The sequence below is a fragment of the Cupriavidus sp. GW823-FHT07B10 genome, assembly GCF_058794355.1.
The window spans coordinates 1-54,979 of sequence record NZ_JBXAGS010000012.1; the positions used below are offsets into that span (position 1 = coordinate 1).

Sequence of the window (54,979 nt, forward strand, 5' to 3'; positions counted from 1 at the left end):
CGCCAACTTCGCTGCGCCAACCCTTCCGGTCGACCCCGCAACCCTTGCTGCGTCTGCTTTGCAGCGCTGCGTTGTGTGTTGCGAGGGGGCGAATATTAGGCCGGATTCGCGCACCTTGCAACAACTTTGTCACAACGATCCGCTAGGGGTTCCGGGGATTATGTCGTAAGCCATTGAGTGGCAAAGGAAATCCCCGAAATGACGAGTGCGGGAGAAACATAATACCCCCGCACTGCCCTCGGGTATTCCCTGATCCGGGCCTTAGCGATGCTGGAAATTCGGGCTGCGCTTCTCGACGAAAGCCGCCATGCCTTCCTTCTGGTCTTCGCTGGCGAAGGTGGCATGGAACAGCCGGCGCTCGAAGTGCACGCCTTCGGCCAGCGTGGTCTCGTAGGCGGCGTTGACCGACTCCTTGATCATCATGACCACCGGCAGCGAGAACCCGGCGATGGTCTCGGCGGCTGCCAGCACTTCGTCCAGCAGCTTGTCGGCCGGCACCACGCGCGACACCAGGCCCGAGCGCTCGGCTTCGGCGGCATCCATCATGCGCGAGGTCAGGCACAGGTCCATGGCCTTGGCCTTGGACACCGCGCGCGGCAGGCGCTGGGTGCCGCCGGCGCCGGGCATGGTGCCCAGCTTCACCTCGGGCTGGCCGAACTTGGCCGAATCCGCCGCGATGATGATGTCGCACATCATCGCCAGCTCGCAGCCGCCGCCCAGCGCATAGCCGGCCACGCCGGCAATCACCGGCTTGCGGATCTTGCGGATGGTTTCCCAGTTGCGCGTGATGTAATCGCCCTTGTACACATCCATGAAGGAATACTTGGCCATCATGCCGATATCGGCGCCGGCGGCAAAGGCGCGCTCGCTGCCGGTAATGGCGATGGCGCCGATGCCCTCATCCTGGTCGAAGGCGGTCAGCGCGGCGCCAAGCTCGTCCATCAGCGCGTCATTGAGCGCGTTCAGGGCCTTCGGGCGGTTCAGCGTGACCAGGCCAACACGGCCACGGGTTTCGACCAGGATGTTTTCGTACGGCATGTCTTCTCCTATGTATTTGCAGGCGGATGGCACTGTCGCCACCGGCTGCGGGCTATTCTGCCACCTGTTGTGGCGTGGCGGCGCAGGCGCCCCCTAGAGCATGTGCGCCAGGAATTCGCGGGTGCGCGCGTGAGCTGGGGTCCCGAACACTTCCTCAGGCGACCCTTCCTCAAGAATCCTGCCCTCATCCATGAACACGACGTGGTTTGCCACTTCCCGCGCAAACCCCATCTCATGCGTGACGACCAGCATGGTCATATGTTCTTCGGCCAGTTGCCGCATGGTGCGCAGCACCTCCCCGGTCAGTTCCGGGTCCAGCGCCGAGGTCGGCTCGTCGAACAGCATGATGTCGGGCTCCATGGCCAGCGCCCGCGCAATCGCCACCCGCTGCTTCTGGCCGCCGGACAGGCGCGCCGGGTAGCTGTCCCGCTTGGCCAGCAGGCCGACCTTGCGCAGCAGCTCTTCGGCCTTGGGCACCACCGCGTCGCGCGCCAGTCCCTTGACGGTCATGGGGGCTTCGATGATGTTCTGCAGCACCGTCATATGCGGAAACAGGTTGAACGACTGGAACACCATGCCCATCTTCCGGCAGATGCGCCGCACTTCAGCGTCCGGCACATATCTGGCTGTGCCGTCAGGGCCGGCGGCCGTCAGCGCCTCGCCTTCGATTTCAAGGGTGCCGCGGTCAATCACCTCAAGATGATTCAGGCAGCGCAGCAAGGTACTCTTGCCCGAGCCCGAGGGCCCGATCACCGCGGTGACATCCCCCTTGCGCAAGGTCAGGGAGACACCGCGCAAGACCTCCAGTGGCCCGAACGATTTGAACAGATCCCGCGCCGCGATCATGATGCCGGGCTCATTGTGGGAATTGGCGCCGGTCGGGCTAGTCATCATGTTTGGCATAGCGTTTTTCGAGATTCTGGAAGAACCAGGTCAGAATCAGCGTCATCACCAGATAGAAGAGCGCAGCGACCAGAAAAGGCGTGGTGGTGAAATCACGCTGCACGATGCCGCGCGCGGTGCGAAGAATATCGTTGAGGGCCAGCACGTAGATCAGGGACGTGTCCTTGATCAGCGTAATGGTTTCATTGCTGACCGGCGGCAACACCCGGCTGACCATCTGCGGCAGCACGACCCGCCGCATGGTCTGGAAATAGGTCATGCCCAGCGCCTTGCTGGCCTCATACTGGCCGCGATCGACCGACTTGATCCCGGCGCGGAAGATTTCCGCGAAATAGGCCGCGTAGTTCAGGGCGAAAGCCACCACCGCCGCGGGAAAGTCAGGCAGGCGCACGCCGATGACGGGCACGAACGGCAGTGCGAAATAAATAAACAGCATCTGCAGCATCAGCGGCGTGCCGCGCATCAGCCAGATATAGCCATTGACCAGGCCGCTCAGCCACGGCCATGACGAGATGCGTGCCAGCGCCAGCGCCAGCCCCAGCGGCACTGACAGGGCGAGCGTGATGGCGAATAGTGTGAGCGTGACTTGCGCACCCTGCGCCAATGGCGCCAGAAGAGATAAGACGTAGTCCATGCTCGCGCGAAACAAGAAGGAGGTGGGATCCCGGGCGCCGGGACGGCGCCCGGGGTCCGGACATGGCGCGGCGCCCTGCCTGAACGGCGCAGGGCGTCACGCAGCGTCTGGATTACTTGGTGATGTCAGTGCCGAACCACTGGGTGGCGATGCGGGCTGCCGTGCCATCCTGCTTCATCGAGGCCAGGGTCTTGTCGAGCTTGCCGAGCAGCTCGGCGTCATCCTTGCGCACGCCGACGCCATATTCTTCCGTGCCGAAGTTTTCCTCCAGCACCTTGTATTCGCCGGCACGCTTGCTGATCAGGTAGCGGCCCACCACTTCATCCACCACAATTGCGTCAAGGCGGCCGGTCGACAGGTCCATCAGCGCCGTCACGTTATCGCCGAAGGTCTTGAGTTCCTTCAGACTGGCGGCGACCTGGCTTTCCTTCTTGATCGCATCCACCGCGCTGCTGCCGTCCTGCGCGCCGACGATGCGGCCGGCCAGGTCGGCCTTGGCTTTCACCGGCGAGCTGGCACCGACGATGACGATCTGGTGGTTGGTCATATAGGGCGCGGTGAAGCTGATGTTCTTCTTGCGCTCTTCGGTGATGGTCAGCCCGTTCCACAGCACATCCACGCGCTTGCCGTTAAGTTCCGCCTCCTTGGCGCTCCAGTCGATCGGCTTGAACTCGACCGTCATGCCGAGACGGCGGCTGGCCTCCTTGGCCATGTCGATATCGAAGCCGACCAGCTCGTTGTTGTTATCGCGAAAACCCATGGGCGGGAAGTTGTCGTCCAGGCCGACAATGATCTTGGTGGCCGTGTCGGCGCCGGCAGCGGAGGCCGCTTCTTTCTTGCCGCACGCCGCAAACAGCGCCACGGACGAAATCAGGAGTAATGCAGCGATCTTCTTCATAGGAATTCCAATGCGAATAGACGAGCATGCCGGGATCCGCACACAGATGTCGGCCGGCAGGTTTCAGATTGTTGTTGGCAGCGCGATTATAGAGCGACGCCCGCGCCCGGCATTGCGGACCCTGCCGGCCTTGGAAGCCACGTGCCAACCGGCAGCCCAAGAATAGTGCTAACATTTGCCGACCGACTGGTCGGTTTATTTAAGAGGCGCCGTCGACAACAGCCGCCCGCGCCAACCGCGACAAAATATCCGGCAGGAGACAACCCAATGCCCCCGATGTCCACCTCCGCTGGCCAGCCGGTCAGCATCGATGCCGGCCCGGTCTTGCTGCAATGGCAGGGCCCGGTGGCCGTGATCACCCTGAACCGCCCCGACAAGCTCAACAGCTTCACCCGCGCGATGCACCAGGCGCTGCAGCAGGCGCTCGACCATGTCGAGGCCGGCGGCGCGCGCGCCCTGCTGCTGACCGGTGCGGGCCGTGGCTTCTGCGCCGGCCAGGACCTGGCCGACCTGGATTTCACTCCGGGGCACATGACCGACCTGGGCGAGCTGATCGATACCTGGTTCAACCCGCTGATCCGCCGGCTGCAGGCCCTGCCGCTGCCGGTGGTGGCCGCGGTCAACGGCACCGCGGCCGGCGCCGGGGCCAACCTGGCGCTGGCCTGCGACATGGTGCTGGCGGCGCGCTCGGCCAGCTTTATCCAGGCCTTCGTCAAGATCGGGCTGGTGCCGGATTCGGGCGGCACCTGGCTGCTGCCGAAGCGCATCGGCATGGCGCGCGCGCTGGGCCTGGCCATGACCGGCGAGCGGCTGAGCGCCGAAGAGGCCGAGAAATGGGGGCTGGTCTGGGAGACCATGGACGACCCGCTGCTGCCGGAACAGGCGCTGGCGCTGGCCACGCACCTGGCCGGGCAGCCGACCCGCGCGCTGGCCGCGATCAAGCGCGCCATGCATGCCAGCGCCACCGCCACGCTGGACGCCCAGCTGGACCTGGAGCGCGACCTGCAGCGCGAGCTCGGCCAGTCCGCCGACTATGCTGAGGGCGTCAACGCCTTCCTCGAAAAGCGCGCCCCGCACTTCACCGGCAAGTAAGCCGCGCGGGCCTGCCCGCCACTCTATATAGGAGACCAGCTTGAAACAGGACCCCCAGGCCCTCGCCGAAGCGGCCGCCGCCGCCATGTATGAAGCCGACACCTGCAGCCGCTGGCTGGGCATCACGGTCGAGGCCGTGCGGCCCGGCTACGCCCGGCTGACCATGCCGGTGCGCAAGGAATTCCTCAACGGGCACGGCATCTGCCACGGCGGCCTGATGTTCACGCTGGCCGATTCGACCTTCGCTTTTGCCTGCAACAGCCATAACATCAACACCGTGGCGGCAGGTTGCAGCATCGAGTTCCTCAAGCCCGTGCACGGCGGCGACGTGCTGACCGCCGAGGCCACCGAGCAGGTCCTGTCCGGCCGGCACGGCATCTACGATATCCGCGTGACCAACGCCGCGGGCCAGGTGGTGGCGATGTTCCGCGGCAAGTCGGCGCAGATCAGGGGACATGTGGTGCCGCCGCCGGAAGGGACGGAAGGCACCTGAGCAAATCCGGCAAGATACTTAAGATAAACGCCCCCGTGCAGGAGACGACATGAGCACGCGCCTGACCGATCTGCCCCTGGATGCGATCGAGACCGCCAGCCGCGCCGAGCTGCAGGCCTTGCAGCTGGAGCGGCTGAGATGGTCGCTCAACCACGCCTACGCCAATTCGCCGGTGTACCGCCGCAAGTTCGACGAAGCCGGGGTCCACCCCGACCAGCTGCATTCGCTGGCCGACCTGGCGCGCTTCCCGTTCACCAGCAAGCAGGACCTGCGCGACAACTACCCGTTCGGCATGTTCGCGGTGCCGCAGGACCGCGTGGCGCGCATCCACGCCTCGTCCGGCACCACCGGCAAGCCCACCGTGGTCGGCTACACGCTCCAGGACATCGACAACTGGGCCACGGTGATGGCGCGCTCGATCCGCGCCTCGGGCGCGCGGCGCGGCGACAAGGTGCACATCAGCTACGGCTACGGGCTCTTTACCGGCGGCCTGGGCGCCCACTACGGCGTGGAAAAGGCCGGCCTGACCGCGATCCCCTTCGGCGGCGGCCAGACCGAGCGCCAGGTGCAGCTGATCCAGGACTTCAAGCCCGAGGTCATCATGGTGACGCCCAGCTATATGCTGGCGATCGCCGACGAGTTCGAGCGCCAGGGCATCGACCCGGCCAGCAGCTCGCTGCGCGTGGGCATCTTCGGCGCGGAGCCGTGGACGCCGGAAATGCGGCTGGCGATCGAGAAGCGCATGGGCATCTCGGCAGTCGATATCTATGGCCTGTCAGAGGTGATGGGCCCGGGCGTGGCCAATGAGTGCGCCGAGACCAAGGACGGGCCGACCATCTGGGAAGACCATTTCTACCCCGAGATCATCGATCCCGACACCGGCGCAGTGCTGCCCGACGGGGAGTTCGGCGAGCTGGTGTTCACCTCGCTGACCAAGGAGGCGATGCCTGTGGTGCGCTACCGCACCCGCGACCTGACCCGGCTGCTGCCGGGCACGGCGCGCCCGGCATTCCGCCGCATGGAGAAGATCACCGGCCGCACCGACGACATGATGATCGTGCGGGGGGTCAACGTGTTCCCGTCGCAGATCGAGGAACTGATCCTCAAGCACGCCGAGCTGGCGCCGCACTACCAGTGCGTGCTGGCCAAGGACGGCCACATGGACACGCTGACGGTGCGCGTGGAATGCGCCCACGGCAGCGAGCCCGCGCTGGCGCAAGGCGCGCGCGAGCGGCTGGCGCAGGAGATCAAGGCCTATATCGGCGTCACCGCCGGCATCGAGGTGCTGCCGGAGGGCGGCGTCGAGCGCTCGGTGGGCAAGGCGCGGCGGATCGTCGACCAGCGCCCGCGCTGAGGGCTGTCCACCATGAAGAAAGGGCGCCGCGATGGCGCCCTTTTTGCGTTGCCGAGGTCAGCTGCGCGGCATCAGCACCCACATGCGGCCGCCCTGCTTCATGCGGCCCGCGGTCTCGCCGGCGGCATCGCCCGCACCCCAGAAGAAATCCGCGCGCACCCCGCCCTTGATGGCGCTGCCGGTGTCCTGCGCGAACATCAGCCGCTGGATCGGCTCGGTCGACAGCGGGCGCGTGGTCGACAGGAATACCGGCACCCCCAGCGGGATGGTGGCCGGGTCGACCGCGATCGAGCGCTCCGCGGTCAGCGGCACGCCCAGCGCGCCCACCGGGCCGTCGTTGTTGGCCGGCAGCTCGCGGAAGAAGACAAAGCGCGGGTTGATGTTGAGCATCTCGTCGACGCGGCCCGGGTTGGCGCGCGCCCACGCCTTGATGCCCTGCATGGTGGCCTGTGCCGGCGTGATCTCGCCGCGGTCCAGCAGCCATTTGCCGAAGGAGCGGAACGGCTGTTCGTTGGTGCCGCCGAAGCCCACCCGCATGATGCTGCCATCGGCCATGCGGATGCGGCCCGAGCCCTGGATCTGCAGGAAGGCGGCCTCGACCGCGTCATCCACCCAGACCAGCTCGCTGCCGCGCATGGCCGGGTTCTGCAGCAGCTCGGCGCGGGCCGGCAGCGGGCGGTTGCCGAACTGCGCCGGCTTGCGGTACAGCGGCACCTGGAACTTGCCCTGGCGCGTGCGCGAGCCGTGCAGGATCGGTTCGTAGTAGCCGGTGATCAGGCCGTAGTCAGTGCCATCGCCGTTGACCACGCGGTACGGCTGGAAGTTGCTTTCGAAATAGGCGCGCATGGCGTTGAGGTTGCCGGCATCGACCATCATGCCGGCGGCACAGGCGCGGCTCCACTCGGCGCGCTTCTTCAGCGCCTGGCAGCTGGCCTGCAGCGCGGGCCAGGCGGCGCGCACGTCGTCCTGGGCCCAGCCGCCGATCTCGGCCCAGCTGGCGGCCTGCAGACTGCCTTTCTGCGACGAGGCCGTCGGCGGCGTGGTGCCGGCCGGGCCGGTCTCGATGCGCGGCGGCGGGCCGCTCATGCAGCCGGCCAGCAGCACGGCCGCGCCGGACAGCGCCAGCCAGCCGCGAATGCGCAGCGAGCGCCAGGGAGAAACCGGGGAAATCGGGAAAGAGTCTGCGTATGCCATCTTGCTATTGTTCAAAATCCGGGCCGGCGCAGCTTGCGGGGCCGATTGCCCCTACAATCCCACCGTCATCCTTCAACCACCGCCTGCGCCCCCGCGGGCCTGCGCTGCATCCGCCATGAGCAAGTTCTTCGAAGCCCATCCCATGCTGCTGTTCGCCCTGGAAGCCGGCGTGGCGCTGTTCCTGCTGATCTTTATCGTGGTCTGGACCATGGGCACGGCGAAAAAGAACCCGCGTCCCACGCGCGCCCCGTCCGAGCATCCGTCGCGCCAGCCGGCGCAGGGCGCCGCTGAAGCGCCGCCGCAGGATCAGGACAGCGCATCGCGCCAATAGGTTCCCGGCAGGGTCAGTGCAGCATGCGCGGCAGCACCAGCGCGAATTCAGGGATCGGCACCTCGAAGCGGTGGCCGTCCTCGGCCACGCAGAAGTATTCGCCCTTCATCGATCCCACCGGGGTCGAGATGGTGGCCCAGCTGGTGTATTCGAAATGCTCGCCCGGCTTGAGCAGCGGCTGGTGGCCGACCACGCCCAGGCCCGCCACTTCCTGCGTGCCGTTGTCGCTGTCGGTGATGACCCAGTGGCGCGAGATCAGCTGCGCCGCCACCTCGCCGGTATTGTGGATGGTAATGGTGTAGGCGAAGGCATGGCGCCCGCGCTCAGGTTCTGACTGGTCCGGCAGGTACTGGGTGCGTACCGAGACGGAGAAAGCGTACTCGCTCATCGTGGGCAGGGCCGGCGTGAGGCGCCAGGCAGGGAAGTGGGTAGCCGCATTGTGCGGGATGGCCGCGGCACGGGCAAGAGCACGGGCAAGAGCACGGGCAAGAGCACGGGCAAGATCACCGAGCGCCGGGGCAGCGGTAGAATATAGCCCTTTCAGGTCCGGGCCGCGCCGGACGCCCCGCCTGATCCCCTCTGGCGCCCGCCCCTGGGCGCGCCAGAGACGCAAAAAACAGCATTCCCCAGCACCCCACCTCCTAGCCGCCGACATGAGCACGCCCACCTACCGCATCGCCCCGTCCATCCTGTCCGCCGACTTTGCCCGCCTGGGCGAGGAAGTGCGCCGCGTGACCGAGGCCGGCGCCGACTGGATCCACTTCGACGTGATGGACAACCATTACGTGCCCAACCTGACCGTGGGCCCGCTGGTGTGCGAGGCGATCCGCCCGCACGTGACCGCGCCGATCGACGTGCACCTGATGGTGCGCCCGGTGGACCGGATCATCCCGGACTTTGCCAAGGCGGGCGCCAATATCATCACCTTCCACCCGGAAGCCAGCGAGCACGTGGACCGCTCGCTCGCGCTGATCCGCGACCACGGCTGCCAGGCCGGCCTGGTGTTCAACCCGGCCACGCCGCTGCACCACCTGGACCACGTGATGGACCGCCTGGACGTGATCCTGCTGATGTCGGTCAACCCGGGCTTCGGCGGCCAGTCGTTCATTCCCGAGACGCTCAACAAGCTGCGCGCCGTGCGCCAGCGCATCGATGAGTACACCGCCCGCACCGGCCGCACCATCCTGCTGGAAGTGGACGGCGGCGTGAAGGTAGACAACATCGCCGAGATCGCCGCGGCCGGCGCCGACACCTTCGTGGCGGGCTCGGCCGTGTTCGGCAAGCCCGATGCGGACGGCGGTTACCGCGGCATCATCTCGGCGCTGCGCGGCGAACTGGCCAAGGCCGGGCAATGACCGAGGGCGTGTTCCTGCGCCGCAACGACTGGCGCGGCATCGAAGGCGTGATCGTCGACCTCGACGGCACCATGGTCGACACCGCGGGCGACTTCCACGCCTCGATCAACGCCATGCTGCTGGCGCTGGGCCGCCAGCACCCCAACCTGGGGCCGGCAGCGCCGATGTCGGAGGCGGAGATCGTCAGCTATGTCGGCAAGGGCTCGGAAAACCTGATCCGGCGCGTGCTGGACGCGCGCTTCTCGCCGCTGCACGCCAACAGCCTGTTCGCCGACGCCTATGCGCTGTACGACCGCGAGTACATCCGCATCAACGGCCAGTTCTCGCAGGTCTACCCCGGCGTGCGCGAAGGCCTGGCGGCGATGAAGGCGGCCGGGCTGCGCCTGGCCTGCGTGACCAACAAGCCCTACAGCTTCACCGAGCCGCTGCTGGCCAAGACCGGCCTCGCCCAGTACTTCGAGCTGGTCTACGGTGGCGACGCCTTCCCGCTGCGCAAGCCCGACCCCTTCCCGCTGCTGAAAGTGGCCGACGCCTTCGGGCTGGAGCCGTCGGCAATGGCGGCGCTGGGCGACTCGGAAAACGACGCGCAGGCGGCCCGCGCGGCCGGCATGGGCGTGCTGCTGGTGCCCTATGGCTACAACCATGGCAACCCTGTACAAGCCGTTGACGCCGATGGTATAGTCGACTCCATTGCCCACGCCGCAGCGCTGTTTGCAGCACACTGGGCAGGTCATCGATAGTCCGAATTTCGTCGATCCCGACCAAACCCCAAACATTTCATGTTTCTCAACCGCAAACGCATCTCTTCTGGCAGTGATCGGCAGGCTTGGCCCTGGCGTCGCTGGCGCGCCTCCCAACAGGCGTAAAGTGCGTTCGCGAGTCTGCTGACGAGCCCTCGACCCGAGGGCCTCGCCACACCGGCCCAGCTGCCGGGCATTCCCACCAAAACCCGCCGCAAGCCAGCGTAGCCGCCATATTCGTGTGCTACGTTTAGCTCAAGAACGCGCCGCACGCCCTTCCCCGGCCGTGTGCAGTCTTGTCCGCAAGCCGCTTGCACCACGGCCCGCCAACGGGGCGGGTATCCATTCGCTCCAGCCTGATTGCCGACAAGCGGCGCCGCGCCCCTCCACCGCGCAGCGCGCGCCGCACAAGAGGACCGACATGACCGAACTGGAATTCAAATCGCTGGCCGACCAGGGCTACAACCGCATCCCGCTGATCGCCGAGGCCTTTGCCGACCTGGAAACGCCGCTGTCGCTGTACCTGAAGCTGGCCCAGTCGCAGACGCGCGGCGTCAACACCTTCCTGCTGGAATCGGTGGTGGGCGGCGAGCGCTTCGGGCGCTTTTCGTTTATCGGCCTGCATGCCCGCACGCTGCTGCGCGCCTTCGGCAACCGCACCGAGGTGGTGACCGACGGCAAGGTGGTGGAAACCCACGAAGGCAACCCACTCGACTTCATCGCCGAGTTCGAACAGCGCTTCAAGGTGGCGCTGCGCCCGGGGCTGCCACGCTTCTGCGGCGGCCTGGCCGGCTACTTCGGCTACGACGCGGTGCGCTATATCGAGAAGAAGCTCGCCGACACGCACAAGCCCGATGACCTGAACCTGCCGGACATCCAGCTGCTGCTGTGCGAGGAACTGGCCGTCATCGACAACCTGTCGGGCAAGCTCTACCTGATCGTCTACGCCGACCCGACCACGCCGGAAGCCTATTCGCGCGCCCGCCAGCGCCTGCGCGAGCTGCGCATGAAGCTGCGCCAGCCGGTGGATGTGCCGGTCACCAGCCCGTCGGTGCAGACCGAGGTCTACCGCGAATTCGCCAAGGCCGACTACCTGGCCGCGGTGCACAAGGCCAAGGAATACATCATGGCCGGCGACATGATGCAGGTGCAGATCGGGCAGCGCCTGGTCAAGCCTTACCGTGACGCGCCGCTTTCGCTGTACCGCGCGCTGCGTTCGCTGAACCCGTCGCCGTACATGTACTTCTACAACTTCGGCGACTTCCAGGTGGTGGGCGCCTCGCCGGAGATCCTGGTGCGCCAGGAAGAGCGCAAGGTCGGCACCAACGGCGACATGCGCAGCGAACACATCGTCACCATCCGCCCGCTGGCCGGCACGCGCCCGCGTGGCAATACTCCGGAGAAGGACGCCCAGCTCGCCACCGAGCTGCTGCAGGATCCGAAGGAGATCGCCGAGCACGTGATGCTGATCGACCTTGCGCGCAACGATATCGGCCGCATCGCCGAAACCGGTTCGGTCAAGGTCACCGACAAGATGGTGATCGAGAAGTACTCGCACGTGCAGCATATCGTCAGCTCGGTCGAAGGCACGCTGCGCGAGGGCATCAGCAACCTGGACGTGCTGCGCGCGACCTTCCCGGCCGGCACGCTGTCGGGCGCGCCCAAGGTCCATGCGATGGAGATCATCGACGAGCTGGAACCGCGCAAGCGTGGCATCTATGGCGGCGCGGTGGGCTACCTGTCGTTCGGCGGCGAGATGGACCTGGCGATCGCGATCCGCACCGGCATCGTCAAGGACGGCAACCTCTACGTGCAAGCCGCCGCCGGCATCGTTGCCGACTCGGATCCCGAAGCCGAATGGAGGGAAACCGAAGCCAAGGCGCGCGCCGTGATCCGCGCCGCCGAGCAGGTCCAGGATGGCCTGGACTCCGACATCTGAGAGAACAGGAGACAGACGCCATGCTGCTGATGATCGACAACTACGATTCGTTCACCTATAACCTGGTCCAGTATTTCGGCGAACTGGGCGAGGACGTGCGCACCTACCGCAACGACGAGATCACCATCGAGGAGATCGAGGCGCTCAAGCCGGACCACATCTGCGTCTCGCCCGGGCCGTGCAGCCCGAAGGAAGCCGGCATCTCGGTGGCGGCGCTGCAGCACTTTGCCGGCAAGATCCCGCTGCTGGGCGTGTGCCTGGGCCACCAGGCCATCGGCGAGGCCTTTGGCGGCAAGGTGATCCGCGCCAAGCAGGTGATGCACGGCAAGGTCAGCACCATCGAGACCACGCAGCAAGGCGTGTTCGCCGGACTGCCCAGGCACTTCGACGTGACGCGCTATCATTCACTTGCGATCGAGCGCGAAACCCTGCCCGATTGCCTGGAGATCACCGCCTGGACCCCGGACGGCGAGATCATGGGCGTGCGCCACAAGACGCTCGCCGTTGAAGGCGTGCAGTTCCATCCCGAGTCGATCCTGTCCGAACATGGCCATGCGCTGCTGGCCAACTTCGTCAAGGCGCCGCGATGAGACTGCTCGATTCCGCACCTTCCAGCCCGCACCACGCCATCCAGACTGTCAACGAGAACGCCATGATCACGCCGCAAGAAGCCCTGACGCGCTGCATCGAGCACCGCGAAATCTTCCATGACGAGATGCTGCACCTGATGCGGCAGATCATGCAGGGGCAGATCTCGCCGGTGATGGCCGCCGCAATCCTGACCGGCCTGCGCGTCAAGAAGGAAACCATCGGCGAGATCTCCGCCGCCGCGCAGGTGATGCGCGAGTTCGCCAACAAGGTGCCGGTGGCCGATCGCGAGAACTTCGTCGATATCGTCGGCACCGGCGGCGATGGCTCGCACACCTTCAATATCTCGACCGCATCGATGTTCGTCGCGGCCGCCGCCGGCGCCAGGATCGCCAAGCATGGCAACCGCGGCGTCAGCTCCAAGTCGGGCAGCGCGGACGTGCTGGAAGCGCTGGGCGTGAACATCATGCTGACGCCCGAGCAGGTCGGCCAGTGCATCGAAGAGACCGGCATCGGCTTCATGTTCGCGCCCACGCACCACCCGGCGATGAAGAACGTCGCCCCGATCCGCAAGGAGATGGGCGTGCGCACCATCTTCAATATCCTGGGCCCGCTGACCAACCCGGCCGATGCGCCCAACATCCTGATGGGCGTGTTCCATCCCGACCTGGTCGGCATCCAGGTGCGCGTGATGCAGCGCCTGGGCGCGAAGCATGCCATCGTGGTGTACGGCAAGGACGGCATGGACGAGGTTTCGCTTGGCGCCGCCACGCTGGTGGGCGAACTGAAGGACGGCGAGGTGCGCGAATATGAGATCCACCCCGAGGACTTCGGCCTGCAGATGATCTCCAACCGCGGCCTGAAGGTGGCCGATGCGACGGAGTCGAAGGAAATGCTGCTTGAAGCGCTGACCAACGTACCGGGCACGCCGCGCGAGATCGTCTCGCTGAACGCCGGCACCGCGCTGTACGCCGCCAACGTGGCCGACTCCGTCGAAGACGGCATCCGCCGCGCGCGCGAGGCGATTGCCAGCGGCGCGGCGCAAGAGAAGCTCAACCAGTTCGTGCGCGCCACCCAGCAGTTCAAGTAAGAGACGCGAATATGTCCGACATCCTGCAAAAGATCCTGGCCGTAAAGGCCGACGAGGTCGCCGCCGCACGCAAGAAGCGCGACCTGCCCAGCCTGCGCGCGGAGGCCGAAAGCCTGCGCACTGAGCCGGGCCTGGCACCGCGCGGCTTTGAGCGCGCGCTGCGCGAGAAGATCGCCGCCGGCCAGGCCGGCGTGATCGCCGAGGTCAAGAAGGCATCGCCGTCCAAGGGCGTGCTGCGCGAGCACTTCGTGCCCGAGGCCATTGCCGAAAGCTACGCCAGCCATGGCGCTGCCTGTTTATCGGTGCTGACCGACGTGAACTTCTTCCAGGGACACGCCGACTACTTGAAGCGCGCCCGCGGCGCCTGCCCATTGCCGGCCCTGCGCAAGGACTTCATGGTCGACCTGTACCAGGTGTATGAAGCGCGCACCTGGGGCGCCGACTGCATCCTGCTGATCGTCGCCGCGCTGGACCCGGGCCTGATGGCCGAACTGGAAGCCTGTGCGCTTGAGCTCGGCATGGATGTGCTGGTGGAAGTGCACGGCGACGACGAGCTCGACGCGGCGCTGCGCCTGAAAACGCCGCTGCTCGGCGTGAACAACCGCAACCTGCGCACCTTCGAGGTGTCGCTGGACAACACGCTGGACCTGCTGCCGCATATGCCGGCCGACAAGCTGGTGGTGACCGAGTCCGGCATCCTCGGCCAGGCCGATGTGAAGCGCATGCGCGATGCCAACGTGCATGCGTTCCTGGTGGGCGAAGCGTTTATGCGGGCGCCGGATCCGGGCGTGGAGCTGGCACGGCTGTTTGCCTGAGCTAACGCCTGCCGACGCACGCTGGCGGTTTGCTCCCTTCTCCCGCAAGCGGGAGAGGGGGCCGGCTAGCGGTGACTGGAAAGACATCGCCCTCGCCAACCCTCTGAAATCGCCTGCTGCCATGCCCCAGGAAATCGAACTGAAACTCGCCGTCCCCGACGACGCGCTGGCCCCGCTGGCCGCCTGGCTCGACGCCAACGGCGCCCCGCAGGGCGAAGCCACGCTGCTCAACGTCTACCTCGATACCCCGCAACGTGACCTGGCACAGGCGCGCGCCGCGCTGCGGCTGCGCCGCAAGGGCGCGCAATGGCTGCAGACGCTGAAGACCGCCGGCAGCAGCCAGGGCGGCCTGGCCACGCGCCATGAATGGGAGACGGAGATCGCCGGCGAGGCCATCGAGCTGCAAACCTTTCCCGCGGAAGCGCAAACCGTGCTCGCGCCACTGATCGGCCGGCTGGCACCGGTGTTCCGCACCGACTTCGTCCGCCGCACCTGGCTGGTCACGCAGGACGGCGCCCGCATCGAGGCCGCGCTCGACACCGGCACCATCGCCGCGCCGGCCAGCGCCGCGCAGGAACCCATCCAGGAACTCGAACTGGAATGGCTCGATGGCGACGCCGCGCACGCGGCCGATGCCCTGCGCGCCTTTGCCGCGCGGCTGGCCACCGTTGCCGCGCTGGCACCCTCGGACCTTAGCAAGGCCGCCCGCGGCTACCGCCTGGCGGGAATCGCCGAAGGCAAGGCCTCATAATCGCGGTTTTCCCGCCAAGCTTTCCTCACACATGCAAGCCGATCTCTTCGCCGCCGAAGCCCCCCGCGCCCCCGGCGAACCGTCCCCTGCCGCCAGCCTGCAGGCCCAGGCCGACGCGCTGCCCGCCGCCTGGCGCACATTGCTGGACCCGTGCATCCGCGTGCCGGCGTGGCAGGAGCTGGCCGCCTTTGTCGACGGCGAACGTGCCGCCGGCAAGCCGGTATTCCCGCACCATGTCTTCCACGCGCTGCACCTGACCCCGCCCGACGCGGTCAAGGTGGTGATCCTGGGCCAGGACCCCTACCACGGCACCGGCACGGTCGGCGGCGTTGAGCTGCCGCAGGCGCACGGGCTGGCGTTCTCGGTGCCGGAAGGCATCAGGGTGCCGCCCAGCCTGCGCAACATCTTCAAGGAAATCGCCGCGGAGTTCGGTGCCAACGACAACTGCGCGCCGCGTGCCTCCGGCAACCTGGAAGGCTGGGCGCGCCAGGGCGTGCTGCTGCTCAACACCGTGCTGACGGTGGAACAGGGCCAGGCCGCCAGCCATGCGCGGCGAGGCTGGGAAGCCGTCACCGATTGCCTGATCCAGAACCTCGCCGCCAGCCGCCCGAGTCTTGTGTTCATGCTGTGGGGCAGCCACGCGCAGGCCAAGAAGCCGCTGCTGGGCGCCGGCCACTGCGTGCTGGAAGCGCCGCATCCGTCGCCGCTGTCGGCGCACCGGGGCTTCCTGGGCTGCGGGCACTTCCGCGAGGCCAACCGCTGGCTGGAAGCGAACGGCCGCACGCCGGTCGACTGGACCGCGGCCTAGTCCATCAGATCGTCGGCCGGAATTCGAAACCGGCAAACTCCCCTTCCCCAGGCCCGACCTCGACCAGCGTCACCTGCGCGGCCGGCGGGCCCTGTTCCATCCACGCCTGCAGGGCTTCGAGCTGCCTGACCGTGCCGTGCGCCATCACCTCGACGGTGCCGTCGAGCCGGTTGCGCACCCAGCCGCCAAGCTCAAGGTCGTCCGCCGCGTCGGCGCAGGCGGCGCGGTAGCCCACGCCCTGCACGCGCCCATGCGCGACCAGGCGCCAGGTTTCCTTCTTCATGGCTTTTCCCTTTGGGCGCACGCCGGCAGCGTGCGCGATCTGTCATCCACACCAAGTAAACTAGACCGCCATGCCGGGCGTTACAAAGGGATGCGCGCCGCCCGGCGTGAAGCCGGCGGCATGCGGGCTTTGCCATTGTCCGCCAGGGCCGCGAATCAGGGCTGGGCCACAAGCCTTGCCATCCAAGCTCGATACAGCCCGAGAAGCGCCCATGATGCCACCCGCCGACCGCCGCGCGGCCCCGCCCGCCCCTGGCTTTGACAGCCAGCTGCTGCGCGCCCCGCCCAACCGCTTCGACCTGGCCCTGCTGCCGATCATCCTGGCCGTGATCGTGATGATCGCGTTCACCGCGCAGCAGATGAACGCCCCGTTCCAGCCCGACCAGCAGCTGGCGGTGCACCTGGACGTGGCCTACCTGCCCTACTACCTGATGCGCACCAGCATCCGCATGCTGGCGGCGCTGGCGGCGTCGCTGCTGTTCTCGCTGGCGTTTGCCGCGCTGGCGTCAAAGAGCCGCACGGCGGAGAAGGTGCTGGTGCCGGCGCTGGACATCCTGCAGTCGATACCCGTGCTGGGCTTCCTGTCGATCACCGTGACCGGCTTTATCGCCCTCTTTCCCGGCAATATCGCAGGGGTCGAGTGCGCGGCGATCTTCGCCATCTTCACCTCGCAGGCGTGGAACATGGCGTTCAGCCTGTACCAGTCGTTCCGCACCATCCCGGGCGATTTGATGGAAGCGGCGGCCATGTTCCGGCTGTCGCCGTGGCAGCGCTTCTGGCGGCTGGAAGTGCCGTTCGCCATGCCGGGGCTGCTGTGGAACATGATGATGTCGATGTCCGGCGGCTGGTTCTTCGTGGTGGCGTCCGAGGCGATCTCGGTATCCGGCCACGACATCCGCCTGCCTGGGATCGGCTCCTATATCGCGCTGGCGATCCAGCAGCAGGACCTGGCCGCGATCGGCTGGGCCATCCTGGCGATGCTGGCGGGCATCCTGCTGTACGACCAGCTGCTGTTCCGCCCGCTGGTGGCATGGGCCGACCGCTTCCGCTTCGAGACCCAGGCGCAGGACAAGCTGCCGCAGTCGTGGCTGCTGGACCTGCTGCGCCGCTCGGCGTGGGTGGGTGCAGTGCTGGCGCAGACGGCGGCGCTGGCCGGGCGCACGCTGGCGTGGGGCGCGCGCCGCGGGCAGGCCCCGGCGCAGCCGGACAATCCGCGGCGCGCGCTTTGGTTCGGCCGCGTGCGCGACGCCGTGATCGTGCTGGTGGCATTGGCCGCGTTGCTGCGCGTGGGCTACTTCGTGCACAGCGAGGTGGGCTGGGCCGAAGTCGGCCATGTGCTGTGGCTCGGCACGATCACGATGGTGCGCGTGGTGGTGCTGATCGCGCTGGCGGCGCTGGTGTGGGTGCCGATCGGCATCCGCATCGGCCTGAGCCCGGAACTGGCGCGCATTGCCCAGCCGATCGCGCAGTTCCTGGCCGCCTTCCCGGCCAACCTGATGTTCCCGCTGGCGGTGATGCTGATCGTGCGCTTCGGGCTGAACCCGGAGATCTGGCTGAGCCCGCTGCTGATCTTCGGCACGCAGTGGTACATCCTGTTCAACGTGGTCGCGGGGGCGTCGGGCATTCCCACCGAACTGAAGCTCGCCGCGCGCAATTTCGGCCTGCGTGGCTGGCTGCTGTGGAAGCGCTTCCTGATCCCCGCGGTGTTCCCGAGCCTGCTGACCGGGCTGGTGACCGCCGCCGGCGGCTCGTGGAACGCGAGCATCGTGTCCGAGTACGTGACCTGGGGCGACCGCACCATCGTCGCCACCGGGCTCGGCAGCTACATCGCCGAGACCACCGCGCGCGGCGACTTCCCGCGCATTGCGCTGGGCATAGTCGTGATGGCGCTGTTCGTGGTCGGCTTCAACCGGCTGCTGTGGAACCGCCTGTATCAACTCGCGCAAGAGCGCACCCGCTTGTAAGGCAACGATGGCAGAGAACATTGCATCCACCGCCGCCCCCGCCGTGATCGAGCTGCGCGGCGTCGGCAAGATCTTCCGCACCGCCAGCCAGAGCGACCGTGCCGTGCTCGAAGGCGTGGACCTGACGCTGCGCGAGGGCGAGATCGTCGCCATGCTGGGCAAGTCCGGCTCGGGCAAGTCCACGCTGTTGCGCATCATGGCCGGGCTGGTCGGCGCCGACCGCGGCGAGGTGGACTTTCGCGGCGAACGGCTGGCCGGCACCGCCGAGGGCATCGCCATGGTGTTCCAGTCGTTCGCGCTGTTCCCGTGGCTGACGGTGCAGCAGAACGTTGAGCTGGGGCTCGAGGCCCAGGGCGTGCCCAGGGCCGAGCGCGAGCGCCGCGCCGAGGCCGCGATCGACATGATCGGGCTGGCCGGCTTCAACAGCGCACTGCCGCGCGAGCTGTCGGGCGGCATGCGCCAGCGCGTGGGCATTGCGCGCGCGCTGGTGACCGAGCCGGACCTGCTGCTGATGGATGAAGCATTCTCGGCCCTGGACGTGCTGACCGGCGAGACCCTGCGCGACGAGATGCTGGCGCTGTGGGAAAGCGGCCGTGCCAATATCAGGAGCATCCTGATCGTCTCGCACAATATCGAAGAGGCAGTGATGATGGCCGACCGCATCGTGATCCTGTCGAGCGACCCGGGCCGCATCCGCGCCGAGGTGCCAGTGGCGCTGCCGCGTCCGCGCAACCGCGACAGCGCGCAGGTGCGCGCGCTGGTCGACGAGATCTACGCGCTGATGACCGCCCCCGCCGCGGAAGCGCGCCTGCCCGCGCAAGCGCCCGCGCGCCAGATCGCCTACCGGCTGCCGGACGCCGACATCAGCCAGATGGAAGCGATCCTCGACCTGCTGTGCGAGGCACCCTTCAACTGCCGCGCCGACCTGCCCCACCTGGCCGACGAAGCCGGCCTCACCGACGACGAACTGCTGCCTGCGTGCGAAGCGCTGCAGCTGGTGCAACTGGTGTCGATCGAGCGCGGCGACATCGCCGCCACCGGGGCCGGCCGCGCCTGGTACGCCGCCGGGCCGCAGCAACGCAAGGTGATGTTCGGCCAGCAGTTGCTGGGCAACGTCGCACTGGCCGCGCATATCCGCCGCGAACTGGTGGCCAGCGAGGCCGGCGAGATCCGCGAAGAACAGGTGCTGCACGAACTGGAGCGGTTCCTGAAGCCCGCCGAGGCCGAGCGCGTGCTCAGCGTGGCGATCGGCTGGGGGCGCTACGGCGAGATCTACGAGTACCGCTACAACAGCGGCATGCTGACACTGCCCGAGGAAGAGCTGCCCGAGGCGCCGTAAGCCACCAGGCTCAGACGCGCGCCCGTATGGCGCGCCCGATGGCCCCCGTGCGCAGCGCGATCTTGGCCGCATCCTCGCGCAACGCGCGCAGGCGGCGATCCAGCACCGCATTGGCCGGACGGCCGGTGGAGCTGGCGGTGGGACCAGCCTCATGGCTGGATTCGCCGGCGGCGGCCGCGTGCACCAGCACGTCGGTGCGGCGCTTGTCGGCCGAATCGGCCAGGCGGGCGCGGCGTTCGGCGACGGCATCCTCGGCGACTTCGACGCTGACGGTGGCCGCCACTGGTTCGGCATCGGCGACAGCTTCAGCGGGAGTTTCCTCCGCCTTGTCCGCGGCGGCAGGCGCTGCCTCCTTGCGTTCCAACGGCGTCTTCCCGCTGCGGATAAAGCCCGCGCCACGGCCGCCGCCCCGCTCATCGGCATGCAGCCGCTCGCTGGCCACCTGCAGGCTGTGGCTGGCGGCCTCGGTGGCCTGCTCGATCGCGGCTTCCGCGGCCGGGATATCGAGCTCGTCATAGTGCTGGCGCACCTGGATGCGCGCCGCCGCCACGTGCGCGGCCACCAGGTAGTTCTGCACGATAAAGCGGTTCAGGTTGTCCACCGCGCGGTGCCGGCTCTTGGGCTCGTCCAGCATGCGCTGGAACGACGAGATCAGCGCCGACAGGTTGTCCATAAACTGCTTGCGCTGCACGCGGTAGGCAAAGTCATCCTTGGTCCTACGCAGCAGCAGGTCGCGCGTGGCGCCGATATAGCGGCGGTTGGCCTGCAGCACGCCCTCCACCAGCTTGGGGATGGCGCGGTATTCCCAGCTCGGCAGCACAAAGCTGAACAGCGAGGCGATGATGCCGCCGATCACGGTATCCACCAGCCGCTCGCCCGCCACCGTGGGACTTCCCGGCATCAGCAGGTGGATCTGGATCAGCACCTGGATGCAGGCGGCAATCGCCGTGTAGCGGTACTTGATGGTCACGAACGCGGCGCTGGCCACCAGCGACAGGAACAGCACGCCCAGCAGGATCAGCGGCTGGTGCACCACCTTCAGGATCGCGACCGCGACCACGCAGCCAATCAGCGTGCCGATCAGGCGGTCGTTGTAGCGCTGCTTGGTCATGCTGAAGTTGGGCTTCAGGATGACGATGATGGTCAGCAGGATCCAGTAGCTGTGCGACACATAGGGCAGGTGCTCGGCAATCCACAGCCCCAGCGACACCGCCATCGAGATCCGCAGCGAGAAGCGGAACGCCGGCGAACTCCACTTCAGGTTGTCGCGCAGCACGCTGAACTCATACTTCTGGCGCGTCAGGAACGGCGTCATGTCCGAGCCGGGCAGCACCCTGGCCGGCTCCACCGGCGTGCGCGACGCTTCGTGCAGCTGGCCGACCAGCGTGATCGCGCCGCGCATCATGTCGAGCGTATCGACCAGCGCCGTCATCGCCGCCGGGTTGATATGGTGGTGGCGAAATTGCTCGACCTCGGCCTCGACCGCGCGCAGGCCCTGGCGATATTCCACCGTGGCGTACGAGGCGCGGCCGCGCGTGATCTCGTAGGCGATCTCTTCCACGTCCTTGCACATCTGCAGCACCAGCCCGCGCAGATGGTCCAGCACCGGCGTGCCGGCAAAGGTCTGGCGCAGCAGCGGATAGTCGGTGTTGGTCGACAGAATATACTCGTACAGGTCGAGCATGCGCAGGTGCACCTGCACCAGCAGCCCGTCGTGCGGAGTGCGGTTGCCGCGCAGCACCAGGTCGCGCGCGGCCTGCTGGCGCTCGGCCACCACGATCTGCTGGCGCACCAGCTGGTTGAACTGGGCCTCGTAGTCGTTGCCGGCGTCGTAGAAGCCGGCCTTGATCTCGAGATAGCCGGCCAGCTCATACAACGATTCGGCCAGCACCTGCTGCTTGGTGCGGCGCTCGGTGATCCAGCTCACCAGCATCGCATAGCCGAGATAAGCGACCGCGCCGATGCTGAACAGCGCCGCGTGCTCCAGCGCGCGCCGCACCAGGAAGTCTTCGTTGATGGTCAGCGTCATCACGAACAGCGCCGCGAACTGCAGCGGCAGCGTCTTGTTGCCGTACACCGTCATCATGCCGGCCAGGAACGTCACCAGCACCAGCAGGAACGGCATCACGCGCGGGAACGGCGTGGCCAGCGCCACCACCAGCGTGACCACGCTGCACAGCAGCACGCTGGCCATCATCTCGTTGAACTTGTGGTTCAGCGGGCTGGGCAGGTCCATCAGGCTGGTGCACAGCGCCCCCATCGACACCACCATCGCGGTGGGCAGGTCGCTGAAGTGCAGCGCGATCAGCGTGGCGCCGATCACCCCGGTGGCCGAGCGCAGCCCCCGGTAGATGTAGTGCGAATACAGGAAGGTGCGGGGATCGTGCGCGTATTGCATGCAGCGGGGGCGATGGCGTGCGGTGGCGGGTGTGGCAGCGGAAAACTAGTTCACTGGCCCAGCCAGCGCGAGCGCGCCGCGTGCCGTCCGCTCTCGAGCTTCACCTTGAACTGCGCCGCCGGCTCGCGTGCCAGCGTCACCGGCAGCACCTGCAGCTCGTCGCGGCGGAAGGCGTGCAGCTCGATGCGGTCGCCGCTACGGTAGCGCGCCAGCAGCTTGTCGATCTGGCCCGGCGCCACGCGCAGGCCGTCAATCGCCACCAGCAGGTCGCCGGCGGACAGGCCGGCGGCCTGCGCGGCGCCGCCGTCGAACACCTGCGCCACGCGCACCCAGCCCTCATCGCTCTTGACCTTGATACCCAGCGCCGCGGTGCGCGCCGGCTTCTGCGCATCGGCCTTGACGCCGAACGTTTTGAACAGCGCCGGCAGCGGCAGCTCGCCGGTGCCTTCGGTCAGCGAGCGCAGCAGCGGCCCCATGCGCAGGCCGGTGACTTCATCGAACAGCGCATGGACCTCGGCCTCGGTCACGCCGCGCTGCACCGCGCCCGGCGCGTAGAAGCCGCGGCCGTAGCGGCGCCACAGCGCGCGCATGACATCGTCAAGCGAGCGTCGCCCGCGGGTCTTGTCGCGAATGGTCAGGTCCAGCGCCAGCGCCACCAGCGAACCCTTGGTGTAGTAGCTGACGATGGCGTTGGGGGCGTTCTCGTCCTGGCGGTAGTACTTGGTCCAGGCATCGAAGGAGCTTTCCGCCACGCTCTGCTTGGTGCGGCCGCTGCCGCGCAGCACGCCGTTCCAGGTCTTGGCCAGCATCTCGATGTACTGCTCGTCGGTGATGCAGCCGGAGCGCACCAGCACCAGGTCGTCGTAGTAACTGGTGAAACCCTCGAACAGCCACAGCAGCGGCGTGTAGGTTTCCTCGGCCAGCCGGTACGGCACGAACGCGGCCGGCTTGATGCGCTTGACGTTCCAGGTGTGGAAATACTCGTGGCTGCACAGCCCGAGGAAGGTGCGGTAGCCCTCGCTGGTATCACTGTCGCCGCGCACCGGCAGGTCATTGCGCGCGCATATCAGCGCGGTGCTGGCACGGTGTTCCAGGCCGCCGTAGCCGTCGCTGGTGACCATCGTCATGAAGACGTAGCGGCGGTTGCTGTCCAGGAACGGCGCCTGCGCGGTCTTGGGCTCGAACAGCCGGATCTGCGCTTCGCAGATCCGCTTCAGGTCGCGGCACACGCGCTCGAGGTCGAGCTGCGGCACGCGCCCGGTGAAGACCACGTCGTGCTGCGCGCCGCAGGCGCGGAAGCTGGCCAGCTGGAAGGTGCCCATCTCGACCGGATGATCGACCAGCTCATCGTAGTCGGCCACCTGGTAGCGGCCGAAGCCGTAGCGCTTCGCGCCTGCGCGGCCGGGCGCTTCGCGCATGGCGGTGGCGACGCGCCAGCCGCGATAGGCCTCGCCGGCGGGCGCATGGATATCGATGGTGCATGGCCGCTCGGCCTGCCCGTCCACGCACAGGAACACCGAGCTGCCGTTGAAGAAGCCGTGGGTGGTGTCCAGGTGCGCCGCGCGCACCGACAGGTCCCAGGCATAGACCTCGTAGCTGAGCGTCAGCGGGCCGTCGGCCAGGCTGACCGGCGCGGCCTGCCAGCGCTGCTTGTCGAGCTTGGTCAGCCTGACCTCGCGCCCGCCCGCATCGGCGCGGATGCGCACGATATTGCGCGCGAAGTCCCGGATCATGTAGCTGCCCGGGATCCAGGCCGGCAGCGAGAAACACTGGCCGGCGGGATCGGGTTCGCTCACGGTGACGGTGACGGCAAACAGGTGCGCTTCAGGCTGAAGCGGGGCGATGGCGTAGCGGATCGGCGTCATGGGCAGGATTGTAACGTCGGCGCCAGGACACGGATGCAGCGCCGACGCGGTGGTGCATCAGGGCGACGGTGCGCGATCAGCCGCGATTCACATCCACCACCACGCGCCCGCGCATGCCGCCTTCCATGATCTTGCGGCCCGCCTCGATCGCGTCGCCCAGGCCGATCTCGCGCGTCAGCGCATTGAGCCGGTCCGGCTCCAGGTCGCCGGCCAGGCGCTGCCAGGCCTGCTCGCGCAGCGGCATCGCCGCCATCACACTGTCGATGCCGTGCAAGGTGATGCCGCGCAGGATGAACGGCGCCACCGACCCCGGGAAGTCAAGGCCCTGCGCCAGCCCGCACGCCGTCACCACGCCGCCGTAGCGCACCTGGGCGCAGGCATTGACCAGCGTGTGCGAGCCGACCGAGTCGACCACCGCGGCCCAGCGCTCCTTTTGCAGCGGCTTGCCGGGTACGCCCAGCTCAGCACGGTCGATCACGTCATCGGCGCCCAGCGCCTTCAGGAAATCCGCCTCCCGGGTCTTGCCGGTCGAGGCCACCACCTTGTAGCCAAGCTTGCTCAGCAGCGAGATCGCCACCGTCCCCACCCCACCGGAGGCGCCGGTCACCAGCACCTCGCCATCGCCGGGGCGCACCGGGCCGTCGACGCCGCCGCGCTCCAGCGCCAGCACCGACAGCATCGCGGTATAGCCCGCGGTGCCGATCGCCATGGCCTGGCGCGTGGTGAAGGCGTCGGGCAGGCGCACCAGCCAGTCGCCCTTCAGGCGCGCGCGCTGCGCAAGGCAGCCCCAATGCGTCTCGCCCACGCCGTAGCCGTTGAGCACTACCTTGTCGCCTGCCTTCCAGCGCGGGTGCGCGGATTCCAGCACCGTGCCGGCGCCGTCGATGCCCGCCACCATCGGCCACTTGCGCACCACCGGCGAGCGGCCCGTGATCGCCAGCCCGTCCTTGAAGTTGATGGTGGAGTAGTCGACGGCAACCAGCACGTCGCCGTCGGCGGGCAGCTGCGCGTCGTCGAGCGTGGCGATACTGGCCTGGGTGGCGCCGTCGGCCTGGGTCAGCAGCAATGCCTGGAAGGTCATGGTGTCTCCTTTGTCGCCTGCCGGCGATCGCATGGAATCAGGGAAAAGGCAGAATGCAGAACGGCCGGACAAGTCCGGCCGTCGATCGGGCCGGTACAGGTCCGGCGCGCGCTTATTTCTTGATGCTGGCGAGCTTGCGTTCCAGCGTGGCGACATCCGCCGCGCCGGGAATGCGGGTGCCGTCGGTGAAGAACACCGCCGGAGTGCCGGTCACGTTCATGCTGTGGCCCAATGCCAGGTTTTCTTCCAGCGGGGTCTTGCAGCTGCCGTTGCCGGTCAGCGCCACCTGCTTGAGCATCCAGTCGCGCCAGGCCTTGGTGCGGTCGGACGCGCACCAGACCTGCTTGGCCTTGGTTTCGGAATCCGGCGACAGCACCGGGTACAGGAAGGTGTACACGGTGATGTTGTCCATCTGCTGGAAGGTCTGCTCGATGCGCTTGCAATAGCCGCAGTTGGGGTCGGAGAACACCGCCACCTGGCGGCTGCCATCGCCCTTGGTCCACTTGATCGCGCGCGCCAGCGGCAGGTCCGACCACTTGATGCGGTTGATCTCGGCCAGCCGCTCCTCGGTCAGGTTGGTGCCGGTGCGGGTGTCGATCATCTCGCCGTTCAGGATGTAGCGGCCCGAGGCGTCGGTGTAGACCACCTGCCCGCCTATATTGGCCTCGAACAGGCCCGGCACCGGGGTCTTGCTCACGCTCTTCACTTCAGCACGGCCGCCCACCATCTTCTGCAGCGACTCCTTGATGCGGTCGGTGCCGGGCTCGCCCGCGGCCATGGCATGCAGCGCGAAGCCCGCCGCGGCCAGCCCGCCGGCGATGGCGGTGATCGCGGCGCTCATGGCGGGGCGGCGGCGCAGGAATGGGAACATGTGGACTCCAGAGTATTCGGTAAAGGGATCGGAACGTTGGCGCGGCCGCGGTCAGCCAAGCGCGCGCGCGATCAGGAAGCGCTTGAGCAAGGACTGGCCGCCGACCGCGCGCATGCCGGTGTTGCGCACCACGCGCGCGACGCCGCCCGGCAACGAGAACAACCGGTGCAGTCCGTCGGTGGCCGCGGTCAGCGCAAGCAAATCGGTGGCGCGGGCGCGCTCATAGCGGCGCAGCAAGCGCAGGTCGCCCTCGCTGCGGAAAGGTTCTTTGTCGGCCATCACGCGGCCAAGTTCCGCGACGTCGCGCAGGCCCAGGTTCATGCCCTGGCCGGCCAGCGGATGCAACACGTGGGCGGCGTCGCCCACCAGCGCCACGTGCGGCTGCACGAACTGGTCGGCACGCTGCAGCACCAGCGGGAAGCCCTGCGCCGGGGTCACGCAGCGCAGCGCGCCGAACTGCGCGCCGACCGCGCCGCTGGCGCCCTGCATCACCGTGGCGGCGAGCGCCTCGGGCGACAGCGCCAGCAGCTCGCGCGCGTGGGCCTCTTCGGCGGCCCAGACCATCGACACATGGTTGTCCGGCAGCGGCAGCAGCGCCAGCACTTCGCCGTTGGCGGGTTCCTCGTCGGCCATCAGTTTTTCGGGCGCGCCCAGGAACCACTGCCACGCGGTTTCCTGGTGCGGGCGCTCGCAGGCGAAATTGGCGACCACGCCCAGCTGGCGGTACTTGCGCGTGCTGACGCCGATGTGGCATTGCTGGCGCAGCCAGGAGCGCGCGCCGTCGGCACCGACCACGCAGGCCGTGCGCAGCTTCTCGCCATTGCCCAGGGTCAGCGTGACGCCGTCAGGATCGCGCTCGAACGCGCTCGCCGTGGCGTCGTGCCAGGTCACCTGGTGCTGGAAGCCCAGCGCTGTGTCGAGCGCGCGCTCGACGTGGCTGGATTCGATGATCCACGCCAGCTGCGGCACCGCGGCCGCGTAGGCCGAGAAATGCAGGTCCCCGTCCAGGCTGGGCGAGGTCTCGGCCGCGCTGACATCGCCGAACACGCGCATGTCGCGCACCGGCTGGATCCGCGCCGGGTCCAGCGCCTCCCACACCCGCATGCGCTCCAGCAGCGCCTGCGAGCTGGCCGAGAAGGCGTAGATACGGCTGTCCCAGTCATCCGGCCCCGCCGCCGTGCGGCCGCTGGCGCGGGGCGGCCTGGGCGCGACCAGCGCCACGTCCATGCCCTGCTGGGCCAGCAGCAGCGCGCAGGACTTGCCGACGATGCCGCCGCCGACGACAGCAACCTGGAAAGCGGAGGAGTTGCGCGCAGACGGGCGCGCGGACGCGTGGGATCGGGTCATGGCTGGATTATAGCCACGTCACTCCTGGCTCCGCCCCACGCCGGCTCAACCCGGCCGATGGCGAGGCCCCCATCCGCTAGAATACGGGTTTTGCAATTTCCCGCCTTCTATCATGAGCCTCCAATGCGGCATCGTCGGCCTGCCCAACGTCGGCAAGTCCACGCTGTTCAATGCCCTGACCAAGGCCGGCATCGCCGCCGAAAACTACCCGTTCTGCACCATCGAACCCAATGTGGGCGTGGTCGAAGTGCCGGATCCGAGGCTCGCCAAGCTGGCGGAGATCGTCAAGCCGGAGCGCGTGCTGCCGGCCACGGTCGAGTTCGTCGATATCGCCGGCCTGGTGGCGGGCGCCTCCAAGGGTGAAGGCCTGGGCAACCAGTTCCTGGCCAATATCCGCGAATGCGACGCCATCACCCACGTGGTGCGCTGCTTCGAGGACGATAACGTCATCCACGTTGCCGGCAAGGTGGACCCGCTGTCGGACATCGAAGTGATCAACACCGAACTCGCGCTGGCCGACCTGGCCACCGTCGAGAAGGCCCTGGCCCGCTACATCAAGCCGGCCCGCGCCGGCGACAAGGAAGCTCAGCGCCTGGTCGCCGTGCTGGAAAAGGCGCAAGCCGTGCTGGACCAGGCCAAGGCCGTGCGCACCCTGGACCTGGCGCCCGAAGAGTGGGAAGCCATCCGGCCGTTCTGCCTGATCACCGCCAAGCCGACCATGTATGTCGCCAACGTGCGTGAAGACGGCTTCGAGAACAACCCGCACCTGGACGCCGTGCGCGAGTACGCCAAGCTGACCAATTCCCCCGTGGTGTCCGTCTGCGCCGCCATCGAAGCCGAGATCGCCGACCTGGACGATGCCGACAAGGCCGAATTCCTGGCCGACCTGGGCATGGAAGAGCCCGGCCTGGACCGTGTGATCCGTGCCGGCTTCAAGCTGCTCGGCCTGCAGACCTACTTCACCGCCGGCGTCAAGGAAGTGCGCGCCTGGACCATCCACGTCGGCGACACCGCCCCCAAGGCAGCCGGCGTGATCCACACCGACTTCGAACGCGGCTTTATCCGCGCGCAGACCATCGCCTATGAAGACTTCATCAGCTTCAAGGGTGAGACCGGCGCGAAGGAAGCCGGCAAGATGCGGGCGGAAGGCAAGGAGTATGTGGTGAAGGATGGGGATGTGATGAACTTCCTGTTCAACGTCTAAGACCGCCAGACGTCATGAAAAAGCCACCGCATGCGGTGGCTTTTTCTTTGGGCCGGGGGACATCACTTTCGCCTCACAACCTCTCCATCCCCTTCCCCCGCAACCCCACCAGCAGCGCCTGCCCGTCCGCCCCCACGCGGAATTCCCCATACTGCGCCTGCGCAAACCGCTCGCCCTGCCCCTCCTGGAAGAAATACGCATCGGTCGACACCTGCACCCGCGTGCCGCCCCAGCTCGAGCGGGCGACCTGGTAGCGCAGCAGCTGCTCCCCTGCCGCCAGCGGCTCGCCGCCGTGTACGCGCACGAAGCTGGCCACGCCCTGTTCATCGCGGCGGATCACGGCCACGCCGTCGCGGGGTGGCCGGTCGTCCTGCGTCTGAGCGGTGCGGATCTGGTTGCCGATGTCAAAGTTCAGCGCCATGTAGTCGCCCTGCATCAGCGAGCGCGGGTCGGCCGGGGCGAGCTTGAGGTAGACGGTATCGCCGCGCGCCAGCAGGCGCTCCTTGCCGGCGATGCCGGCGGCGGCAAATGCCAGCGTCAGGGCCCAGGCGATCAGGATCCAGCGTTTCATGCGGCCTCCTTGCCGGTGCGGGTGCGCAGCAGCCGGTAGCGGCCGGCCAGCAACAGTGCGCCGGCCACGGCGAGCGTGGCGGACTTGGCCAGCAGGGTCCAGTGCAGCGCGCTGTAGTACCAGATGAAACCGACAGCGATGCTGGCGATGCCCAGGCCCAGCCACGGCATCGACGCGCGGCGCAACGCCAGGCCGAGCGCGAGAACTCCTGCCACGACCGCGGGCGCGGCCGCCATCAGCGCGCCGAAGGCCGCCACGCCGGCAAGGACGGCGCCCTGCAGGGCGAGGCTGAGCGCCAGCCGGCGGCATTCGGCGAGCGCGAAGCCAGCCAGCACCACTGTGGCCAGCCCGCCCGCGACCCAGTGCGCGAGCGGGATGCGTCCGGCTTCCGGGCCGCCCAGCCAGGCCAGCGGATGGCTCATGCCGGTGACGACCAGTGCGACGGCCAGCGTGAACAGCAGCGTCGCGTCGGCCAGCGGTTCCAGCAGCGTGTGGCGGCCGGCCGCGCACAGGCGTGCTTCGGCCAGCGTGAAACCCGTCACCAGCGCGCAGCCGAGCGGCACCAGCCAGCCGAGGGACCACGTCAGCAACAGCCAGTCGTCCGGCTCGCTGCCGGCCAGGACGAGATGCACGGCGCCTGCCAGCCCGATCCATGCGCCCACCGCGCACAGCAGCCGGTGCAGCCGGTTCGGGACCAGCAAGGCGAGCGCGGCCTCGAACAGTGCCAGCCCGGCCCAGAAGCCTGCGCTCTCGGTGACGCGCGTGAAGCCCAGGGCCTCGACCAGCCCGAACACGGCCATGCCCTGCCCGCTCAGGCTCACGGCCAGCGCGAATTGCCCCGCGGCAATGCCGCCGCCACGCCAGTACAGCAGCGCGGCCAGTGCGATCATGGCCAGGCCGGTCACCGCCATGGCAATGCCGTTCTCGCGCGCGGCGACGAAGACCGTGCCGACCAGGAAGAGCTGGAAGAACAAGGCACCGAGCCAGCCGGCCGCGCCCATCAGGCAGCGCACGGCCCAGGGGGTGTGGGTGTGGTCGGGCCGCTCGCCCTGGACCTCGCCGCGTGCGGCGAGGTCCTGCCAGAGCCGTTGCCCGGTCTGCAGTTCGGTCGTCATGCCTGCTCCAGTTGGCCGCGCCAGGCACGCATCAGCCAGGCGGCCGCGCCGGCGGCAAGGCCGATGGTCACCAGCCCGAGCAGCAGGAAGGCGCCGAAATCGTCCTTGCCCTCGAACAGCACCTTGGCGATGCCGGCCACCGCCAGCACGATGCCGGTCAGGCAGGCCAGGCTCAGCACCACGATGTCGAAGGCGCGCTGGCGGAACCACCAGACCAGGGCGGCCAGGACCACCACCGCCAGCGCAAATGCAGCGCCGTCGAAATGGCTGTCCAGCAGGCTGGCCAGCCCGAGCGAGCCGGCGTGCACGCAGGCCATTGCGGCCAGCATGCGGCTGCCGGTCTGCCCACGGAAGCCCAGCGCCGGCGCCCGCGCGCACAGCAGCTGCCACAGCGCCAGTTGCAGCACCACCGCGCCCAGCAGCGCCAGCGTGGCGGTGCGTATATGGCGCGTATCGAACAGCAGCGCGAACACGCCTTCGACACCGAAGCGGATGCTGAAATAGCGCAGCAACGCCACGTTGCCGACCACGATTACCAGCCACCAGTGCGGTGCGGCGCGCGCCGCCAGCGCCCAGGGCACCGCCAGCAACGCCCATAGCGCAAACAGCTGCCAGGCGTCGGCGCCGGTCTGGTAGGTCTGCCCGATCACCGCAAGCAGCACGCCGGCGACGACCTGCGCGCCGCCCAGCGCGGCCCGGCCCGCGGTGTCGCCAGCCGGGCGCAGCCAGGCAAAGGCGGCGAGCAGCGTGAGCGCGCCGGCCAGCAGGCCGAACTTGGAAAACTTGTGGAGATCCTGCCAGTTGAAGGCGAAGAACACGATCACGCCCGCGCACAGCAGTGCGGTGCCCAGCGCAATCAGCGCCGTGTCCAGCCAGCGGCGCCAGTCGGTGGCGACGGGCTCGGTGCGCGCCCACGGCGCAGTGACGCCGGCCGCGTCCAGGCGCCCCAGTGCGCGCCAGTCGGCCAGTGCCCGGCGGATGGCGCGCCGTTCGCCGGTGGCTACGGTGGGTGTGCCTTGCATGTAAGTGTCCTTACGTGCTGAGATGACGGGGACTTTAGCAAAGCGGCGCGGGGGCCGCACCTGTTCCGTGGGAGGGTGCGGTGCGGTCGCGCTCTGATCTATGCCCGGCCTGCGCGGGCCGGTATGCTGTGGTTTTCTCGTCCTGCGCCCGCTCCATGACTCTCGGAATCCTTGCCGCCATCCATGATGAAGTCGATGGCCTGGTGGCCGCCATGCGCCATGACGACAGCCGCGCCACGGTGCGCACCATCGGCATGCGCGACTACTATGCCGGCCAGCTGCTCGGGCAGCCGTGCGTGCTGGTGCTGGCGCGCATGGGCAAGGTGGCGGCGTCGGCGACCACGGTCACGCTGATCCGCGAGTTCGGCGCGACGCAGATCGTCTTCACCGGGCTGGCCGGGGGCATTGGCGCCGGCACCAATGTCGGCGACATCGTCATCGCCGACCGCACCATCCAGCATGACCTCGACGCACGTCCGTTCTTCGGCCGCCATGAAGTGCCGCTGCTGGACCGTGCCGAGTTCCCGGCCGACCCGGCGCTGACCGCCGAGCTGGAAGCCGCCGCGCGCGAATTTCTGCAGCTGGACCTGCCTGCCGAAGTGCCGCGCGAGGTGCTGGAACGATTCGGCGTAGCCGCGCCGGCGCTGCACCACGGAATGATCGCCAGCGGCGACCAGTTCATCGGCTCACCGGCGGCGGTGACGGAGTTGCGTGAGCGGCTGCCCGGATTGCTGGCGGTGGAAATGGAAGGCGCCGCGGTGGCGCAGGTCTGCCATGAATACGGCGTGCCGTATGCCGTGATGCGGACCATTTCGGACCGGGCCGACGATAGCGCCCATGTGGACTTCGCGGCATTCCTGAAGGATGTGGCCAGTCACTATTCCAGCGGCGTGCTGCGCCGGCTGCTGGCCGGAAGAGCCAAGGCCGACACTGTTCAAACGCCGGTCCGCTTCTGATCGCGATCAAGCGGCGAGCGGATTCCCGCCGCCGCGGTCAGTTCTGTTCTTACCGCCCGCGCGGGCGCAGCGCGCCCCAGGCCCCCACCAGCAGCGCCGAGCCGGCGATCACCGCCAGCCAGCTGCTGAGCTGCCCGTCGATAAACAGGTGCAAGGCCCGGCCGCCATAGAAAGCGCCCGCCGCACCCGCCGCACCCAGCACCAGCGCGGCCGGCAGGGTCACCACGCGCCCTGCCGGATGCAGCCGGCGCGCCGCCAGCCCCACCAGCAAACCCACGATCAAGGTGCCCAGCATCCGCTTCTCCTGTGTTGTCAGCATCACAGCCGCAAGGGCTGCGGCGTAACGATACTGCAATCCGGGGCCGCTGCCATGCCCCCGCCCGGCCCCGAATGGCCCAGCGCCTGCAATTAGCGATCCCGGCGGTATAATGGCATCCGGTCCGGCCACGCGCCGGACCGTACCCGTCCCCTACAAATGCAACTGCTCGCGATCGGCATCAATCACACAACGGCACCTGTCTCGCTGCGCGAGCGGGTGGCGTTTCCGCTCGAGCAGATCAAGCCCGCGCTGGGTGCGCTGCGCTCCCACCTGTCGGGGCGCAGCGGCACCGAAGCCGCCATCCTGTCCACCTGCAACCGCACCGAGATCTACTGCGCGACCGACGTCCTGACGCCGGGCACGGATGGTTTCGAGCACACCCTGCGCTGGCTGTCGCAGCACCACAACGTGCCCGCCGGCGAACTGGCGCCGCACCTGTACGCGCTGCCGCAGTCCGAAGCCGTGCGCCATGCCTTCCGCGTGGCCAGCGGGCTGGATTCGATGGTGCTGGGCGAGACCCAGATCCTGGGCCAGCTCAAGGACGCCGTGCGCACCGCCGGCGAGGCCGGCTCGCTGGGCACGTACCTGAACCAGCTGTTCCAGCGCACCTTCGCGGTGGCCAAGGAAGTGCGCGGCCAGACCGAGATCGGCGCGCATTCGGTATCGATGGCCGCAGCCGCGGTGCGGCTGGCGCAGCGGATCTTTGAAAGCGTCTCGACCCAGCGCGTGCTGTTTATCGGCGCGGGCGAGATGATCGAACTGTGCGCCACGCACTTCGCCGCGCAGCAGCCGCGCCAGATCGTGGTGGCCAACCGCACCGTGGAACGCGGCGAAAAGCTCGCCGAGCAGCTCTCCGGCCAGGGCCTGACCGCCAACGCGATCCGCCTGACCGACCTGGGCGAGCGCCTGCATGAGTTCGATATCGTGGTGTCCTGCACCGCCAGCTCGCTGCCGATCATCGGCCTGGGCGCGGTGGAGCGCGCGGTCAAGCGCCGCAAGCACCGCCCCATCATGATGGTCGACCTGGCCGTGCCGCGCGACGTCGAGCCCGAAGTCGCGCGCCTGGACGACGTCTTCCTGTACACCGTCGACGATCTCGGCGCGATCGTGCGTGAAGGCAATGCGATGCGCCAGGCCGCGGTGGCGCAGGCCGAGGCCATCATCGAAAGCCGGGTGCAGAACTTCATGCACTGGCTGGAAACCCGCAGCGTGGTGCCGGTCATCCGCGAACTGCAGACCAGCGGCGAAGCCATCCGCCAGGCCGAGCTGGAACGCGCGCGCCGCATGCTGGCACGCGGCGACGACCCCGAAGCCGTGTTGGAGGCCCTCTCCGGTGCGCTGACCCGCAAGTTCCTGCATGGCCCCACCCACGCACTGAACCACACCCAGGGCGAGGACCGCGAGGCGCTGCTGCGCCTGGTGCCGGGCCTGTTCCGCCACAGCAGCCACTCCGAGCGCTAGCCGCTCTGCCCTTGCGCCGCGCGCGCCCTGCCGCGCCGGCACGCCGCCACCCGCCCGCGGGTAGCCCCGGCCCCTGGCCCACCTCTTTCCCCCGCACCCGATGAAAGCCAGCATGCTTGCCAAGCTCGACCAACTGGCCGAGCGACTCGATGAAGTCAACGCCCTGCTCGCGCGCGAAGACGCGACCGCGAAGATCGACCAGTACCGCAAGCTCAGCCGCGAACATGCCGAGTTGTCGCCGGTGGCCGAGCAGTACGGCCAGTACCGCCAGGCGCAGGACGACCTGGCCACCGCGCAGGCGCTGCTGGACGATCCGGAGATGAAGGACTTTGCCGCCGACGAGATCGCCAGCGCGCGCGCGCGGCTGGAAGCCCTGGAAGCGAGCCTGCAGCGCCTGCTGCTGCCCAAGGACCCGAACGACGACCGCAACCTGCTGCTGGAAATCCGCGCCGGCACCGGCGGCGAGGAAAGCGCGCTGTTCGCCGGCGACCTGCTGCGCATGTACACGCGCTATGCCGAACGCCAGCGCTGGCAGGTCGAAGTGATGAGCGAATCGGAATCGGACCTGGGCGGCTACAAGGAAGTGATCGTGCGCATCGCCGGCGATGCGGCATTCTCCAGGCTGAAGTTCGAATCCGGCGGCCACCGCGTGCAGCGCGTCCCGGCTACCGAGGCACAGGGGCGCATCCACACCTCGGCCTGCACGGTCGCGGTGATGCCCGAAGCCGATGAAGTGGGCGAGGTCGAGATCAACCCGGCCGACCTGCGCATCGACACCTTCCGCGCCTCGGGCGCTGGCGGGCAGCACGTCAACAAGACCGATTCCGCGGTGCGCCTGACCCACCTGCCGACCGGCATCGTGGTCGAGTGCCAGGACGACCGCAGCCAGCACCGCAACAAGGACAAGGCGATGAAGGTGCTGGCGGCCCGCATCAAGGACATGCAGACGCGCGCCGCCCAGGCGAAGGAGGCCAGCACGCGGCGCAACCTGATCGGCTCGGGCGACCGCAGCGACCGCATCCGCACCTACAACTTCCCGCAGGGGCGCGTGACCGACCACCGCATCAACCTGACGCTGTACAAGATCGACATGATCATGGACGGCGACATGGATGAGCTGCTGTCGGCACTGGCTTCGGAACACCAGGCTGATCAGCTTGCTGCACTTGGCGAAGAGTCGTAAGCACCACAAAATGTCGTGCAACCGGCCTTCCGCCCCGAACACCGCGTAAAGTCGCCGATATCTTTGTATTTCTTGTAAATGCTTGAAACAGCACTGGTAGGGGTAAGGCGGCTGTCTATAATCGATTTCGACCGGCAAACGGAGAATGGTGCCGGGTAGTCACTCCCGAGAACATACCTAGGACGAAATCATGAAAAAACTGCTCGCGCTGTTGATGATCACCGCGGCCATGGCCGCTTGCAGCAAGAAGGAAGAAGCCCCGCCTGCCGCCTCGAACGCCGAGAGCGCCATGCAAAGCGCCGCTGAATCCGCCAAGGCCGCCGCCAGCGATGCCGCCGCTGCCGCCAGCAACGCCGCAGACGCCGCCAAGGCCGCCGCCAGCGGTGCCGCAGCCGACCTCTCGGCCGCCGCCGACAAGGCCAAGGCAGAAGCCGGCAGCGCCATGGCAGACGCCAAGCAGGCCGCCAAGGATGCCGTCAACACGGGTGCCGACAAGGCCAAGGACGCCGTCAATAAGTAATCGTCCCGGCGGGGGCATCGCGCCGCCCGCTGTCGATGAGCGGTACACTGGCGGCAAGCTGGAAGTCCCGCCCCAAAGCCCCGCCAGGCCTTTGCGCCGGTGGGGTTTTTTGTAGCCGGCAAAAGAACCGTCCCCTCCCTTTCGATGTCTTCCCCAAACTCTGCCGCGCTGCCGGCGACCCCCACGCTGCGCGAAGCCCAGACCCTCGCCGCCATGGCCGGGCTGCCTGCCCTGGAAGTGCGCATGCTGCTGACGCATGTCACCGGCCTGAGCCGCACCCAGCTGATCACCCGCGACACCGACACCCTCACCATCGCCCAGCGCGACGCCTTTGCCACGCTGCTGGCGCGGCGGCTGGCGGGCGAGCCGATGGCCTACCTGATCGGCGAGCGCGAGTTCTTCGGCCGCAAGTTCCGGGTCACGCCTGACGTGCTGATCCCGCGGCCCGATACCGAAGTCGCCGCCGAAGCCTCGCTGGCGCGGCTGGCCGAGGTGCCGCAGCCGACCGTGCTGGACCTGGGCACAGGCTCGGGCATCCTGGCCGTGACGCTGGCGCGCGAGCGCCGGGATGCGCAAGTCTGGGCCACCGACATCTCGCCCGGCGCGCTGATGGTGGCGCAGGACAACGCCAGCGCGCTCGGCGCCGACCGCATCCACTTCCTGGTGTCTGACTGGTACGCGGCGCTGCCGCCAGGCCTGCGCTTTCACCTGATCGTCAGCAATCCGCCCTACATCGCCGCGGGCGACCCGCACCTGGTCGAAGGCGACCTGCGCTTCGAACCGATCGACGCGCTGACCGACCACGACGACGGCCTGTCCGACCTGCGGGCCATTGTCAGCGGTGCCGGCGCCCGGCTGCTGCCTGACGGCTGGCTGCTGATGGAGCATGGCTACGACCAGGCGCAGGCCACCCGCCAGCTGCTGGAGGACACCGGTTTCACCGAGATCTTCACCGCCCGCGACCTGGCCGGCCTGGAACGCTGCACCGGCGGGCGCTGGCAAGGCGCCCGGCCCGGCGGCACCACTGCCGGTCACTGAAGCCCGGCGGCGATTCCGGTAAAATCGCCGTCAGATCCCCGCCACGCGGCCAGGCCGCGTGGCGTCCCATTCTCCCCAGGCGGCGCCCGCGACACGGCATCGCCCCACTGAAAAGCAAACCATGAGCGACGTGCAGCAAAAGATCGATCAGATCGTCAAGGGCAACCCGGTAGTCCTGTTCATGAAGGGCACCGCGCAATTCCCGATGTGCGGCTTCTCGGGCCGCGCCATCCAGATTCTGAAGGCCTGTGGCGTGGACGCGCCGACCACGGTCAACGTGCTGGATGACGAAGGCATCCGCCAGGGCATCAAGGAATACGCCAACTGGCCGACCATTCCGCAGCTCTACGTGAACGGCGAGTTCATCGGCGGCTCGGACATCATGATGGAGATGTACCAGAACGGCGAACTGCAAACCCTGCTGAAGGGCTGAGTTCCTTTATGTCCGTGACTGGCGGCACACCCAAACGGCTGATCGTCGCCATCACGGGCGCCACCGGTGCCATCTACGGCGTGCGCCTGCTGCAGGTGCTGCGCGCGGCGCCCTCGGTGGAAACCCATCTGCTGATTTCGCCGGCCGGCGTGATGAACCTGCAGCACGAGCTGGACATCAGCCGTGCCGAGGTGGAGGCGCTGGCCAGCGTCGTGCACAACGTGCGCGACATCGGCGCGACCATCGCCAGCGGCTCGTTCCGCGCACAGGCGATGGTGGTCGCCCCCTGCTCCATGCGCACGCTGGCGGCGATTGCGCACGGCCTGTCCGACAACCTGATCACGCGCGCCGCCGACGTCACGCTCAAGGAGCGGCGCAAGCTGGTGCTGATGGTGCGGGAAACGCCGCTGAACCTTGCGCACCTGCGCAATATGACGGCGGTGACGGAAATGGGCGGAATCGTATTCCCGCCGGTGCCGGGCTTCTACCAGAAGCCGCAAAGCATTGCCGAACTGGTCGACCATACGGTCGGGCGCGTGCTCGACCTGGTGGATTTGCCGGAGATCGGCCAGACGCTCGCGCCCAGCTGGGGCGGGCTGAACGCCCGGGCCGGCGACGCGGCCGGCAACTGAACTGCGGCCGGCGCGCAGCCTCTCTCTACGCGCCGGCATCCTCGCGCATTGTCGTGCCAACCGCGCTCATTACCAGCGGCGGTAGCCCCGGCCATAGTAGCCATGGCCATAGTAGCCGCCATAGCCGCCGTAGTAGTACGGCCGCGGTGCCACCACCACCGGCGCGGGCGCCACGTACACCGGCGCAGGGCCGACCGCGGGACCGGCAGGCGTGGGATAGACGGCGCAGCCGCCCAGCAGGGTGACGGATGCCGCAGCGGCAGCCAGTCCAATCGTCAGCATTCTCATCATTCGTCCTTGGGGTCGGAACGGGCATGTGCCTGCCCTGCTGACGTTATACGGGCAGAAAGCGTAATACGGCGTCAAAGGCGTGTAAGGCTTGTTACAGTTCCCTACGCGCCCTGTAACACGCCCAGGGATGCCGTCAGATCTCGAACCGTATCCCCTGCGCCAGCGGCAGCGAATCGCCATAGTTGATCGTGTTGGTGGCGCGGCGCATATAGCCCTTCCACGCATCCGATCCCGACTCGCGGCCCCCGCCGGTTGCCTTTTCCCCGCCGAAGGCGCCGCCGATCTCTGCGCCGCTGGTGCCGATGTTGACGTTGGCGATGCCGCAGTCGCTGCCTGCCGAGGACAGGAAGCGCTCGGCCTCGCGCATCGATTCCGTGAAGATGCACGACGATAGCCCGTGCGGCGAGGCATTGTTCAGCGCGATGGCCTCATCCAGCGTGGTGTACGGCATCAGGTACAGGATCGGCGCGAAGGTTTCGGTCAGCATGGTGTCGTGCTGGGCGTCGGTCATCACCAGCGCGGGCCGCACGTAACAGGCATGCGGGTAGCGGTCGGCCAGCAGCCGTTCGCCGCCGGTGACGATATTGCCCTGCGCGCGGCAGGCGGCCAGCGCATTGGCCATGGCATCGCCCGCGGCGGTGTCGATCAGCGGGCCGACCAGGGTGCCGTCAGCGAGCGGGTCGCCGACGGGCAGGCGGTCGAACACGGTGATCAGCCGGCTCGCCATGGTGTCCATCAGGTCGGCGTGGATAAAGCAGCGACGCAGCGTGGTGCAACGCTGGCCCGCGGTGCCGGCCGCGGCGAAGGTGATGGCCCGCACCGCCAGCTCGATGTCGGCCGAAGGCGCGACGATGGCGGCATTGTTGCCGCCCAGCTCCAGGATGCTGCGCTTGAAGTGCCCGGCGCAGGCAACGCCGACCTCGCGGCCCATGCGGGTCGAGCCGGTGGCGCTGACCAGCCGCACCGCCGGGTGCGACACCAGGTGGGTGCCCAGCATGCGCCCGCCCGGCAGCACCGCCGAGATGCCGGCGTGCTGCGGCGCCGCCGCGGCGAGCACGCGCTCCAGCAGGCCATGCGCGGCCAGCGCGCACAGGGTGACTTTTTCCGAGGGTTTCCAGATCACGCCGTTGCCGCACACCAGCGCCAGCGCCGCATTCCACGCCCACACCGCCACCGGAAAGTTGAAGGCCGAGATCACGCCGCACAGCCCATACGGATGCCAGGTCTCGCGCATCGCATGCTGCGGGCGCTCGGAGGCAATGGTCAGCCCGTGCAACTGGCGCGACAGCCCGACCGCGAAGTCGCAGATGTCGATCATCTCCTGCACCTCGCCCAGGCCTTCCTGCAGGATCTTGCCGGACTCGAGCGAGACCAGCCGGCCCAGCGCCGGCTTGTGTTCGCGCAGCACCTCGCCGAAGCGCCGCACGATCTCGCCGCGCGCAGGCGCAGGCAGCAGCGCCCAGGTGGTCTGCGCCGCGTGGGCGCGGGCGATCAGCGCATCGGCCTGCGCCGGCGTGCAGGCCGGGACATGGCCGATGGCCTCGCCATCGACCGGCGAGCGGACCGTCACGGCGCCGGCCGGCGTGCCCTCCCGCCACGGCCGCGGCAGGCCCAGCGAATCCCAGCAGGCAGCGAACTCTTGCGCTTTCATATGACGGTCTCCTGGAGCGGATGCTGCGTGTAATGGCGGCCGAAGCGATTGGCAAGGAAGGCGTCCAGCGGCATCGACTCCTGCCGCACGAAGCCGGATTGCGGCAGCGCGCCGGTGGCCACCATGTCCAGCGCGGTGCAGATGCCCGCGGCAGTGGTCAGCTGGATCGCGTTGACATGGCCCCCCTTGCCATCCACCCCGCCGATGCGCGCCGAGAACGAAGCCTGCGTCAGCGGCCCGCGCCCGCGTTCGCCCCCGGCCGGATAGCCGGTGGCGGTGGCGAACACGATCACCACGTCCTGGTCGGTCACCGGGATGGCGCGATCGAAGATATCGCGCAGCCATTCGCGGCGTTCGCGCAGGCGCAGGTCGTTGAGCAGCAGTTTCATCAGCGCGCAATGGCCCGGATAGCGGATGGACTTGTAGTCGACATGGCGCGCGCGGCCGGCCAGCGTCTCGGGCAGTGTGCCCAGGCCGCCAGATGTATTAAAGGCTTCGTACTCGATGCCGTCCAGCGCAAAGCTCTCCAGCCCTTCCAGCGCCGTCAGTTCCACGCGACGGCCGTCGACGATGGCCTCGCACGGGTTGCAGTACTCGTTGATCAGTCCCTCGGTGCTCCAGGTCAGGTTGTACTTGAGCGCATTGCTGGGGTAGCGCGGCAGCGCGCCGACCCGCATCTGCAGGTCCAGCAGTTCTCCCCCGCCGCGCAGGAAGCGCTGCGCCAGGTCATGCCCGACCACGCCGATAAAGCCCGGCGCCAGCCCGCACTGCGGCATCAGCACCGAGCGCGCGCTTTGCGCCAGCTGGCGGATGGCCTGGGTCGCGGCCACGTCCTCGGTCAGGTCGAAGTAATGCACGCCCAGGCGCGCCGCCACCGAAGCCACGCTGATCGCGGCGTGGAACGGCAGCGCGTTGAGCACGGCATCGGCGCCGGCCAGCAGCGCGGCGCAGGTGCCAGGCTCGGTGGGGTCGCCGGCGCGCGCCAGCACGCCGCGCGGCAGGCCGTCGAGGCGCCGTGCGTCATGGTCGACCACGCTGACGCGGTAGTCGCCACTGTCATGCAGCATGGTGGCAATGGTGCGCCCGATCTTGCCCGCGCCCAGCACCGCCACGTGCAGCGGGCGGGTCGCCTTGGGCAGGTCGCGCGGGGCCTGCCGGCCCAGGTTCGAGGCTTGCATGGTGTCTCCGTCCACAAGAAAAGGTTGTCCTGTTGACTGGAGTATGGATAGCCAGCGCGACACAATGAAGCCACAAGAGCGACGAAAACCCGCCATAATCGAACGAAACGACGAACCATCCCGACGTAATGACCGAGCTCGACACCACCGACCGGCACCTGCTGTCGCTGCTGCAGGCCAATGCCCGCGAAAGCGCCGCCAACCTCGCCCGGCACCTGGGTATCGCCCGCACCACCGTGGTCGCGCGCATCGCGCGGCTGGAGCGCAGCGGGGTGATTGCCGGCTACGGCGTGCGGCTGGGGCAGCGCATGGAAGACAACGCCATCCTGGCCTATTGCGGCCTGTCGGTGCAGCCCAAGGCCGCGCCCGCGATCCTGCGCGCGCTGCAGCGCCTGCCCGAGATCGAAGAGGTCAATTCGGTCAGCGGCCCGGTCGACTACCTGGTGGCGATCCGCTGCGACACGCACGACCGCCTGGACCGGCTGCTCGACGAGATCGGCATGCTCGACGGCGTCAACCACACCACCACCTCGATCGTGCTCGCGCGCAAGCTCGACCGCCGGCGCGCTGCCGGCTGACGCGGTATGCTGCCAACCCGATCAAGCGTTTGCGGAGCAACAATATGAACAACCCGATCCGTGTCGCCGTGGGCGGCGTGACCGGCTGGGCCGGCGGCGAACTGGCGCGCGGCGTGGCCCATGCGGCCGACATGACCCTGGTGGCCGGCCTGTCGCGCGGCGCCGCCGGGCAGCCTCTGGCGCAGCTGACCGGCCATGCCGATACGCCGGGCGTGGCGGCCGCCAGCATCGAGGCCCTGGGGGAAACGCCCTACGACGTCTATGTCGAATACACCAAGCCGGGCATCGCCAAGCACAACATCCTGCAGGCGCTGGCGCACGGCGCGCACGTGGTGGTGGGCACCTCGGGGCTGACCGACGAGGACTATGCCGAGATCGACGCGGCCGCGCGCCAGGCCGACCGCGGCGTGCTCGCCTGCGGCAATTTCGCCATCACGGTGGTGCTGCTGCAGAAGTTTGCCGAGATGGCCGCGCGCCACCTGGAGCACTGGGAGATCATCGACTACGCCAAGGCCGGCAAGATCGACGTGCCCTCCGGCACCGTGCGCGAGCTGGCCTACCGGCTCGGCCAGGTCAAGGCCGCCGCGCAGGCGGTGCCGGTCGACCAGGTCAAGGGCCCGAAGGAAACCCGCGGCGCCACCATGTCGGGCACGCAGGTGCATGCGGTGCGGCTGCCGGGCTACCAGCTTGGCGTGGAAGTGATCTTCGGCGCCGACGGCCAGCGCCTGCACCTGAAGCACGAGGCCGGCGACGGCTCCACGCCCTATGTCGCCGGCGCGCTGCTGGCGATCCGCAAGGTCCACACCGTGCGCGGCGTGGTGCGGGGGCTGGACAAGGTGATGGAGGGACTCTGAGGCCAGGTCAGCAGGCGGCCAGGCCGCCTGCTGCGGGTGCTACCAGCTGCCAGGCTTCTCCGGCTTGGCGGCTGGCTTCGGCGCGGGCTTGGCGGCGGCCTTGCCGCCCTTGGCCGCGGGCGCCGAGGCCGGATTGAGCTGCTTGTCCACCTCGGCATCCTTGTCCGCCATCAGCACGCGCGCCTGCGGCAGCAGCATTTCGATGGTGCCGGTGTTGGGGTCTTCCGGCATGGCGTAGAGCTCAACCGTCAGCGGCTTGTGCATCCAGCCGGCATGCAGCGTCTTGATGCTCTTGCCAGCCTTGTCGGGCATGTCGACCTGCTCCTGCCGGAACGGCTTGCCGTACAGCGCGCTGACGCTGTCGGCCGCGGCCTGCTGCGAGTTGGCGCCGGCGGTCGGGACCACCAGGCCGACCAGCGCGTTGCGGTCGACAAAGGCCAGCACAAAGGGGCCGTCCATGAAGGACGGGCGCTGCGCGCGCGGCACGCCGACCTGGCGCATCAGGCCATCGCCCTTCAGTTCGACACAGAATCCGGTGACATCGCGGCCATCGGGCGTGCGCTTGTCGGCGCAATCCGGCAAGGCCGGCAGCGGGTTGCCGATTTCCAGCATGGCCAGCAGCGGCGACAGCGCGCTGTTCTCGGCCTTGGCCTGGGCCTTGGCCGGTGCGGGGGCTGGTTTGGCGGCAGGGGCGGAAGCGGGGGCGGCAATGGCGCCGGCAGCGGCGCCCAGCAGGCCGGCAAGCGCCAGCCCGGCAACGGGGAATTTCAAATCGGACTCCTGATGAACGGCTCCGGGTTGGAGCCCGCCCCGGCCGGGTTGTTCCTGCTTGGCGCGGGCGGTGACGGGAAAGTCACCGGCGGCCTGCCGGGCCAGGGGCGAGCAGTAGCTTACCCCATGGCCCTGGCGGCTCCCGCACTTCCAGTCAGTCCAACGAAATGTTATTGGCCTTGATCACCTTGCCCCAGTGCTCGCGGTCGGCTTCGATATAGCGGTCGATCTCGGCCTGCGTGCGCGGCGCCTGCACGACCAGTCCCAGCGCGCTGAAGGTGGAACGGAACTGCGCGTCCTTGAGCACGTGGGCAGCGGCGGCCTGCAGCCTGGCCACCGCATCGGGCGGCGTCTGCGCGGGCACGGCCAGGCCGAACCAGGTGGCGGCCTGGAAGTTGGGATAGCCGCCTTCCGCCACGGTCGGCACGTCGGGCAGCACGTCCAGCCGGGTGCGGCCGGTGACCGCCAGCGCCTTGAGCTTGCCTGCCTTGATATGCGGCAGCGAGGTGCTGACCACATCCACCATCAGTTGCACGTCGTTGGCCAGCAGCGCCGACAGCGCCGGGGCGCTGCCGTTGTAGGGCACGTGGGTGACGCTGATGCCCAGCTCGGTCTTGAGCATTTCGGTGGCCAGCTGGAGCGCGTTGCCCAGGCCGACCGAGCCATAGTTGAGCTTGCCGCCCGCGGCCTTGGCGTAGGCCGCGAACTCGCGGATATTGCTGGTCGGCACCTTGCTGTTGGTCACCACCACCAGCGGCACCTCGGCGCCGATGCTGAAGATCTTGAAATCCTTGGGCGGATCGTAGTTGATCTTCTTGTACAGCATCGGGTTGAGCACCATGCTGCCGTTGGTGGCCAGCACCATGGTGTAACCGTCTGCCGGCGCACGCGCCACGCTGGTGGTGCCGATCATGGTGGCCGCGCCCGGGCGGTTTTCCACCACCACGGTCTGGCCCAGCTGGCGCGACATGCCGTCGGCCAGCGCGCGGCCGAACTGGTCGGTCGAGCCGCCGGGGGTGTAGGGCACCACCAGCTTGATCGGGCGATCGGGATAGGCGGCCTGCGCGGCCCCGCCCCACATGGCCAGCGCGCACCCCGCGCCGGCTGCCATCGCGGCGAGCCAGGCGCGCCGTCCGCTTGGTTTGTTCTGCATCGCGTCTCCTCCTGTTGTTATCGGTCGTGATCGATCCAGGCCGGGCACGCGCTCAGACGCGGCGCTGGCGGCCTTCCCAGTATCGGTCACGCAGCCGGCGCTTGGCGAGCTTGCCGGTTTCATCGCGCGGCAGCTGCGTCTCGACCACGATGCTGCGCGGCACCTTGAAGCCGGACAGCCGCTGGCGCAGCCAGTCGATCACCTCGGCCTCGCGGATCTCCACGCCTGGCATCGGCTGCACCATGCCCAGCAGGCGCTCGCCGTACTCGTCGTCGGGGATGCCGAACACCACGCAGTCGGCCACGCCGGGGTAGCGCACCAGCTCATGCTCGATCTCGGCCGGGTAGATGTTCACGCCGCCGGAGATCACCATGTCCGAGGCGCGGTCGCAGATAAACAGGTAGCCGTCGGCATCGACATAGCCCATGTCGCCCAGCGTCACCAGCCCGTCTCGGTCGATGGCGGCGCGCGCGGCATCATTGTTGCGGTAGCTGAAGTCGGGGTAAGCCGGCTGGCGCACGTAGACCAGGCCGATCTCGCCCGGCGCGCACTGGCGGCCGTTCTCGTCGAGGATGCGCAGCTGCGCGTCATCGACCGGTTTGCCGGCGGTCCCCGGGCGCGCGGCGGCATCGGCCGGCGTGGCCACGGTGATCATGCCGGCTTCGCTGGAGGCGTAGGTTTCGTGGATGACCGGGCCCAGCCATTCCAGCATCGCGCGCTTTACTTCGGGCGAGCACGGCGAGCCGGTGGAGGCGACGAAGCGGATCGAAGACAGGTCGTACCTGGCGCGCACCTCGGGCGGCAGCTTGAGCAGGCGCACGTACATGATCGGCACCAGGTAGAGCACGTCGATGCGGTGCTTTTCCACCAGCGCCAGCACCTGCTCGGCATCAAAGCGCGACGTGAGCACCAGGCGTTCGGCCATCTGCAGCGCGTTCTGGATAAACGAGCCCGGCGCGCTGTGGTACAGCGGCGCCGACATCAGCGTGCGGCAACCCGGCTCGATGCCGTAGGTCTGCCTCACCACCGAGCGCATGCGCGCGAGCTGTTCCTCCAGCCGGTCCAGCGGCAGCGGCTGGCGCACCACGCCCTTGGGCCGGCCGGTGGTGCCGGAGGTGTAGGCCATATGGCCGCGCGGCGCCACGCGCGGGCCGTCGTAGGCCGGCTGCTGCGCCAGCCAGCTTTCATAGTCGATGGCGCCTTGGGCGGGGCCGCCCACCGACAGCACCGTCATGCCGGCCGGAACGGCGTCGCGCACGGCGGGCAGCAGGTCGGCCTGCACCAGCAGCACCCTGGCGCCGCTGTCGGTCAGCAGGAAGCGCACTTCCTCGGCGGTGAAGTGCCAGTTGATCGGGCAGTAGTAGCAGCCCGCGGTACGGCAGGCATGGACCACGTCGGCATAGGCCGGATCGTTACGCAGCAGCACGGCGACCACGTCGCCCTCCTGCACGCCCAGCGCGCGCAGGCCGCCGGCCAGGCGGGCGCCGCGCGCCAGCAATTCTTCGCCGCTGCGGTGCATGTCTTCAAACCAGAGGTCCGTGGCCATCCGTCGTCTCCTGTATGCGATCCGTTCTGTCAGCCGACCACTGTATCGGCGTAGCCGTGGATCGACAATCAGGTGCATCGGAATCACAATGTTGCACCAGACGCGACAATCCTGCAGGCAATCCCCGATGGACCTCAACCTGATCCAGGCCTTCGTCGACATCGTCGATGCGGGCAACCTGGCCGAAGCCGGCCGGCGCCGCGGCGTGACGCGCTCGCAGGTCAGCCGCCAGCTGCGTGAGCTGGAGCACCAGGCCGGCGCCCAGCTGCTGCGCCGGACCACGCGCCGGCTGGAGCTGACCGGGCCCGGCCATGCGCTGTACCAGCATGGCGTGCGCATCCTGCAGGAAGTGGCCTCGGCGCAGGCCGAGATCGACAGCCTGGGCCGGACCCTGCGCGGCCATGTGCGCGTGAGCGTGCCCACCGGGCTGGGCGATGCCTATATCGCGCCGCTGCTGCTGCAGTTTGCGCGGAAGCACCCCGGCATTACGCTGCGCGTGTTCTTCGCCAACCGCGTCAACGACCTGATCGCGGCCGAGATCGATGTCGCGCTGAAGGTCACCTCGGCGCCGCCGCTGGATCACGTGGCGCGTGAAATCTGCGACATCCGGTGGCAACTGTATGCATCGCCGGAGTACCTCGCAGACATCCCGCCGGTACAAGCGCCGCCCGACCTGACCGGCTGCAACTTCCTGTGCCCGCCATACCCGCCGCGCCAGTTCCCGCTGTCGCTGTACCGCGACAGCCAGCGCGTGGACGTGGCGCTGACGCCAAAGCTTCAGTCGGAAAACTTCCTGTTCCTGGCGCGCGCCGTGCGCGAGGGCCTCGGCATCGGCATGCTGCCGGTCTACATCGGTTGGGAGGAAGTGCGCGCCGGCCGGCTGGTGCCGGTGCTGCCCGACTGGCGCCCGGAGGGGCTGGGCAACAAGCTCTTCATCATCACCACGCCTAACCTGCACCCGTCGATGGCCACCCGCGCGCTGATCGGGTTCCTGCGAGAGGAACTGGACAAGCTTGAAGTGTTCCGCGACGCGGTGGCGTAGCCGGCACCGCTGGCCGGTGAACGAACGCTTTCCGGACTCAGGGTCGCAACCAGCCCTGCAAACTTTCGTTTTGCAAGCTATGCTCCAGAAAACTTGCACTTTGCAAGCAAGTCGACAGGACCAGAACGGCGGAGACCATGCCCCCTACCGATTTCACCTCGATGCCCTGCCCCGTAGCCCGCTCCATGGCCGTGCTGGGCGAACGCTGGGCCATCCTTGTGCTGCGCGAGGCCTTCTACGGCAGCACGCGCTTCGACGAGTTCGAACGCAACCTGGGCATCGCCCCCAACATCCTCAGCGCGCGCCTGAAGACGCTGGTGGCGCACGGGCTGCTGGCCCGCGTAACGCCCGAGGGCGGCGCTCGCCACGTCTACCAGCTGACCGACAAGGGCCGCGACTTCTTCCCGGCCTATGTCGCGCTCAAGGCCTGGGCCGACCGCTGGATGACCGACGAAAAGGGTCCGCTGACGCTGCTGCAGGACCGCCGCACCGGCGCCGAGATTGCCGAGCCGGCGCTGGCGCGCGCCGACGGCAGCGCGATCACGCTGGACGATTTGCGTGTCCTGCCCGGCCCCGGTGCCGGCCGCTTCCTGCGGCAGCGCTTTGGCGAGGCCGGGACCGTTGGCGAGCCAGGGGAGGCCCGCCATGACTGACACGCGCACATTGCCCGCGGGCGCCCTGCCCGCCGAGGCGGTACCGGCCACTGAAATTGCGCGCCGCATCGGCAAGCTGGCCGGACCGACCGCGCTGATCGCCGTGCTGCAGGCCGTGGCCCAGTTGATCGAAACCTGGCTGGCCGCGCGCCAGGGCACGGCGGCGCTGGCCGGCTGGGCGGTGGTGCTGCCGTTTGCGCTGCTACTGCAGCAGATGTCGACCGGAGCGATGGGCGGCGGCGTGGTCGCGGCCATCGCCCGCGCGCTTGGCGCCAACAAGCGCGAGGAAGCGTCTTCGCTGGTCATGCACGCGCTGCTGATCGCAGTGACCGCCGGGCTGGCCTTTGCGGTGGTGCTGGCGGGCTTCCCGCGCGGCGTGCTGGGCGCGGTGGCCGGCGCCACGGCGGCGGAGGCCGCTGCCAGCTATGCGATCTGGCTGTTCGGTGTCGGCGCCATTCCGGCGTGGCTGGCCAATACGCTGGCCTCGGTGCTGCGCGGCGGCGGCCGCCATGCGCTGGCCGCACGCGTGCTGGCGCTGATGTGGGTCGCTTTCCCCGCACTGTCGTGGCTGCTGGCCGAGCCTGCCGGCATGGGGCTGGCCGGCATCGGCGCCGCGCTGGCGGCGGTGTCGTGGGCCGCGGCGCTGGCGATGGCGATCGTGGTGGCGCGCGGCGGCGCGGGCTTCGTGCCGGTGCTGCGGGTGCGGCCGTCGTGGGAGCTGTTCGCGCGCATCCTGTCGGTGGGCCTGGTGGCGTGCGCGCTGGCCTCGGTGGCCAACCTGACCACCATCCTGGTCACCGCGCAGCTGCGCCACCATGGCACCGCGGCGGTGGCGGCCTATGGCATCTCGGCGCGGCTGGAATTCCTGATGATCCCGCTGGCCTTTGGCGTGGGCTCGGCGCTGACCGCACTGGTCGGCCGCGCCGTGGGCGCCGGCGACTGGCATACCGCGCGCCGCACGGCATGGGTCGGCGCGTTCCTGGCGCTGGCCATCGCCGGCACCGCCGGCATTGCCGTGGGCCTGGCGCCGGTGCGCTTTGCCAGCCTGTTCACCCATGACCCCGAAGTGATCGCCATCGCCGCGCGCGCGCTGTCATGGGTAGGGCCGGCCTTCGGCAGCTTCGGCCTGGGCATGGCGCTGTACTTTGCCTCGATGGGCGCGGGCCGCATGCGCTGGCCGGTGGCCGCGGGGCTGTGCCGGATCGCGCTGGCGGTGGGCGGCGGCTGGCTGCTGGCCAACGTATTCGGGATGGGGCTGGACGGACACTTCCTGGGGGTGGCGCTGGGGATTACGGCCTATGGGGTGGTCACGGCGCTGGGGGTCAGGCAGGGGGAGTGGTCGGCGCGGTGAGGTCAGTGGCGTGAGCACATTTCAACGCCTGCGGTTTGCTCCCTTCTCCCGCTTGCGGGAGAGGGGCTGGGGGTGAGGGCAGGCGCTGGCATACCGACGCGCTGCACTTCGTGGACACTCCGGCCCTCTCCCCCACCCCTCTCCCACTTCGCGGGAGAGGGGAGCGTCCGCGAGAGGTGGCAGTGAATTCCGGCGCACGCGGTGCGCTAGCGCCTGGCAATTGCGCCAGCACTTCGTCCTACCGCCTCAACACCTTCGCATCCCCCTGCATCCCCGCCTCCCTGACGTCCTGCGGCACCGACGGCCAGCCGCCGCCGAGCGACTTGTACAACGCCGCGGTGCCGGTCAGCACGTCCACCTGCCCCTGCACCGCCGACAGCTGCGCGGCGAACAGCTTCTCCTGTGCCGTGGTCACCTCCAGGTAGCTGGAATAGCCGCCCTCGTAGCGCGCGCTCGACTGGTCGGCATAGACCACCAGGCTCTTCTCCTGCTGGCGCAGGCTGACCAGGCGGTTGCGGGTCTCGATGCCGTTGGACAGTGCACTGTTGACGTCGGCCAGGGCCGACAGCACGGTGCCCTGGTAGGCCAGCATGGCCTGCTCGCGCTGTGCCGAGGCGGCCTGCACCTGGCCGCGGATGGCGCCGCCCTGGAAGATCGGCTGGGTCAGGCCGGCACCGATGCCCCACACCTGCGAGGCACTATGCCACAACCCGGCCGGCGAACTGGCAATGGCGCCGAACAGCCCGCTCAGGTTGACGGCCGGCAGGTACAACGCTTGCGCGGCGCCCAGCTGCGCATTGGCGGCAATGGCGGACTGCTCGGCCTGCAGCACGTCCGGCCGGCGCGACAGCAGCGCGGCTGGCAGGTCCGCACCCACCGGCGGCGGCTGCAGTTCATTGACCGGCTTGCCGCGCTCGATCGGCCCGGGCTCGCGGCCCAGCAGCACCGACAGCGCGTTCTCGGTCTGCGCGATGCCGCTGCGCAGCACCGGGATCGTCGCCTCGGTCACGTAGAAATCGTTCTCGGCCTGCGACAGCTCAACCTGCGAGATCACCCCGCCCTCATAGCGCTGCCGGAAGATATCCAGTCCAGCCCCGCGCGCCTTCAGCGTCTGCTGCGCGATCTCCAGCTGCGCGTCCAGCCCGCGCAGCGTGGCGTAGCCCTGCACCACCGATGCCGCCAGTGACAGCACCACGCCACGGCGCGCGTACTCGGCGTTCCACAGGCTGGCCTCGGCGGACTCCGCCTGGCGCCGGATGCGGCCCCACAGGTCGATCTCCCAGCTGGCATTGGCGAGCAGCTGGTACGAGTTGCGCGGGCCATCGAGCGACGCGAACGGCGTGCCGTTGAAGGTGCCGGCGCGCTGGCGCGTTGCCGCCGCAGACAGGTTCACCTGCGGGAAGAATCCCGAGCGCACCACCATCAGCTGGCCGCGGAACTCATCGATGCGGGCCGCGGCGATGCGCACGTCGTAGCTGTTGCGCAGCGCCGTCTCGACCAGCGTGTTCAGCACCGGGTCGCCGAAGCTGTCCCACCAGGCGCTGTCCGCGGCCACCGACAGCACGCCGGTATCGATGCGGTACTGCGCCGGCTCGGGCGTGGCCGGGCGCTCATAGTTGGGGCCGATGGCACAGCCGCCCAGCGCTGCGGCCAGGCAGGCACCGGCCAGCCGGTGGCGCGCGCTCATGACGGTTCTCCGGCCGGTGGCGTGGTGGCTGCGGCCCCGACCTTGGGCTTAGGCTTGCGCTCGGACATAACCTCCAGCCCCCAGAAGAACATCGGGATGAAGAACAGCGCAATCACCGTGGCGCCGAGCATCCCGCCGATCACGCCGGTGCCCAGCGACTGTCGGCTGGCCGCCGACGCGCCACTGGCGATCGCCAGCGGCACGCAGCCGAGGATAAAGGCGAGCGAGGTCATGATGATCGGGCGCAGGCGCAGCCTGGCCGCATGCAAGGCCGCGTCGTAGGCACTGAGGCCTTCCTTGTGCCGGATTTCCACCGCGAACTCGAAGATCAGGATGGCATTCTTCGCCGCCAACGCAATCAGCACCGTCAGCCCGATCTGGAAGTAGACGTCGTTCTGCATGCCACGCAACAAGATGGCAACCAGTGCACCGAACAGCGCGAACGGTACCGCCAGCAGCACACCGAACGGCAGCGTCCATTTTTCGTACTGCGCAGCAAGGATCAGGAACACCATCAGCAAGGCAAAGGCAAAGACCATTGCTGCCGTCGACCCGGCAGTCTTCTCCTCGTACGCCTGTCCGCTCCAGGCAAAGCTGTAGCCCTGGCCAAGCACCTCCCGCGCCACGTCCTCCATGGCCGCAAGCGCCTGGCCGGAGCTGTAGCCCGGCGCGGCATCGCCCATGATCTTGGCGGCCGGGAAATTGTTGAAGCGGGTCATGATATCGGCGCCCGGGACATACCGGGATGTCGTCACCGCCTTGATCGGCACCATTTCGCCAGTGCGGTTGCGCACGTAGACCTTGTCGAGATCCTCCGGACGCGAGCGGTAGTCGGCCTCGGCCTGCAGGATCACCTGGAACAGCCGGCTGTTCTTCGGGAACTGGCTGACGAAGAGCGAACCGAACATGGTCTGCAGCGCGGAATAGACCTGCTCGACGGGCACGCCCTGGGTTTCGGAGCGTTCGCGATCCACCTCCACCAGCAACTGGCGCGAGCGCGTGTTGATAGTGGAATTGATCCCGGTCAGCTCCGGCCGCTGCCGCGCCTTGGCGATAAAGGCATGCACCCGCTCCTCCAGCTGCTGGTAGGTGCCGTCCGCCGTGCTCTGGAGCCAGAACTCAAAACCACCGGTCGTTCCCAGGCCCGGGATCGAGGGCGGGTTGATCGGAATGGTCACACCGTCCTGGTAGCTCGCAAACTCCTTCTTCGCCTTGGCGATCAGATCCGCCGCGCTCTCGCCTTCCTTGCGGTCATGGAAGCCCTTCAGCGTGATGAACAAGGTGGAAGCATTGGCCTTGTTCTGCGAATCGATCAGGCTGTACCCGTCCACGGACGCCACCGAGCTGACGCCGGGCTGCTTGGCATACCAGGCCTCGGCACGGGAGGAGAGGTTGCCGGTGCGGTCCAGGCTGGCCGCATCCGGCATCACCACGGCACCGAACAGATAGCCCTGGTCCTCCACCGGCAGGAACGACGACGGTATCCGCACGAACATCAGCACGCTCACCCCGATCATGACAAGGATGATGACGATGGAGATCACCGTCCGCCTGATCACGACCTGCAGCGACTTGTCGTACCCCTGGATCAGGCGATCGAACGAATTGTTGAACCACTGGAAAAACCGGTTCTTCTTGTGCTCGCCGGGCTTGAGCAGGATTGCCGCAAGCGCCGGCGACAGGGTCAGCGCCACCACCCCGGACAACACCACCGACACCGCGATGGTGACGGCAAACTGCTTGTAGAGCTGGCCGGTAATGCCGGACAGGAACGCCACCGGGATGAATACCGCCAGCAGCACCAGCACGATCGCAACCACGGGGCCGCTCACCTCGTCCATGGCACGCTTGGCCGCCTCCTTTGGTGGCAGTTTGAACTCCACCATGTTGCGCTCGACGTTCTCGATCACCACGATCGCGTCGTCGACCACGATGCCGATGGCCAGCACCATCCCGAACAAGGTCAGCATGTTGACCGAAAAGCCGAACATGCTCATGCCGACGAAGGCGCCAATGATCGACACCGGCACGGCAAGGATCGGCACGATGGTTGCGCGCAGGCTCTGCAGGAACAGGTAGACGACCAGGATCACGAGGATCACCGCATCGCGCAGCGTGTGCACCACCTCGTTGATCGATTCGTTCACGAACTCGGTGGTGTCGAGCGCAACCTCATATTCCAGCCCGGGCGGGAACGACTTCTTCAGCTCCGCCAGCGTGCCGCGCACCTGCTTGGCCACGTCCAGCGCATTGGCGCCCGGCTGCTGGTAGACCGCCAGCAGCGTGGCGGTCTTGCCCTTGTAGCGGCTGCGCAGCGAATAATCCTTGACGCCGAGTTCAGCCCTGCCGATGTCCTTGAGCCGCACCAGCGCGGCGTCGCCCGACTGCGCGCGCAGGATCATGTTCTCGAACTCGGCGGGCTCGGTCATCTGGCCCTTGGTCGCAATCGGGAACGTCTGCAGGACGGGATCGGTGGTCGGCGACTGTCCGATACGCCCGGCGGAGAACTGCTGGTTCTGCGCGCTGACAGCGTTCTTGACGTCTTCCGTGGTAATGCCCAGCGACGCCATCCGGTCCGGCCGCAGCCAGAGCCGCATGGCGTAGTCCGGATTGCCGAAGATCGCTGACTGGTTGGCGCCGGGAATGCGCTTGAGCGCATCCAGCACATAGATGTTGGCGTAGTTGCCGACAAAGGTCTGGTCGTAGCTGTTGTCCGGCGAAAAGATGGCAATCACCATCATGAACGCGGAAGAACGCTTCTGCACGGAAACGCCCTGGGCCGTGACCGCTTCAGGCAGGGTTGGCAGCGCCAGGTTGACCCGGTTCTGCACGTCTACCTGCGCCAGTTGCGGATCGGTCCCGATCTCGAAATACACCGTCAAGGTCAGGTCACCCGTCGAGGAGCTCGTCGAGTTCATGTACATCATCCGGTCCGCGCCGTTGACCTGCTGCTCGATCGGCGCCGCTACGTTCTGGGCGACCACCTCCGCGCTGGCTCCGGGGTATCGAGTCGTCACCGTGATCGACGGCGGCGTGACGTCCGGGAACTGGGCAATCGGCAGTTTGGTCAGCGCGACCAGGCCGCCCACCACGATGATGATGGACAGGACCGACGCAAAGATGGGTCGGTCGATGAAGAAGTGGGCAAGCTTCATGGCTTGCTCCCCGCGCTCTGCGTGCTCTTGGCCTGGGCGGGGGATGACGCGCCTGGCGCACCCGGTGCGCTGGCGGGCGCCGCACCCGCCGGGGGCTTCTGGCCGGACGCGACCTCGGTGGCCTTGACCGGCGCGTCGGGCGCCAGCCGCAGCCCGCCGCTGACGACCACGCGCTCACCCGGCTTCAGGCCGGAGCGGATCACCCAGTTGTCGCCGGTCCACTGGCCCACGTCGACCACGCGCTGGTGGGCCTTGTTGTCCGCGCCGACCACCCACACCATCTGCCCGCGCGGGCCCTGGATGACGGCTTCCTGCGGCACCGCCACGGCCTTGGTGCGCTCGGCGCCATGCAGCTTCACGCGCACGAACTGGCCGGGGCGCAGCGTGCCGTCAGGGTTGGCAACCTCGGCGCGGATCATGTAGGTGCCGGTCTCGGCGCTGAACGAGGCATCGGCAAAGGTGATCTTGCCGTGATGCGGGAACTGGCTGCCATCGGCCATCACGATCACCACGTCAAAGGCGCCCTTGGGCGGGAACTTGAGCGCGCCGGACTCCTGCTCCGAGCGTGACGACAGCACCTCGTTCTCGGACAGGCTGAAATTGACCCACATCGGGTCGAGCTTGGCCACGTAGGTCAGCAGGCTGTTCGACGGATCGATATAGCTGCCGGCCTGCTTCTTGGCAAAGCTCGACACGCCGGTGACCGGTGACTTGATCGTGGTATAGCCCAGGTTCAGCCTGGCATTGGTGACATTGGCCCGGGCCGCCTCGACCGCGGCCGCGGCGGCCTGCTGCTTGCCCACGGCGTCGTCCAGGTCGCGCTGGCTCAGCGCGTTGCGCTCGGCCAGCGGGCGCACCCGCGCCAGGTCGGCATTGGCGGTCTTGAGCCGCGCCACCTGCTGCGCCATTTCGGCATTGGCCGCATCCAGCGCCGCGGCGAAAGGCTTGGGATCCATCAGGAACATGGTCTCGCCGGCCTTGACCACCGCGCCCTCGGTATAGACGCGCCGGTCCAGGAAGCCATTGACGCGCGCGCGGATCTCCACCTGCTGCGAGCTCTGGGTCTGGCCGACGAAGTCATAGACGATCGGCACATCGCGCGGCGCCACCGTCATGGTGCCGACCTCGGCCGCGGGCGGTGCGCTGGGCGCCGGTTTGTCCTTGCCGCAGGCGGCCAGCGTCATCGCGCAGACCAGCCAGAGCGCGCCGCGCCAATGGAAAGCAGTGTTCACGGATCCCTCTCCCGCCATGGTTATGCACGCGATCGCCGCGCGCGCACGCTGGCGACCTTCCGTCGCGCCGGACCGGTGGCCGCACTCGCCTCTTTACCGGCAGGGTAAGGCTCGGCCCTGCGGGCGCCAATTCAATTCTTTTGTAGGCGTCTTTACTGCTTTCGACTTGCTTTTGCCCGCACCCGCGCGGGCTGCCAGGGCCCTGTCTCAGCG

Annotated in this window: 53 protein-coding genes (1 of these 53 cut by a window edge); 27 read left to right on the forward strand and 26 right to left on the reverse strand. The window is 68.2% G+C overall.

The annotated features are described in order from the left end of the window. Positions 1–261: 261 nt before the first annotated feature. From AC1Q6V_RS22715 to AC1Q6V_RS22730, 4 genes are all read right to left on the reverse strand, one after another. The gene (locus AC1Q6V_RS22715; RefSeq protein ID WP_454750853.1) at positions 262–1,038 is read right to left on the reverse strand and encodes an enoyl-CoA hydratase; all 777 of its coding nucleotides are present in this window, start codon (positions 1,036–1,038) and stop codon (positions 262–264) included. Positions 1,039–1,131: 93 nt separating this feature from the next. Next, a complete protein-coding gene (locus AC1Q6V_RS22720; RefSeq protein WP_010809913.1) occupies positions 1,132–1,884 on the reverse strand; it encodes an amino acid ABC transporter ATP-binding protein in 753 nt (250 codons plus the stop codon). Between the two features lie 37 nt (positions 1,885–1,921). Next, a complete protein-coding gene (locus tag AC1Q6V_RS22725) occupies positions 1,922–2,575 on the reverse strand; it encodes an amino acid ABC transporter permease (RefSeq protein WP_010809912.1) in 654 nt (217 codons plus the stop codon). Between the two features lie 112 nt (positions 2,576–2,687). Continuing rightward, complete coding sequence (locus AC1Q6V_RS22730; protein WP_010809911.1) at positions 2,688–3,473, reverse strand: amino acid ABC transporter substrate-binding protein; 786 nt, start codon at positions 3,471–3,473, stop codon at positions 2,688–2,690. 267 nt (positions 3,474–3,740) lie between these two features. Here AC1Q6V_RS22730 and paaG point away from each other — a divergent pair, with 267 nt between their 5' ends. From paaG to paaK, 3 genes are read left to right on the forward strand one after another with little or no spacing between them, the layout of a single operon-like run. Beyond that, positions 3,741–4,565 carry a 2-(1,2-epoxy-1,2-dihydrophenyl)acetyl-CoA isomerase PaaG gene (paaG, locus tag AC1Q6V_RS22735; RefSeq protein ID WP_052181647.1) on the forward strand — a complete coding sequence of 275 codons (825 nt, stop codon included), beginning with the start codon at positions 3,741–3,743 and terminating at the stop codon, positions 4,563–4,565. Positions 4,566–4,605: 40 nt separating this feature from the next. Next, positions 4,606–5,058 (forward strand): hydroxyphenylacetyl-CoA thioesterase PaaI, encoded by a 453-nt coding sequence (gene paaI / locus AC1Q6V_RS22740; protein ID WP_010809909.1) that lies wholly within the window; start codon positions 4,606–4,608, stop codon positions 5,056–5,058. A 49-nt stretch (positions 5,059–5,107) separates the two neighbouring features. Further along, positions 5,108–6,412 carry a phenylacetate--CoA ligase PaaK gene (paaK, locus tag AC1Q6V_RS22745; RefSeq protein WP_011616103.1) on the forward strand — a complete coding sequence of 435 codons (1,305 nt, stop codon included), beginning with the start codon at positions 5,108–5,110 and terminating at the stop codon, positions 6,410–6,412. A gap of 57 nt (positions 6,413–6,469) precedes the next feature. Here the strand turns inward: paaK and mltA are convergent, their stop codons facing one another. Further along, the gene (mltA, locus tag AC1Q6V_RS22750) at positions 6,470–7,606 is read right to left on the reverse strand and encodes a murein transglycosylase A (protein WP_010809907.1); all 1,137 of its coding nucleotides are present in this window, start codon (positions 7,604–7,606) and stop codon (positions 6,470–6,472) included. Positions 7,607–7,721: 115 nt separating this feature from the next. Here mltA and AC1Q6V_RS22755 point away from each other — a divergent pair, with 115 nt between their 5' ends. Next, positions 7,722–7,937 (forward strand): hypothetical protein, encoded by a 216-nt coding sequence (locus AC1Q6V_RS22755; protein WP_035819773.1) that lies wholly within the window; start codon positions 7,722–7,724, stop codon positions 7,935–7,937. A 13-nt stretch (positions 7,938–7,950) separates the two neighbouring features. Here AC1Q6V_RS22755 and apaG read toward each other — a convergent pair whose 3' ends face one another. Next, complete coding sequence (gene apaG, locus AC1Q6V_RS22760) at positions 7,951–8,325, reverse strand: Co2+/Mg2+ efflux protein ApaG (protein WP_010809905.1); 375 nt, start codon at positions 8,323–8,325, stop codon at positions 7,951–7,953. A gap of 265 nt (positions 8,326–8,590) precedes the next feature. On the opposite strand from apaG, the gene rpe reads away from it, so the two are divergent. From rpe to AC1Q6V_RS22800, 8 genes are all read left to right on the forward strand, one after another. Then, positions 8,591–9,292: a ribulose-phosphate 3-epimerase gene (rpe, locus tag AC1Q6V_RS22765; protein WP_010809904.1), complete on the forward strand. Its 702-nt coding sequence runs from the start codon at positions 8,591–8,593 to the stop codon at positions 9,290–9,292. Then, complete coding sequence (gph, locus tag AC1Q6V_RS22770) at positions 9,289–10,032, forward strand: phosphoglycolate phosphatase (protein WP_010809903.1); 744 nt, start codon at positions 9,289–9,291, stop codon at positions 10,030–10,032. Before rpe ends, gph begins: the two co-directional genes overlap by 4 nt. Before the next feature lie 421 nt (positions 10,033–10,453). After that, positions 10,454–11,971, forward strand: coding sequence for an anthranilate synthase component I (trpE, locus tag AC1Q6V_RS22775; RefSeq protein ID WP_010809902.1), 1,518 nt, complete (start codon positions 10,454–10,456; stop codon positions 11,969–11,971). Between the two features lie 20 nt (positions 11,972–11,991). Continuing rightward, positions 11,992–12,561 carry an aminodeoxychorismate/anthranilate synthase component II gene (locus tag AC1Q6V_RS22780; RefSeq protein ID WP_010809901.1) on the forward strand — a complete coding sequence of 190 codons (570 nt, stop codon included), beginning with the start codon at positions 11,992–11,994 and terminating at the stop codon, positions 12,559–12,561. 62 nt (positions 12,562–12,623) lie between these two features. Further along, the gene (gene trpD / locus AC1Q6V_RS22785; RefSeq protein WP_454750857.1) at positions 12,624–13,649 is read left to right on the forward strand and encodes an anthranilate phosphoribosyltransferase; all 1,026 of its coding nucleotides are present in this window, start codon (positions 12,624–12,626) and stop codon (positions 13,647–13,649) included. Between the two features lie 11 nt (positions 13,650–13,660). Then, a complete protein-coding gene (gene trpC, locus AC1Q6V_RS22790) occupies positions 13,661–14,464 on the forward strand; it encodes an indole-3-glycerol phosphate synthase TrpC (protein ID WP_010809899.1) in 804 nt (267 codons plus the stop codon). Positions 14,465–14,585: 121 nt separating this feature from the next. After that, positions 14,586–15,215, forward strand: a complete 630-nt coding sequence (locus AC1Q6V_RS22795) for a CYTH domain-containing protein (protein ID WP_058698072.1) — start codon at positions 14,586–14,588, stop codon at positions 15,213–15,215. A gap of 31 nt (positions 15,216–15,246) precedes the next feature. Continuing rightward, complete coding sequence (locus AC1Q6V_RS22800) at positions 15,247–16,023, forward strand: uracil-DNA glycosylase (protein ID WP_058698071.1); 777 nt, start codon at positions 15,247–15,249, stop codon at positions 16,021–16,023. A 4-nt stretch (positions 16,024–16,027) separates the two neighbouring features. Here the strand turns inward: AC1Q6V_RS22800 and AC1Q6V_RS22805 are convergent, their stop codons facing one another. Continuing rightward, a complete protein-coding gene (locus AC1Q6V_RS22805; RefSeq protein ID WP_010809896.1) occupies positions 16,028–16,306 on the reverse strand; it encodes an acylphosphatase in 279 nt (92 codons plus the stop codon). 211 nt (positions 16,307–16,517) lie between these two features. Between AC1Q6V_RS22805 and AC1Q6V_RS22810 the strand changes: the two genes are divergently transcribed. Together AC1Q6V_RS22810 and AC1Q6V_RS22815 are read left to right on the forward strand one after the other, a co-directional pair. Continuing rightward, complete coding sequence (locus AC1Q6V_RS22810; protein WP_454750851.1) at positions 16,518–18,269, forward strand: ABC transporter permease; 1,752 nt, start codon at positions 16,518–16,520, stop codon at positions 18,267–18,269. A gap of 7 nt (positions 18,270–18,276) precedes the next feature. After that, entirely contained in the window at positions 18,277–19,608 is a 1,332-nt protein-coding gene (locus AC1Q6V_RS22815) for an ABC transporter ATP-binding protein (RefSeq protein ID WP_011616109.1), read from the forward strand. Positions 19,609–19,618: 10 nt separating this feature from the next. Here the strand turns inward: AC1Q6V_RS22815 and AC1Q6V_RS22820 are convergent, their stop codons facing one another. The 5 genes from AC1Q6V_RS22820 to AC1Q6V_RS22840 all read right to left on the reverse strand — a co-directional run bounded on the left by AC1Q6V_RS22820 (position 19,619) and on the right by AC1Q6V_RS22840 (position 27,170). After that, positions 19,619–22,006: an FUSC family protein gene (locus AC1Q6V_RS22820; RefSeq protein ID WP_454750850.1), complete on the reverse strand. Its 2,388-nt coding sequence runs from the start codon at positions 22,004–22,006 to the stop codon at positions 19,619–19,621. 50 nt (positions 22,007–22,056) lie between these two features. Beyond that, positions 22,057–23,871 carry a M61 family metallopeptidase gene (locus AC1Q6V_RS22825; protein WP_010809892.1) on the reverse strand — a complete coding sequence of 605 codons (1,815 nt, stop codon included), beginning with the start codon at positions 23,869–23,871 and terminating at the stop codon, positions 22,057–22,059. A gap of 76 nt (positions 23,872–23,947) precedes the next feature. Further along, positions 23,948–24,952 (reverse strand): acrylyl-CoA reductase (NADPH), encoded by a 1,005-nt coding sequence (gene acuI, locus AC1Q6V_RS22830; protein ID WP_010809891.1) that lies wholly within the window; start codon positions 24,950–24,952, stop codon positions 23,948–23,950. A 112-nt stretch (positions 24,953–25,064) separates the two neighbouring features. Next, the gene (locus AC1Q6V_RS22835; RefSeq protein WP_011616111.1) at positions 25,065–25,823 is read right to left on the reverse strand and encodes a DsbC family protein; all 759 of its coding nucleotides are present in this window, start codon (positions 25,821–25,823) and stop codon (positions 25,065–25,067) included. A gap of 51 nt (positions 25,824–25,874) precedes the next feature. After that, the gene (locus AC1Q6V_RS22840) at positions 25,875–27,170 is read right to left on the reverse strand and encodes a UbiH/UbiF family hydroxylase (protein WP_058698068.1); all 1,296 of its coding nucleotides are present in this window, start codon (positions 27,168–27,170) and stop codon (positions 25,875–25,877) included. 112 nt (positions 27,171–27,282) lie between these two features. Between AC1Q6V_RS22840 and ychF the strand changes: the two genes are divergently transcribed. Then, entirely contained in the window at positions 27,283–28,374 is a 1,092-nt protein-coding gene (gene ychF, locus AC1Q6V_RS22845; protein ID WP_010809888.1) for a redox-regulated ATPase YchF, read from the forward strand. A 73-nt stretch (positions 28,375–28,447) separates the two neighbouring features. Here ychF and AC1Q6V_RS22850 read toward each other — a convergent pair whose 3' ends face one another. From AC1Q6V_RS22850 to AC1Q6V_RS22860, 3 genes are read right to left on the reverse strand one after another with little or no spacing between them, the layout of a single operon-like run. Next, entirely contained in the window at positions 28,448–28,945 is a 498-nt protein-coding gene (locus AC1Q6V_RS22850; protein WP_454750849.1) for a GDYXXLXY domain-containing protein, read from the reverse strand. After that, complete coding sequence (locus AC1Q6V_RS22855; protein WP_454750848.1) at positions 28,942–30,060, reverse strand: DUF4401 domain-containing protein; 1,119 nt, start codon at positions 30,058–30,060, stop codon at positions 28,942–28,944. The genes AC1Q6V_RS22850 and AC1Q6V_RS22855 overlap by 4 nt, the downstream gene beginning before the upstream one ends. Next, positions 30,057–31,082, reverse strand: coding sequence for a DUF2157 domain-containing protein (locus AC1Q6V_RS22860; RefSeq protein ID WP_439671023.1), 1,026 nt, complete (start codon positions 31,080–31,082; stop codon positions 30,057–30,059). Before AC1Q6V_RS22860 ends, AC1Q6V_RS22855 begins: the two co-directional genes overlap by 4 nt. A gap of 155 nt (positions 31,083–31,237) precedes the next feature. Between AC1Q6V_RS22860 and AC1Q6V_RS22865 the strand changes: the two genes are divergently transcribed. Beyond that, positions 31,238–32,038: a 5'-methylthioadenosine/adenosylhomocysteine nucleosidase gene (locus AC1Q6V_RS22865; RefSeq protein ID WP_010809884.1), complete on the forward strand. Its 801-nt coding sequence runs from the start codon at positions 31,238–31,240 to the stop codon at positions 32,036–32,038. A 49-nt stretch (positions 32,039–32,087) separates the two neighbouring features. Here the strand turns inward: AC1Q6V_RS22865 and AC1Q6V_RS22870 are convergent, their stop codons facing one another. Further along, on the reverse strand, positions 32,088–32,333 hold the full coding sequence (locus AC1Q6V_RS22870; RefSeq protein ID WP_010809883.1) for a hypothetical protein: 246 nt from the start codon (positions 32,331–32,333) through the stop codon (positions 32,088–32,090). A gap of 180 nt (positions 32,334–32,513) precedes the next feature. Between AC1Q6V_RS22870 and hemA the strand changes: the two genes are divergently transcribed. From hemA to AC1Q6V_RS22900, 6 genes are all read left to right on the forward strand, one after another. Beyond that, complete coding sequence (gene hemA, locus AC1Q6V_RS22875; RefSeq protein ID WP_010809882.1) at positions 32,514–33,818, forward strand: glutamyl-tRNA reductase; 1,305 nt, start codon at positions 32,514–32,516, stop codon at positions 33,816–33,818. Between the two features lie 100 nt (positions 33,819–33,918). Then, positions 33,919–35,001 (forward strand): peptide chain release factor 1, encoded by a 1,083-nt coding sequence (gene prfA / locus AC1Q6V_RS22880; RefSeq protein ID WP_010809881.1) that lies wholly within the window; start codon positions 33,919–33,921, stop codon positions 34,999–35,001. A gap of 190 nt (positions 35,002–35,191) precedes the next feature. Further along, positions 35,192–35,521: a hypothetical protein gene (locus AC1Q6V_RS22885; RefSeq protein WP_010809880.1), complete on the forward strand. Its 330-nt coding sequence runs from the start codon at positions 35,192–35,194 to the stop codon at positions 35,519–35,521. A gap of 144 nt (positions 35,522–35,665) precedes the next feature. Beyond that, complete coding sequence (gene prmC, locus AC1Q6V_RS22890) at positions 35,666–36,559, forward strand: peptide chain release factor N(5)-glutamine methyltransferase (RefSeq protein ID WP_041687544.1); 894 nt, start codon at positions 35,666–35,668, stop codon at positions 36,557–36,559. A 121-nt stretch (positions 36,560–36,680) separates the two neighbouring features. Then, positions 36,681–36,992 carry a Grx4 family monothiol glutaredoxin gene (grxD, locus tag AC1Q6V_RS22895; protein ID WP_010809878.1) on the forward strand — a complete coding sequence of 104 codons (312 nt, stop codon included), beginning with the start codon at positions 36,681–36,683 and terminating at the stop codon, positions 36,990–36,992. A gap of 8 nt (positions 36,993–37,000) precedes the next feature. Continuing rightward, positions 37,001–37,624 carry a UbiX family flavin prenyltransferase gene (locus AC1Q6V_RS22900; RefSeq protein WP_010809877.1) on the forward strand — a complete coding sequence of 208 codons (624 nt, stop codon included), beginning with the start codon at positions 37,001–37,003 and terminating at the stop codon, positions 37,622–37,624. Between the two features lie 69 nt (positions 37,625–37,693). On the opposite strand, the gene AC1Q6V_RS22905 is transcribed toward AC1Q6V_RS22900, so the two are convergent. From AC1Q6V_RS22905 to AC1Q6V_RS22915, 3 genes are all read right to left on the reverse strand, one after another. Then, on the reverse strand, positions 37,694–37,906 hold the full coding sequence (locus AC1Q6V_RS22905) for a hypothetical protein (RefSeq protein WP_010809876.1): 213 nt from the start codon (positions 37,904–37,906) through the stop codon (positions 37,694–37,696). 142 nt (positions 37,907–38,048) lie between these two features. Next, entirely contained in the window at positions 38,049–39,566 is a 1,518-nt protein-coding gene (gene amaB / locus AC1Q6V_RS22910; RefSeq protein WP_011616119.1) for an L-piperidine-6-carboxylate dehydrogenase, read from the reverse strand. Further along, entirely contained in the window at positions 39,563–40,744 is a 1,182-nt protein-coding gene (locus AC1Q6V_RS22915; RefSeq protein ID WP_010809874.1) for a saccharopine dehydrogenase family protein, read from the reverse strand. Before AC1Q6V_RS22915 ends, amaB begins: the two co-directional genes overlap by 4 nt. A gap of 128 nt (positions 40,745–40,872) precedes the next feature. Here AC1Q6V_RS22915 and AC1Q6V_RS22920 point away from each other — a divergent pair, with 128 nt between their 5' ends. Continuing rightward, a complete protein-coding gene (locus AC1Q6V_RS22920) occupies positions 40,873–41,322 on the forward strand; it encodes an Lrp/AsnC family transcriptional regulator (RefSeq protein ID WP_010809873.1) in 450 nt (149 codons plus the stop codon). Positions 41,323–41,366: 44 nt separating this feature from the next. Then, on the forward strand, positions 41,367–42,176 hold the full coding sequence (gene dapB / locus AC1Q6V_RS22925) for a 4-hydroxy-tetrahydrodipicolinate reductase (RefSeq protein ID WP_010809872.1): 810 nt from the start codon (positions 41,367–41,369) through the stop codon (positions 42,174–42,176). 39 nt (positions 42,177–42,215) lie between these two features. On the opposite strand, the gene AC1Q6V_RS22930 is transcribed toward dapB, so the two are convergent. The 3 genes from AC1Q6V_RS22930 to AC1Q6V_RS22940 all read right to left on the reverse strand — a co-directional run bounded on the left by AC1Q6V_RS22930 (position 42,216) and on the right by AC1Q6V_RS22940 (position 45,646). Further along, a complete protein-coding gene (locus AC1Q6V_RS22930) occupies positions 42,216–42,947 on the reverse strand; it encodes a hypothetical protein (RefSeq protein ID WP_454750847.1) in 732 nt (243 codons plus the stop codon). A 154-nt stretch (positions 42,948–43,101) separates the two neighbouring features. Further along, positions 43,102–44,100 carry a Bug family tripartite tricarboxylate transporter substrate binding protein gene (locus AC1Q6V_RS22935; protein ID WP_454750846.1) on the reverse strand — a complete coding sequence of 333 codons (999 nt, stop codon included), beginning with the start codon at positions 44,098–44,100 and terminating at the stop codon, positions 43,102–43,104. Between the two features lie 52 nt (positions 44,101–44,152). Continuing rightward, entirely contained in the window at positions 44,153–45,646 is a 1,494-nt protein-coding gene (locus AC1Q6V_RS22940) for an acyl-CoA synthetase (protein ID WP_010809869.1), read from the reverse strand. A 127-nt stretch (positions 45,647–45,773) separates the two neighbouring features. On the opposite strand from AC1Q6V_RS22940, the gene AC1Q6V_RS22945 reads away from it, so the two are divergent. From AC1Q6V_RS22945 to AC1Q6V_RS22955, 3 genes are all read left to right on the forward strand, one after another. After that, positions 45,774–46,688 (forward strand): LysR family transcriptional regulator, encoded by a 915-nt coding sequence (locus tag AC1Q6V_RS22945; protein ID WP_010809868.1) that lies wholly within the window; start codon positions 45,774–45,776, stop codon positions 46,686–46,688. A 137-nt stretch (positions 46,689–46,825) separates the two neighbouring features. Then, positions 46,826–47,341, forward strand: coding sequence for a winged helix-turn-helix transcriptional regulator (locus tag AC1Q6V_RS22950; RefSeq protein ID WP_010809867.1), 516 nt, complete (start codon positions 46,826–46,828; stop codon positions 47,339–47,341). Then, positions 47,334–48,692 (forward strand): MATE family efflux transporter, encoded by a 1,359-nt coding sequence (locus AC1Q6V_RS22955; protein ID WP_010809866.1) that lies wholly within the window; start codon positions 47,334–47,336, stop codon positions 48,690–48,692. Before AC1Q6V_RS22950 ends, AC1Q6V_RS22955 begins: the two co-directional genes overlap by 8 nt. Positions 48,693–48,930: 238 nt before the next feature. Here AC1Q6V_RS22955 and AC1Q6V_RS22960 read toward each other — a convergent pair whose 3' ends face one another. The 4 genes from AC1Q6V_RS22960 to AC1Q6V_RS22975 all read right to left on the reverse strand — a co-directional run. After that, on the reverse strand, positions 48,931–50,379 hold the full coding sequence (locus tag AC1Q6V_RS22960; protein ID WP_439668310.1) for an efflux transporter outer membrane subunit: 1,449 nt from the start codon (positions 50,377–50,379) through the stop codon (positions 48,931–48,933). Beyond that, positions 50,376–53,534, reverse strand: a complete 3,159-nt coding sequence (locus tag AC1Q6V_RS22965; protein ID WP_010812265.1) for an efflux RND transporter permease subunit — start codon at positions 53,532–53,534, stop codon at positions 50,376–50,378. The genes AC1Q6V_RS22960 and AC1Q6V_RS22965 overlap by 4 nt, the downstream gene beginning before the upstream one ends. Beyond that, on the reverse strand, positions 53,531–54,766 hold the full coding sequence (locus tag AC1Q6V_RS22970; protein WP_058698063.1) for an efflux RND transporter periplasmic adaptor subunit: 1,236 nt from the start codon (positions 54,764–54,766) through the stop codon (positions 53,531–53,533). Before AC1Q6V_RS22970 ends, AC1Q6V_RS22965 begins: the two co-directional genes overlap by 4 nt. Before the next feature lie 207 nt (positions 54,767–54,973). Next, positions 54,974–54,979: the 3' portion of a carbohydrate-binding family V/XII gene (locus AC1Q6V_RS22975; RefSeq protein ID WP_454750845.1), read on the reverse strand. Its footprint extends 2,391 nt past the window's final position; 6 of the gene's 2,397 nt are visible here — the last part of the coding sequence; its start codon lies beyond the right edge, outside the window — the gene reads right to left on this strand; the stop codon is at positions 54,974–54,976.

What these genes read in the sequence shown, in the direction of transcription:
- AC1Q6V_RS22715 (WP_454750853.1), bottom strand. Translation starts at nt 1,038, where the DNA reads ATGCCGTACGAAAACATCCTGGTCGAAACCCGTGGCCGTGTTGGCCTG.
- AC1Q6V_RS22720 (WP_010809913.1), bottom strand. Translation starts at nt 1,884, where the DNA reads ATGATCGCGGCGCGGGATCTGTTCAAATCGTTCGGGCCACTGGAGGTC.
- AC1Q6V_RS22725 (WP_010809912.1), bottom strand. Translation starts at nt 2,575, where the DNA reads ATGGACTACGTCTTATCTCTTCTGGCGCCATTGGCGCAGGGTGCGCAA.
- AC1Q6V_RS22730 (WP_010809911.1), bottom strand. Translation starts at nt 3,473, where the DNA reads ATGAAGAAGATCGCTGCATTACTCCTGATTTCGTCCGTGGCGCTGTTT.
- paaG (WP_052181647.1), top strand. Translation starts at nt 3,741, where the DNA reads ATGCCCCCGATGTCCACCTCCGCTGGCCAGCCGGTCAGCATCGATGCC.
- paaK (WP_011616103.1), top strand. Translation starts at nt 5,108, where the DNA reads ATGAGCACGCGCCTGACCGATCTGCCCCTGGATGCGATCGAGACCGCC.
- mltA (WP_010809907.1), bottom strand. Translation starts at nt 7,606, where the DNA reads ATGGCATACGCAGACTCTTTCCCGATTTCCCCGGTTTCTCCCTGGCGC.
- AC1Q6V_RS22755 (WP_035819773.1), top strand. Translation starts at nt 7,722, where the DNA reads ATGAGCAAGTTCTTCGAAGCCCATCCCATGCTGCTGTTCGCCCTGGAA.
- apaG (WP_010809905.1), bottom strand. Translation starts at nt 8,325, where the DNA reads ATGAGCGAGTACGCTTTCTCCGTCTCGGTACGCACCCAGTACCTGCCG.
- rpe (WP_010809904.1), top strand. Translation starts at nt 8,591, where the DNA reads ATGAGCACGCCCACCTACCGCATCGCCCCGTCCATCCTGTCCGCCGAC.
- gph (WP_010809903.1), top strand. Translation starts at nt 9,289, where the DNA reads ATGACCGAGGGCGTGTTCCTGCGCCGCAACGACTGGCGCGGCATCGAA.
- trpE (WP_010809902.1), top strand. Translation starts at nt 10,454, where the DNA reads ATGACCGAACTGGAATTCAAATCGCTGGCCGACCAGGGCTACAACCGC.
- AC1Q6V_RS22780 (WP_010809901.1), top strand. Translation starts at nt 11,992, where the DNA reads ATGCTGCTGATGATCGACAACTACGATTCGTTCACCTATAACCTGGTC.
- trpD (WP_454750857.1), top strand. Translation starts at nt 12,624, where the DNA reads ATGATCACGCCGCAAGAAGCCCTGACGCGCTGCATCGAGCACCGCGAA.
- trpC (WP_010809899.1), top strand. Translation starts at nt 13,661, where the DNA reads ATGTCCGACATCCTGCAAAAGATCCTGGCCGTAAAGGCCGACGAGGTC.
- AC1Q6V_RS22795 (WP_058698072.1), top strand. Translation starts at nt 14,586, where the DNA reads ATGCCCCAGGAAATCGAACTGAAACTCGCCGTCCCCGACGACGCGCTG.
- AC1Q6V_RS22800 (WP_058698071.1), top strand. Translation starts at nt 15,247, where the DNA reads ATGCAAGCCGATCTCTTCGCCGCCGAAGCCCCCCGCGCCCCCGGCGAA.
- AC1Q6V_RS22805 (WP_010809896.1), bottom strand. Translation starts at nt 16,306, where the DNA reads ATGAAGAAGGAAACCTGGCGCCTGGTCGCGCATGGGCGCGTGCAGGGC.
- AC1Q6V_RS22810 (WP_454750851.1), top strand. Translation starts at nt 16,518, where the DNA reads ATGATGCCACCCGCCGACCGCCGCGCGGCCCCGCCCGCCCCTGGCTTT.
- AC1Q6V_RS22815 (WP_011616109.1), top strand. Translation starts at nt 18,277, where the DNA reads ATGGCAGAGAACATTGCATCCACCGCCGCCCCCGCCGTGATCGAGCTG.
- AC1Q6V_RS22820 (WP_454750850.1), bottom strand. Translation starts at nt 22,006, where the DNA reads ATGCAATACGCGCACGATCCCCGCACCTTCCTGTATTCGCACTACATC.
- AC1Q6V_RS22825 (WP_010809892.1), bottom strand. Translation starts at nt 23,871, where the DNA reads ATGACGCCGATCCGCTACGCCATCGCCCCGCTTCAGCCTGAAGCGCAC.
- acuI (WP_010809891.1), bottom strand. Translation starts at nt 24,952, where the DNA reads ATGACCTTCCAGGCATTGCTGCTGACCCAGGCCGACGGCGCCACCCAG.
- AC1Q6V_RS22835 (WP_011616111.1), bottom strand. Translation starts at nt 25,823, where the DNA reads ATGTTCCCATTCCTGCGCCGCCGCCCCGCCATGAGCGCCGCGATCACC.
- AC1Q6V_RS22840 (WP_058698068.1), bottom strand. Translation starts at nt 27,170, where the DNA reads ATGACCCGATCCCACGCGTCCGCGCGCCCGTCTGCGCGCAACTCCTCC.
- ychF (WP_010809888.1), top strand. Translation starts at nt 27,283, where the DNA reads ATGAGCCTCCAATGCGGCATCGTCGGCCTGCCCAACGTCGGCAAGTCC.
- AC1Q6V_RS22850 (WP_454750849.1), bottom strand. Translation starts at nt 28,945, where the DNA reads ATGAAACGCTGGATCCTGATCGCCTGGGCCCTGACGCTGGCATTTGCC.
- AC1Q6V_RS22855 (WP_454750848.1), bottom strand. Translation starts at nt 30,060, where the DNA reads ATGACGACCGAACTGCAGACCGGGCAACGGCTCTGGCAGGACCTCGCC.
- AC1Q6V_RS22860 (WP_439671023.1), bottom strand. Translation starts at nt 31,082, where the DNA reads ATGCAAGGCACACCCACCGTAGCCACCGGCGAACGGCGCGCCATCCGC.
- AC1Q6V_RS22865 (WP_010809884.1), top strand. Translation starts at nt 31,238, where the DNA reads ATGACTCTCGGAATCCTTGCCGCCATCCATGATGAAGTCGATGGCCTG.
- AC1Q6V_RS22870 (WP_010809883.1), bottom strand. Translation starts at nt 32,333, where the DNA reads ATGCTGGGCACCTTGATCGTGGGTTTGCTGGTGGGGCTGGCGGCGCGC.
- hemA (WP_010809882.1), top strand. Translation starts at nt 32,514, where the DNA reads ATGCAACTGCTCGCGATCGGCATCAATCACACAACGGCACCTGTCTCG.
- prfA (WP_010809881.1), top strand. Translation starts at nt 33,919, where the DNA reads ATGAAAGCCAGCATGCTTGCCAAGCTCGACCAACTGGCCGAGCGACTC.
- AC1Q6V_RS22885 (WP_010809880.1), top strand. Translation starts at nt 35,192, where the DNA reads ATGAAAAAACTGCTCGCGCTGTTGATGATCACCGCGGCCATGGCCGCT.
- prmC (WP_041687544.1), top strand. Translation starts at nt 35,666, where the DNA reads ATGTCTTCCCCAAACTCTGCCGCGCTGCCGGCGACCCCCACGCTGCGC.
- grxD (WP_010809878.1), top strand. Translation starts at nt 36,681, where the DNA reads ATGAGCGACGTGCAGCAAAAGATCGATCAGATCGTCAAGGGCAACCCG.
- AC1Q6V_RS22900 (WP_010809877.1), top strand. Translation starts at nt 37,001, where the DNA reads ATGTCCGTGACTGGCGGCACACCCAAACGGCTGATCGTCGCCATCACG.
- AC1Q6V_RS22905 (WP_010809876.1), bottom strand. Translation starts at nt 37,906, where the DNA reads ATGCTGACGATTGGACTGGCTGCCGCTGCGGCATCCGTCACCCTGCTG.
- amaB (WP_011616119.1), bottom strand. Translation starts at nt 39,566, where the DNA reads ATGAAAGCGCAAGAGTTCGCTGCCTGCTGGGATTCGCTGGGCCTGCCG.
- AC1Q6V_RS22915 (WP_010809874.1), bottom strand. Translation starts at nt 40,744, where the DNA reads ATGCAAGCCTCGAACCTGGGCCGGCAGGCCCCGCGCGACCTGCCCAAG.
- AC1Q6V_RS22920 (WP_010809873.1), top strand. Translation starts at nt 40,873, where the DNA reads ATGACCGAGCTCGACACCACCGACCGGCACCTGCTGTCGCTGCTGCAG.
- dapB (WP_010809872.1), top strand. Translation starts at nt 41,367, where the DNA reads ATGAACAACCCGATCCGTGTCGCCGTGGGCGGCGTGACCGGCTGGGCC.
- AC1Q6V_RS22935 (WP_454750846.1), bottom strand. Translation starts at nt 44,100, where the DNA reads ATGCAGAACAAACCAAGCGGACGGCGCGCCTGGCTCGCCGCGATGGCA.
- AC1Q6V_RS22940 (WP_010809869.1), bottom strand. Translation starts at nt 45,646, where the DNA reads ATGGCCACGGACCTCTGGTTTGAAGACATGCACCGCAGCGGCGAAGAA.
- AC1Q6V_RS22945 (WP_010809868.1), top strand. Translation starts at nt 45,774, where the DNA reads ATGGACCTCAACCTGATCCAGGCCTTCGTCGACATCGTCGATGCGGGC.
- AC1Q6V_RS22950 (WP_010809867.1), top strand. Translation starts at nt 46,826, where the DNA reads ATGCCCCCTACCGATTTCACCTCGATGCCCTGCCCCGTAGCCCGCTCC.
- AC1Q6V_RS22955 (WP_010809866.1), top strand. Translation starts at nt 47,334, where the DNA reads ATGACTGACACGCGCACATTGCCCGCGGGCGCCCTGCCCGCCGAGGCG.
- AC1Q6V_RS22960 (WP_439668310.1), bottom strand. Translation starts at nt 50,379, where the DNA reads ATGAGCGCGCGCCACCGGCTGGCCGGTGCCTGCCTGGCCGCAGCGCTG.
- AC1Q6V_RS22965 (WP_010812265.1), bottom strand. Translation starts at nt 53,534, where the DNA reads ATGAAGCTTGCCCACTTCTTCATCGACCGACCCATCTTTGCGTCGGTC.